The following is a 56120-nucleotide window of genomic DNA, read 5'->3' as shown; positions in this document are numbered from 1 at the left end:
GACGCCGTGTGCCGCGGCGCGCCGCGAGCGCCGGACTGTGCCGCACGGCGTGTGCCGCAGGCCTGCCGGTCCTCCGTTCACCGAGTATCAGCACCACCCGGCCGTTCGGCGCGTCGAGCGCCGCCGGGCTGGCCCGCGCGTTCGCCGGCCCGCCGGGCTCGGGGCGGGCAGCAAGTATTGAACGTTTCAATTCCTCCCGGGCCGCTGAGCCGACGCCCGTGCCGTCGGCCGCCGACGCGCCCCGTGCTCGGGCGGTCGGCGCGGCAGCGCCCCACGTCAACCGGGTCGCTGTCCGTCAACTCGCCGTTCCCGCAAGCGGAGTCCGCGACAGGCGATCCTGTGAGAGGTCTTGACGCCCCCTGAAGCCGCACCTACCGTCTCCGCCGGACGATATAAAACGATTCAATCGACCGCGGCACCGCAGCCCTGCCGCCGGTCGGTCATGCCCCAGCCCGTTCCGGAACCACCCGAGCGGCCGCGCCCCGTTGCGTGACCGGAAGTACTGCCGCACGTCCGAAGGGAGCACGGAGCTTGCCCGTACGAAGCGACTTCCCCCGACCGTCCCGCAGACAGACCGCCTCCGCCGCCTCCGCCGCCACGGCCGCCGCCGTGGTCCCCGCGGGCCCCGCGAGCGCCGCGCGCGGGCGGCGACGGAACCCCGAGTCGCCACCGCTCCGGCCGCCGCGCTCGCCCCCTTCCCGCTGTCCCCCGTGCGGCTGCCGCAGAGCCCGTTCCTCGCCGACAAGGACACGTGCCTCTTCCTCGCCACCACCGGCGCCGGACGCGCCCGCGCCGCCCTGAAGATCGCGGGGACGCAGACCGAGGACGTCGTCGACGCCGGCGGTCCGCTGACCGTCGGCCGGTGGACGCATGCCGCGCTCACCCTCGGCGGCGGCGCCGACGTGCTGTACGCCGACGGCCAGGAGGCCGGCCGCGCCCCCGCCACGGTGGCCTCGCCGCCGCTGCTCGGCGCCGGTACCCGCAATCACCTGGGCCGTTCCCAGAATCCGACGCATCCCTGCCCGCGCGGCGCGGTGCGGGACTTCCGGCTGCGCAACCCGGCGCTGTCGGCCGCCGGCCTGGCACGCCCGGCCATCGACTGACTTCTTTCCCCCGTCCTCCCTCCACCGCTTTCCGCAGGAGTTCCGCCATGCCCGAAAACCCTCGCACGTCCGCCGACGACGGCCTGTCCAGACGCCGGTTCGTGGCCGCCGCCGGCGCCACCGGCACCGTGCTCGCCCTCGGCGTGCCCGCCACCGCGGCGGCCGGCACGGCCGGCGCCGACGATCTCCCCGAGACCGAACACGCCTTCCTCCGCCAGGACTTCGCCGACCCCCGCAAGGACAGCCGTCCCACCGTCTACTGGTACTGGAACGGCCCGGTCACCCCCGACCTCGTCGACCGGCAGCTCGCCGAACTGCGGTCCAAGGGCATGTTCGAGGTCGTCCTGTTCTCCTTCGACAACGCCCAGATGCAGCCGGTGTTCTTCACCGAGGAGTGGTTCGACATCGTCGGCCACACCCTCGCCGTCGCCGAACGCACCGGAATGCGGGTGTGGTTGTTCAACGACGACCACTTCCCCAGCGGCCGGGCGGGCGAGTACATCGTCAAGGGCGGCACGGTCGGCTCCCGCACCTACGCGCCGCGCCCCGACCTGCGCCTGAAGGCGCTGTGGCGGTCCACCACCGTCGTGGACGGCCCCGCACGGGTCGACCTGCGCCGCAGCACCGGCGTCGGCGTGGAGGCGGGACACCTGGTCGCCGACGCCGCGGTCCTGGCGGGGGCGGCCGTGCTGCGCGGCGGCGCGCGGTGGACCGACTGCACCGTCACCGGCAGCGCCAAGGCCGAGTACGTGGGCGCCGGGCTCGTCGTACGGGCCTCTGCCGACGGGCAGGACGGCTACGCGGTGACCTTCGACCAGACCGGCGTGGTCGTCGTGCAGCGCCTCGCCGGCGGCGCGGAACCCGTCGAGCTGCTGCGCAGCAGCCGTACCGACGGGTTCAACAAGACCAAGTACCACACCGTCGCCGTCACCGTGCAAGGCGACAGCCTGTCCGTAACCCTCGACGGCCGCGCCAAGGGCACGGTCACCGACTCCGCGTACCCCTCCGGCGGGGTGGGCGTGCGGGCGGTGGCCGGGCAGCGGGGGCTGTGGGACAGCCTCACCGTGACCGCCGCCGACGGCAGCACGCTGTACGCCTCGGCCTTCGACGATCCCGCCGCCGCGGGCGACTTCCCCGACCGCGCCCCCGCGGACGGCGCCGTCGCTCCGGCCGCCGCGGCGGCCCGCCCGGCCGGGTCCGCCGACGCGTCGGACGTCGTCGACCTCACCGGCGCGCTCGCCGACGGCCACATCTGGCAGGCGCCGGAGGGCCGTTGGCAGATCGACCTGTTCGGCGGCGTGCCGCTCGTCGACGACTCCCAGGGCTACAGCCGCAGTTACGTCGACCTGCTCGACGACGAGCCGGTCGAGCTGTTCCTCGACATCGTGCCGGGGGAGTACCACCGGCGCTTCGGCCGGTACTTCGGCACCGTCGTGCCCGGCTTCTGGGACGACGAGCCGTTCTTCGCCTCCGCCCAGGCGCACTTCAACCGGCTGCCCTGGTCGCCCACCCTCGACCGGGCGCTGCGCGCCACCGGCACCACGCCCGGACTGGCGTACGCGGGCGCCTTCGACGACCTCGGCCGCACCGGCCGCATCGCCCGCGGCCGTTACTGGCAGGCGGTCTCCGACCGCTTCGCCGAGTACTTCCGCAAGCAGGCCGGCTGGTGCGAGCGGCGCGGCGTCGCCCTGATCACCAACCCGCTCTACGACGAGACCGCCCCGGCCAAGCGCATCCCCTCCACCGGCGACCTGCACAAGGTCAACCAGTGGGCGCAGGTGCCCGGCGGTGACATCATCACCGCCGAGTACGTGGCCGGCCGGCAGACGATGATCCCCCGCAATCCGGTGTCCGTCGCCCACCAGCAGGGCCGTCCGCGGGCCCTGCTGGAGATGTTCGGCAACATGGGCTGGCAGGTCACGCCCTCGTTCGTGTACGCGACCGTCGGGGCGCAGGCCGCGCGGGGCGTCAACCTGACCGTGCTGCACGCGCTGTGGACCGACGAGACGCTCGTCTACTTCCCGCCGCCGTTCGGTCCGCGCGCCCCCTGGTGGTGGGCGATGCGGCCGCTCGCCGAGTGGATCGGCCGGGTCATGGAGGCCGCCCGGGGCGCCTCCGCCGCCCGCACCGCCCTGCTGCAGCCGCAGCGCGCCGCCGAGCAGTGGGCCGGCACCGCCGCCCAGGGCGGCGTCGACTCCGCGATCACCGACGCGGCGTTCGCGCTGGAGCGCGCCCAGGTCGACTTCGACCTGCTGCACGAGGGCGCCCTCACCGGCGATCCCGCGCTGCTGTGCCACGCGGAGGTGCGCGGCGGCCGCCTCGCGGTGGGCGCCGCCCGCTACGACCTGGTGGTGCTGCCGGACACGCCCGTCCTGGACGTCGCCGGGGTGGGGGTGCTGCGCGACTTCGTGCGGGCCGGGGGCACCGTCGTCGCGGTCGGCTCCCTCGACGACGAGGACGCCTACGGCCGGGACCGCTCCCTCGCCCACGCGCTGGCCGACCTGTTCGGCGACGCCCTGCCCGGCAGCCGGCCCCTGGGCCGGGGGCACGCGGTGCGCGTCGCCGACACCGGCGCGCTGGGCGCCGCCGCGCGGGATGCCGGAGCCGCGGCCGCCGTCCTCGACCCCGCGCGGGACGCGGTCCGGGTCCTGCGCGTGACGCGCGGCGCGGACACCGCCTTCGTCCTCAACAACGAAAGCGGCGAGCAGGTCGACACCGTCGCCACGCTGCCCGTCACCGGGGTGCCGGAGCTGTGGGACCCGGCCGGCGGCGACACCCGGCCCGCGCCCGTGTACCGGGAGAGCCGGGCCGGCGTACGGCTGCCGCTGACGCTGCGGCCGTACGAGACGGCCGTGATCGTGGTGCGCGGCGACGACGATGCCGGGGCCCATCTGACCGACTGCCCGCTGCCGGTGCTCGCCGTCGCCCGCCACGGCGCCTCGCTGCGGGCGACGGTCGAGGCGTCGGCGCCCGGCGAGCACCGGCTCACCGGCGCCGACGGCCGGCACACCTACCGGGGTACGGTCCGCGTCGACGACCCCCTCGAACCGGTACCGGTGGACGGCGACTGGACCCTCGTCCTGGAACGCGACGGGGCCGCCCCGGTCACCGGGCCGCTGGGCAGTTGGACCGACCACGACCGGCTGTTCTCCGGCAGCGGCGTCTACACCAAGGACGTCGACGTCCCGGCGTCGCTGCTCGACGGACGCCGGATCCTGCTCGACCTCGGCGACGTGCGCGCCGTCGCGGCGGTCACCGTCAACGGCACCGCGCTGCCGCCGCTGCTGTGGGCGCCGTACGCCGTCGATGTCACCGACCAGGTGACCCCCGGCCGCAACACGGTGGCCGTACGCGTCGCCAACACCCTGTCCAACGAGCGCAACAAGCCGATCCCGTCCGGTCTGCTCGGCCCCGTCACCCTCCGCTTCACCCGCCGGGTCACCGTCGAACTGGCCCGTGACTGAGGCGAGTCGTCCCTCGCCGGCCGGCGCACGGCGTCGGCGACTCGTCCCCGCCGTGCGCGCACGGCGGGGACGGGAGGGTTCAGGCGGCGGCGGTGACGGGCGGCGCGTCCGCCTCCTCCGGGTCGCGCAGCGGCGGGATGAACAGGGACAGGGCCAGCGCGACCAGGGTGACCAGGGCGCCGAGCCAGAAGATCCAGGAGTAGCCGGTGTCGAGGTAGAAGGCGGTGCCGTGGACGACGGTGCTGTCCGCGGAGAGGACGGCGTAGGCGCCGGCGGTGACGATGGCGCCGAAGAGGCTCATCAGCATGTTGAGCATGCCGCTGCCCAGGCCCTGCTCGTCGCGGGTGACGACGCCGACCACGAGGGCGGGCGCACCGGCGACGACGATGCCGGAACCGACGTTGGCGACGCAGGAGGTCAGGATGAGCTGGAGTTCGTTGCCGTGGCGGAAGCCGACGAGGGTGTAACCCACGGCCATCACCACGAGCCCGGCGCACCAGATCCGGCGCGCGTCGAAGCGGCGCAGCAGGCGGCTGGCCAGCAGGCCGGTGCCGAACATCACCAGGTTCCAGCTCACGCTGACGACGGCGTTGTGGTGCGCGCTCCACCCCAGGCCGGCCGAGACTCCGGGGATGTGGGGGTAGAGGGCGAGCAGGATGGCCAGGCCGGGCATGGTGAAGGCGACCGTCTGGGCGAGCCCGCCCGCGGTGAGCGCCAGCGCGACCGGGCGGCGGCGCAGCACCTTCAGGTCCAGGATGGGGTGGGCGCTGGAGCGCTCCACGAACAGGAAGGCGACCAGCGCGATCGCGCCGCCGGCCAGCCAGCCGAGGGTGCGCGGGTCCGCCCAGCCCCAGCTCTGCCCCTGGCCGACGGCGTAGACCACGGCGGTCAGACCGCCGCCGAGGACGAGTCCGCCGAGCCAGTCGAAGCCGGAGTCGGAGGCGTGCCGCGGTGTCTCCGGGACCAGCAGCGCGACCAGCGCGAAGGCGACGGCGGTGGCGGCGGCCAGGAACCACAGGGCGCCGCGGTAGCCCCAGCCGTCGACCAGCCAGCCCGCCAGGAACGGGGAGACCAGGGCGACCAGGCCGACGCTGCTGCCCATGATGCCGCTGGCCGGCTTGACCAGACGGGACGGGAAGACGTCGCGCACCGCGGCGAACGACAGCGCGCCGAACGGCCCGTAGAAACCGGCGATCGCGCGGCCCGCGAGGACGAGCCAGAAGCTCCCGGCCATGGCTGCCAGGGCCTCGCCGAGAGCGCCCAGGGCGGTCATGGCGAGCATCACCCGCTTCTTGCCGTACAGGTCCCCCAGCTTGATCACGAACGGCGTGAGCAGGGTGGACGTCAGGGTGAGCGTCAGCCCGAACCACACCACCTGGGTGGTGTGGAAGGTCTGCGCGACGCCCGCCGTGGCGTTGGCGCCGAGGATGCCGCCCGCGGCCAGCAACTGGGTCGGCCAGGAGAGCGCGATCAGCAGCAGGACGAGGCGGGGAGTCCACCCCGCGTCTGCGTCGGAGCGTGCTGCGGAGTCGACTGAGGGGCTTGATGACGTCGGCGTCATGCCAGCCCTCCTTTCACGGAGGTGCCGAGGGGAGAGTAAGCGCGGGGGTGTGGGGAGCGCGGCGGAGGGGGCGACGTGACATGTCGCTCACGGGGACGTGACAGCGCGGCAACCCGTCGTCGCGTGACGTCGATGATGAAGCCGAACACCTAGTGACTGCTAGGTTTCGGAGATGTGACCCACGTCACGCCATATGTTCGGGGCGGTCGACAGGCCCGCTGTCGCGGCGGTCGCCACCGGTAGGGTTCTGGCATGGCGACACCCAGGGGGCCGCGCGGCCAGTACACGGCGGGCCGAGCGCGGCGCACGCAGATCCTCGAGGCCGCGCTGCTGCGGTTCGGCCGGGACGGCTACCGCAAGACCTCCCTCGCGCGCATCGCCCGCGACGCCGAGATCACCGACGCCGGGCTGCTGCACCATTTCCGGGACAAGCAGCAGCTGCTCCTCGCGGTCGTCGAGTACTGGCACGAGCGCATGGACGTGCGCTGGCAGCGGGTCTCGGACTCGGTGCGGGACGCCTTCCGCTGTCACCTGGAGGACACGGCCGAGACGCTGGCCATGCCCGGCATGGTCGAGCTGGCCGTCGTCCTGACCGCCGAGGCCACCGCGCCCGACCATCCGGCGCACGACCACTTCACCACCTGGCAGGAGAAGGGCGTCGGGGAACTCGCCGACCGGCTCCGGGTCGGCAGCGCCACCGGTGAGCTGCGGCCGGACCTGGACCATGAGGGCATCGCCCGCGAGTGCGCGGCCCTGGACGTGGGGCTGTTCCAGCAGTGGCTGGCCGGCGGACGGTCCTTCGACCTCATCGCCGTCATGCGCGGCCATCTCGACCGCCTCCTGCGGGTCATCTCCGCCGACGGGCAGGGGTTGTAGGGCGGAAGGGGTCGGGGAGGGTGCCGGTGTGCTTCGGGTTCACATGATTGTCATGCGCATGGCTACCAGCTCCGCCTGCAGCGGTGTGACGCAGGACACGCCCATGAATACCTAGTTTTCACTAGGTATTGGTCGCATGATCGGACCTGCTCACCTCCCGGTGCTGAGAAAGGCCGCCATGCACCACCACTGGACCGCACGAGTCGTCAGTCCCCACCCGTCCGCCTCCGAGCCCGCCGAAGGGCCCCGCCCGGGCGCGCTGCTGCGGGCGGAGTTCAGCGTGCGGGCGGCCGCGCGCTCGGCCCGGCTGCTGGTCACGGCGCTCGGCGTCTACGAACTGGAGATCAACGGCAGCGTGGTGGGCGACCACGTCCTGGCCCCCGGCTGGACGAGCTACCGCCGCCGCCACCGCTACCAGTCCTTCGACGTCACCGCTCTGGTCCGGGAGGGACGCAACGCCTGGGGCGCCCACCTGGCCGACGGCTGGTACCGGGGCCTGCTCGGCTTCAACGGCGGCACCCGGGACATCTACGGCCCGCACACCGGGCTGCTCGCCGAACTGCGCATCGAGTACGCCGACGGCTCCACCGACACCGTCGCCACCGGGGACGGCTGGCGCTGGAGCCCCGGTCCGGTGCTGGCGGCGGGCCTGTACGAGGGCGAGGATTACGACGCCCGGCGCGAGCAGGCCGGCTTCAGCGAGGCGGGCTTCGACGACTCGGCGTGGCGGCCCGCCGCGATCCTGGACTTCGACACCGGCGTGCTCTTTCCGGCCGACAGCCCGCCGGTGCGCCGTATCGAGCACCTCACGCCCGTCGCGGTGACCACCTCGCCCACCGGCCGTACGATCCTGGACTTCGGCCAGAACCTCGTCGGGCGGCTGCGCATCCGGGTGCGCGGCGAGGCCGGCGGCACCGTCACCCTCCGCCACGCCGAGGTGCTGCAGGACGGCGACCTGTGCGTACGGCCGCTGCGGCACGCCGCCGCCACCGACCGCTACGTCCTGCGCGGCGACCCGGCGGGGGAGGAGTGGGAGCCCCGGTTCACCTTCCACGGCTTCCGCTACGCCGACGTCGAGGGCTGGCCCGGCCCGCTCGACCCCGCCGACGTCACCGCCGTGGTCGTCCACAGCGACCTGCGCCGCACGGGCTGGTTCTCCTGCTCCGACGCCTCCCTCGACCGCCTGCACGAGAACGTGGTGTGGGGCATGCGCGGCAACTTCGTCGACGTGCCCACCGACTGTCCCCAGCGCGACGAACGGCTCGGCTGGACCGGCGACGTCCAGGTCTTCGCCCCCACCGCCGCCTTCCTCTACGACGTCCGCGACTTCCTGCGCTCCTGGCTGCGCGACCTCGCCGCCGACCAGGAGGCCGACGAGCAGCGCGTCCCGCCGGTCTTCAGCCCCGACATCCCGGTGATCACCCCGGTCCCCCTGCCGCCCGGCAACCCGCCGATGGCCGGCTGGTGCGACGCGGCCGTCATCGTCCCCTGGGTGCTGTACGAGCGCTACGGTGACACCGACGTGCTGCGCGCCCAGTACCCGTCGATGCGCGCCTGGGTCGACGCCGTCGACCGCATCGCCGGGCCCGGCCGGCTCTGGGGCGAGGGGTTCCAGTTCGGCGACTGGCTGGACCCGTCCGCCCCGGCCGACGACCCCGGCCGCGCGATGACCTCGTCCGTCCTCGTCGCCACCGCCTGCTTCGCCCACTCCGCGCGGCTGCTGGCCCGCACCGCGGAAGTCCTGGGCGAGACGGACGCCGCCGCGCGCCACGACTCCGTACGCTACGACGCCCTGGCCGACGCGGTCCGCGACGCCTTCCGCGCCCGCTTCCACGCGGGCGGCGGCCGCCTGACGGAAGAGACCCAGACCGCCTACGCCCTCGCCCTGTCGTTGCGCCTGCTGGACGGCGACGCCGAGCGCGCCGAGGCGGGACGCAGGCTGGCCGAACTGGTGGCCGAGGGAGGCCACCGCATCGGCACCGGCTTCCTCGGCACCCCCCTGGTCTGCGACGCGCTGACCGGGACCGGGCACGTCGACACCGCGTACCGGCTGCTGACCCAGCGGTCCTGCCCCTCCTGGCTCTACCAGGTCGACATGGGCGCCACCACCGTGTGGGAGCGCTGGGACAGCTTGCTCCCCGACGGCAGCGTCAACCCCGGCGAGATGACCTCCTTCAACCACTACGCGCTCGGGGCGGTCGCCGACTGGATGCACCGCACCGTCGCCGGACTGGCCCCCGCCGAGCCCGGCTACCGGCGGCTGTCGGTCCGCCCCCGGCCCGGAGCCGGTCTGACCTGGGCACGGGCCGAGCACGACACGCCGTACGGCCGGGCCGGGACCGCCTGGCGCGTCGAAGACGGCGAACTGCTCGTCGACGTCGTCGTGCCGCCCGGCGTCACCGCGACGGTCGACCTGCCCGGCGCGGAGCCGAGGGAGGCCGGCCCCGGCCGGCACTCCTTCCGCGCCCCACTGACCGCGACCACCTGCTGACCGCGAACGCCTGCTGACCGCGAACGCCCGCTGGCATCCGCTGAGCGCGCCCCTCCGCCGAGCGGAGCCGACCGCAACCACCGCCGGCCACTGACCGGCCTCCCCACCACCGCTCACCGGTCCCCCGACCGGTGCAAGGAGCACCCATGACATCGATCACCCTGCCCGACACCTTCCTGTGGGGCGTCGCCACCGCGGGGCACCAGAACGAGGGCGACAACAGCGCCAGTGACACCTGGTTCCTGGAGCACACCACGCCCTCGCTGTTCCGTGAGCCCAGCGGACCGGCGTGCCAGGGGTACCGGCAGTGGGAGACGGACCTGGACCTGGTCGCCGGACTCGGGCTGAGCGCCTACCGGTTCTCCGTCGAGTGGGCCCGCGTCGAACCGGAGCGCGGCGTCGTCTCCGCCGAGGCACTGGACCACTACGAGCGCATGGTCGACGGCTGCCTCGAGCGGGGACTCGCACCGCTCGTCACCTTCAGCCACTTCACCGCCCCGCACTGGTTCGCGGCCGCCGGTTCGTGGACCGCCCCCGACGCTCCGGCACGCTTCGCCGAACAGTGCGACCGGGTCATGGCCCGCTTCGGCGACCGCATCGCCTACGGCGTCACCCTCAACGAACCCAACCTCGAACAGCTGCTGCAGGCAGGCGCGAAACTGCCGCCCGAGGCGGAGGCGCTCAAGACGCGGATGCTCGAAGCGGCCGCACGCGCCGCCGGCAGCGACACCTACGCCGGCGCCAACGTCATCCCCGCCCACCGGCAGGCGGAGTTCCAGGAGGCGTTCACCCGCGCCCACCGCGCCGCCCGCGAGGCGATCAAGGCCCGCCGCGGCGACCTGCCGGTCGGGGTGTCCATCGCCATCGCCGACGAGGTGGCGATCCCCGGCGGTGAGGCACGCCGCGACGCCAAGCGCGCCGCCGTCTACGACCACTGGCTGCGCGAGGCACGCCAGGACGACTTCATCGGCGTGCAGAACTACGAGCGCATCGTGCACGGACCCGACGGCGAGGTCCAGCCCGAGGGGGAGCTCAACGGCATGGGCACGGTCATCGCGCCCGGCTCCCTCGCCGGCGCCGTGCGCTACGCCCACGAGGTGTCCGGCGTGCCGGTCCTGGTCACCGAGCACGGCATCCAGACCCCCGACGACACGCAGCGGGCCGCCTTCATCCCCGCCGCCGTCGAAGCGCTCGCGGCCGAGGCCGGCGCCGGCACGCCCGTGATCGGCTACTGCCACTGGACGCTCATGGACAACTTCGAGTGGATCTTCGGCTACGGCGCCCAGTTGGGCCTGCACGAGGTCGACCGCACGACGTTCCGCCGCCGCCCGAAGCCGAGCGCGAAGGTGTACGCCGACCTGGTGCGCGGCCACCGGGGCGGGCTCACCGGCAGCGGCGGCTGAGCGGCACGGCGAGGGGCACGGCGAGGGGCACGAGGAGCGGGCCGGCCGCCGGGCAGGAGTGACCGGCCGGCGCGATGGAACCCGGCCGGCATGAGCAAGACCGCGCTGATCGTCATCGACATGATCAACACGTACGACCACAAGGACGCCGGGCTGCTGCTGCCCTCCGCCGAGACGGTCGTCCCGGTCGTGGCGGACCTGCTCCAGCGGGCCCGCGACAAGGGCGTACCGGTGATCTACGTGAACGACAACTTCGGCGAGTGGCGTTCGCACCACGGCGAACTCCTCGACAAGGCCCTGGCGGGTCCGCACGCCCGCCTGGTGGACCCGCTGCGGCCGGACGACGCCTCGCTGTTCGTGGTCAAGGCTCGTCACTCCGCCTTCTTCGAGACCCCGCTGTCGTACCTGCTGCGGCAGCAGGGGACCGACCGGCTGGTGCTGTCCGGCCAGGTGACGGAGCAGTGCATCCTCTACTCCTGCCTCGACGCCCACATCCGGCACTTCGACGTCACCGTCCCGCGCGACGCCGTCGCCTGCATCCATCCCGACCTCGCGGACGCCGCCCTGCGGATGATGGAGCGCAACATGGGCGCGCGGGTGTGCGACAGTGCCGAGCTGTGGCGGTGAGCCGAGCCCCGGCCCCGGCTCTGTCCTGGCCCGGCCCCGGCTCTGTCCTGGCCCGGCCCCGGCTCCGAACCCGGCCCCGGTCACGCGGCTCGGCGTGAACGGGGCCGTCGGCTCTCGTCAGGAGGGCTCGCAGACGGCGAGGTGGTCGGCGTGGCCGTGCGGGCCCAGGTATCCCTCGCCGACCGTGCTGAACGCGCCCGGCGCGAGGGTGCGGCACAGGCCGGTGGCGCCGTCCTGGTAGACGACCGTCACGCTCTGCGGGTTGGCGCAGTCGTTGGCGGCGTCGGTGTACCGCCAGCTCTCGTACATCGCCACGCAGGACGGGGCCGGCGCCAGGACCGCCGCCGCGGCGGCGGGGGCCCGGAGAGCGGCGGGGAGGATCAAAGCCGTGGCCAGACCCGCGGTCGCGATGGACCGGTTCATCCATCTCTGCATGAGGAGACTCCCTGGTTCTCTTGAACGAGTGAGATAAGAGAAATCCGAACAATCGCGGCGAACGAGCCCGGCGATGCGTTCAAGAGCCGAAGGTTTCAGCGGGGCGGGACCATGTGCAACACGCCGAGCCCGCTTTCGGACACACGGGTCCTTGCAGGGGCGGGGCACCGCTGTGTGCGGGAACGCGGCGCCGGCCGCGCCCGCTGTCGCGGTGACGGCTTCAACCATTTCAGGCCGCCCCGGCCGGGCCCGTTCCGTCGGAGCAGGCAGCCGGGCTACGAGCGCCCGCCCGGCACCGGGAAGCTGCAAGCGACGTCACGCCCGGGCCGGCCCACTCTCGTCCGGAAGAGGCTGGAGTGGCGGTCACCGGGTAACCGGAAGGTCGTGGGACCTGACACAGAGCAGGGCACCCCCGAGCGAAAGGAGTGCCATGTCCACAGTGATGGAACGGATCAAGCAGTTCGCGCGGAGTCCGCAGGGGCGACGCACAAGGGAACAGGCCCGCCGCTCCGCGGCCGACCCGCGCCGCCGCGCCCAGGCGCAGCGGTTCTTCGGGAAGCTGCGCGGCCGTCGGTGACGAGGTCCGCCCCTCCTCGCGGCGGATCACCCGCGGCGAGGAGGGAGACCGGCTGCGCGGTGCGGTCGAAGGGGGTGTGACGGCCGTCGGCCGTGCTCGTCGGCGGGCATCCGGCGACGAGCACGGCCCGGCGGCCGGCTGACGCCGTCCTCACCGGCGGATCGGGCGCCCCGCGGACCCGGTCACTGGCCGACGCGTCCGTCGACACTCTCGCGCAGCAGGTCGGCGTGGCCGCAGTGCCGGGCGTACTCCTCGATCCGGTGCACCAGCAGCTCTCGGACGGCGATGCCTTCCTTCCCCACGCGCTCCCCGAGATCCGGATGCGCGGCCAGGGCGGCGTCGGTCGCGGCCTGCTCGCGTGCCAGATCCACGTACGCGGCGTCGACCACGGCCTGCTCCGCGACCGCCCCGTCGAAGTCCGCGTCCCGCGCGCCGTACAGCTTCGGCAGCGGGTCGGCGTCGCCGATCCAGTTGCGCCAGTCCCGTTCGACCTCGGCGAGGTGCCGCACCAGGCCGAGCAGCGACATCGTCGACGGCGGGATGGGACGGCGGGCCATCTGCTCCGCGTCCAGGCCCTCGCACTTCATGCGCAGGGTCAACCGATAGTTCGTCAAGTAGTGCTGCAGCGTGGCGAGTTCGCCGTCCGGACTGTTGCCTTCGCTGTCGCGGGGGTCGTCGTCCGGGTCGGTCCACATGTCGGGGTAGACGGTGGCCCGGGTCCATCGTGCGGGTCGGTCGCTCATGCGGCCCATGGTCGTGTGCGGGCGCCGCGGCGCGCGAGCCGTTTTTCGAAGGAACGCCCTCGGGTCCCTCCGGCCGACCGCTCTTGCCACCCGCCCGCGGTGCCCGCCGTGCCCTGCGGGCGCCCCGCGCTCCGCGCTCGCCGCACCGGAGAACCCGGCTACCACGGACGCCGTGCGACGAAGACGAACTCCCGGCCCGGCCGGTCGGGAGCGTCACGGACGTCGTCGAGTAGGTACCCCTGCGCGTCCAGGTCCGCCTCGACCTCCCGCCGGCTGCGGAAACGCACCGTGGAATCGGAGGTCAGAACCTGCCCGTCCGTGGCGAAGACGTAGGTCCACCGATACGTCACCAGCGGCCCGTCCACATCCGTGACCCGTACCCAGCTCTCGACGGCGCCGACCCCCGGAACGTCCGTGACCTGGTACGACGCGTCCCTGTTCCACTCCTCCCAGGCGCGCCGGGCCGGGTCCCGGGTCTCGAACACCAGGCGCCCGTCCGGCCGCAGGGACATCCGCGCCCTCCGCAGCGTCTCCCGCCACATGCCCGGGTCCACGACGGCCTGGGCGACGTTCGCCGTCATGGTCGCCAGATCGACCCGCAGCGGCGGCAGCGCCGTCACGTCCCCGCGGATCCAGCGCACCCGTTCCCCGCCCGGCTTGCCCACCGCCACGTCGATGGACGCCTCGGCGGGGTCGAGCCCGACGACCTCGGTGCCGCGGCTCGCCAGCAGGAGGGCGAAGGTCCCCGTGCCGCAGCCGATGTCCAGCACCCGGCGTGCGGCGAACTCCTCCGCCATGCGGACGTAAGCGTCCAGATCACCGCGGTCGGCGTCCAGCACGTCGTAGATCGCGGCGAGCCGCGGATGCCCGTAGCACTCGTCAGCCATGCGGCCGACGGTAGGCGCCCCCGCTCGGCGCCCTCCACCGGGTTTCGCCCACCGGACGCCACCGGCTCCTGGATGCGATCCGCCACCGCGTGTTCCCGAGAGAGGAACGCCAGGGCGTGGCGGGGGGCAGGACGATCTCGGGGACCGCGGGCAAGCGCGGAGACTGGAGGGCAGTGCGTATGAGCGGGCAGCAGCGGCCGGAGATCGGCGCGGGGTGACCGCGGGCGGGATCCCCCAGGTCGTCGTCATCAGCGCACCCCCTGGGCGGCGAGGTCCCGGCGCCTGGGAGTGGCCAAGAGCACCGCGCACCGGCTGCTGAGCGCGCTGTGCGCGCGGGGACTGACCGAGAGCACCGGCGGGTCCCGGCCGATGGCCCCGCACAGCGACAGGCGCGAGCCGGGGCGCCCCGCCCCGGCGCCGCCCCGGCCGGCCCCGTCGGCCGGGTTGCCCGGGCGGGCAGCGGTGGCAGAGTGGCCGCATGTGCGGTCGTTACGTGTCCACTCGCAGCCCGCAGGAACTCGCCCCGCTGTTCGGGGTGACCGACTGGCGCGCCGACGAGACGCTCGAGCCCAGCTGGAACGTCGCCCCGACCGACGACGTGTGGGCCGTCCTGGAACGCACGCCGAGGGACACGGACGGGACGGCGGCCGCGGCGCAGCGGGAACTGCGGCCGCTGCGCTGGGGCCTGGTGCCGTCCTGGGCCGAGGACGTGAAGATCGGCGCCCGTCTGATCAACGCGCGGATGGAGACCGTGCACCAGAAGCCCGCCTTCCGCCGCGCGTTCGCCCGCCGCCGCTGCCTGCTGCCCGCCGACGGCTTCTACGAGTGGCAGCAGGCCGAGGACCCCCGCACCGGCAAGAGCCGCAAGCAGCCGTACTTCATCCACCCGGAGGACGGGCAGGTGATGGCGCTCGGCGGCCTGTACGAGTACTGGCGCGACCCGGCTGTGGGGCACGACGACCCCGCCGCCTGGCTGATGACCTGCACGATCATCACCACCGAGGCCACCGACGAGGCCGGCCGCGTCCACCCCCGCATGCCGCTCGCCCTCACCCCCGGCAACTACGACGCCTGGCTCGACCCCGCCCACCAGGACCCCGACGAGCTGCGGGCCCTGCTTGACCGTCCGGCAGGCGGCCACCTGAACGCCCGCCCGGTCTCCACCGCCGTCAACAACGTCCACAACAACGACCCCCACCTCCTCGACGAACTCGCGGCCTGACCCCCGCCCGGCGGCGAAATCGGGAGCTCGCGGACCCACGAGGATGCGTGGGTATGGGGGTCCGTCCGTGTCCGCTCGCCGAGGGAAGCGAACCGCCCGCATGGCCGTCATCCATCACACCGTCCTCAAGCCGACCAAGCTGGAACTGCTCACCTCCTGGCTGCCCTCCCGCCCGTGGTACCGCGGTGGCGCGGGCGGACCGCAGCTGGCGAAGGCCGGCGGTTTCCGGCTGGACGACCCGGAGGGCGAGGTCGGCATCGAGTTCCTGGTGGCCGCCGACACCTCCGGCCCCGACCCGGTCTCCTATCTGGTGCCGCTCACCTACCGGGGCGCCCCGCTCGACGGGGCGGAGCACGCCCTCGTCGGCACCATGGAGCACGGCGTGCTGGGGCCGCGCTGGGCCTACGACGGCTGCCACGACCCCGTGGCGGTCGGCCGGTTGGCGGCCCTGATCGAGGGGCGGACGCAGGCCCAGGACCAGAACGTCAGCGACACCGTCGACCGGGACGTCGTCGCCTTCCGCACCGGTGCGGGCGTCGCCTCCGCATCCACCGACCTGGCCGGCTTCACCGCCGCCGACGGTGCGGAATCCACCGGTCTGACCACCCCGCACGGCACGACCCTCCATCTGCACCGGGTCCTCCGGCCCGCCCCGGACGGCCCGTTGCCCGCTCCGCACGGAGCGATCGGCCACGTCACCGGCACCTGGCGGACGCCGGACGGCCCCCGCGTCCGGGGCGTTTTCGCGGCGCTGTACCCGGCCTGACGGCAAGTCACCTGACGGGCCAGGGACCGGCACCGGCGGCTGAGACCGGTGCCGGGACCGGGACCGGCCGGACCCGCGATGTCAGTGGCCGGTCGTAAGGTGGCGCCCGACGTCATGAAGGGGGTGGTCCCGTGGGCTTCTCGGGACATGGGAGGACGGCCACCTGCCCGCCCTGGTCGCCTGGACCGGTGCGCCGGCCTGCGTCGCCGAGGTCTCCGACAGCGACATCACCCTCGTCACCGGCTTGTCCGCCGGCAGGCGTGGATCAACCTGGACAACGCGGCCGCGCTGCGGAAGCCACCCCGCCGTCTCCCCGGGGGCCCCGGGGGTAGGAGAACGCGTGGTCATCCGGAACGCGTGACGGCGGGCTCGGCGGCCTCCGCCCGCACCGCCGCCGCCCGTCCCGGCAGCGTCAGCACCGCCAGACAGGCCAGCACGGCGACCGCGGCGAAGAAGTAGAAGCCCCACGGATGGCCGATCCCCGCCGCGACCAGCGCTCCGGTGACCGACGGGCCGACGATGGAGCCGATGCGGCCGATGCCGGAGGCGGAGCCGAGGGCGGTGCCGCGGACGGCGGCCGGGTAGAAGTTCGTCACGTACGCGTAGACGAGCACCTGCGCGGAGAAGACGAACACGCCGGTCAGGAAGACGACGGTGTCGAGCAGCAGGTCGCTGTGCATCCGGATGCTGAGGCAGGCCAGCATGACGACCGAGACCGCGAACCAGCCGCAGGTGGTCGGCTTGATGCCGCGCCGGTCGGCGACGAAGCCGCCCAGCACCAGCCCGGCCACACCGCCGGCGTTGAGCACGAGCAGTTGGGTGACGGCCGTGGGGACGGGGTATCCGGCGTCGTTCATCAGCTTGGGCAGCCAGGTGTTGAGGCCGTAGACCAGCAGCAGTCCCATGAAGGAGGCGACCCAGATCCCGATGCCCGCCCGGAGGTAGGCCGGCTCGAACAGTCGGGTGAGCGGAACCCGCCGGGACGCGGGCTGCTCCGTGGCGCGGACGAACGCCTTCGACTCCGGCAGTCGGAACCACTGGACGCCCGCGACGAGGAGCCCGGCGGCACCGAGGACGTAGAACAGGACCTGCCAGTTCCCGGTCACCTGGAGCGCCAGGAGGGAGGTGATCACGGCACCGGTGTGGTAGCCGGTCATGGTCAGCGTGCTGGCGCGGGCCCGCCGGGCGGCGGGCATGTGCTCGGCCATCGTCGTCAGCGACACCGGCATGCAGGCGCCGAGACCCACGCCGGCGACGAGCCGCAGCGCGGCGAACATCCCGACGGACGTGGCCAGCGGCACCAGGAGGGTGAAGACCGAGAACTCCACCACCGACGCGATGAGCAGCAGCCGCCGTCCGAACCGGTCGGCCAGCGGACCCACGAGGACGGCGCCGACGGCGACGCCGACGAGCGACATGGTGGCGACGGTGGTCGCGTCCCCGGCCGTCATGCCGAGGTGACGGGTCTTCAGGAGCGTGGGGATGATGGCGCCGAGGACGACGAGGTCGTAGCCCTCGAGCAGGACGGTGATCCAGCACAGGACCACCGTCCATAAGCTGCGTCCGGCGGTGCCGCTCCCGGCGGTGGTGCCGGACGCGTCGGACGAGACGGCGGATGTCATGGTGACGCACCCCCTTGAGGACGGGCTCAGAACGGGTAGTCGGCGATGTCCGGCCGGACGGTGACCCACTGCGTCTCGGTGAAGGCGTCGACGTTGGCGGTGGCGCCGCCGAACCGGGATCCGGTGCCGGACGCCTTGACGCCGCCGAAGGGCGCGTGCGGCTCGTCGCCGACGGTCTGTTCGTTGATGTGGACCTTGCCGGAGTCGATCCGGTCGGCGAGCTTCATCGCCGAGCCGACGTCGCCGAGGATGCCGACGGACAGCCCGTACTCGCAGTCGTTGACGATCCGCGCGGCCTCCTCGATCGTGGAGAAGCCGATCACGGGCGCGACCGGCCCGAAGATCTCCTCGCGCCAGGCCGGCATGCCGGTGGTGAGGCCGGTGAGCACGGTGGCCCGGTACCCGGCGCCCACGATCTCCCCGCCGGCGGCCAGGGTCGCGCCCGCCGCGACGCTGTCGGTGACGATGCCGTGCACCCGCTCCAGTTGCCGCCGGTCGATGATCGGGCCGAGCGCCACGTCCTCGCGGGCGGGATCGCCGACCGGCAGCGCCCGGGCCTTCGCGGCGAGCGCGGCGGTGTACTCCTCCAGCAGCGACTCGTGCACGATGTGGCGTCCGGTCGTCATGCAGATCTGCCCCTGGTGCAGATACGAGCCGAACGCGCCGGCGGAGGCCGCCTTCGGCACGTCCGCCCCCGGCAGCACCACCAGGGCGTTGTTCCCGCCGAGTTCGAGGTGGGCCCGCTTCAGCAGCCGGCCGGCCTGCTCGCCGATCGCCCGCCCCACCGGTGTGGACCCGGTGAAGGAGATCACCCGCACCTCGTCCGCCGCGACGACCGCCCTGCCGACCGCGCCGCCGCCCGGGAGCAGGTGCAGCACGCCCGCGGGCAGCCCGGCCTCCTCGAAGACCCGGGCGATCGCGACCCCGCCGCTCACCGCGGTGCGCGGATCGGGCTTGAGCAGCACGGCGTTGCCCAGCGCCAGCGCCGGCGCCACCGAGCGCAGAGCGAGGACGAGCGGGAAGTTGAACGGCGCGATCACGCTGACGACGCCGACGGGGCGGCGCCGGGCGAACGACCAGCGTGCCTCCTCCGACGCCAGCACCTCGCCCTGCGGATGCGTCGGCAGCGCCGCGCACTCGAAGCACTCCTCCAGCGCGAGCCGCACCTCGAACGCCGCCTTGGCCCGCACGGAACCGGCCTCGCGCACCAGCCAGTCCTCGATCTCGGCGGCGTGCTCGGTGATCGACTCGCCCGCGCGCCGCAGCACGGCCGCGCGCTCCTGCGCGGAAGTGGCCGCCCACGCCCGCTGCGCGTCGGCGGCCCGGGCCGCGGCGCGGTTCACATCCTCCGCCGTGGCCAGGCCCACGGTGCCGAGCCGGGACCCGGTCGCCGGCTCGGTCACCGTGTACTCGCCGGTGGCGTCCCGCCAGCCGTCGCTGAAGAGCTTCTTGCTCCAGACGGCGCTGTCCAGAAGTGTCATCGGCCGGTTCTTCCTTCCGTCAGGTGAGGCGTCGTCAGGTGGGACCTCGTGCGGGACCCCGCGCATGGGACCTCGTCAGGTGGGGCGTCGTCAGGACGGCGCGGTCGGCGCCGTGTCGACCTGGATCAGCCGGGGCCCGTCCGGGCGCCCCGCCAGCACGGCCCGCAGCTCGTCCACGTCGCCGACGTGCCGGGCGGGCACCCCGTAGCCCTCGGCGATCCGGGTGAAGTCCAGGCCCGGGAGGTCCAGGCCCGGCACGTCCGGCACGCCGAGCAGGTCACCGAACCAGCGCAGCGCCCCGTACGTGCCGTTGCGCAGCAGCACCACGGTGAGGGGGACCTGGTGCCGGGCGGCCGTCCACAGGGCGGTGATGCCGTAGTTCGCCGAGCCGTCCCCGATCACGCCGACGACCGGCCGGTCCGGCTGGGCCATGGCGACCCCGACCGCGCCGGGCAGCCCGAAGCCGAGGCCGCCGGCCGCCGGAAAGTAGTAGGAGCCGGGCCGGCGCAGGTCCATCTGGCGCCACCACGAGGCGTTCGTCGAGGTCGACTCCACCACGTAGGCCGTGTCGCCGGGCAGTTCGTCGCGCAGCGCCGCGAAGACCTCCTCGGGGTGCAGGCGCCCGCCCTGCGCGGTGAGCGGCGGGGGCACCGGCCGGTAGCCGGCGGCGGGCGCCCCGGGCGCGTCGAGCGCCTTCACCAGCAGGCCGATCACCGCGCCGGGATCGGCGACCAGCGCCTCGCCCACCGGCGCACGCGCAGCGGCGGCGGCGTCCTCGGTCACCTGGATCAGCCGGGCGCCCGGCGGCAGATACCGTCCGGGAAGGTGTTCGTGGTAGCGGAACACCGGAGCCCCGAGCACCAGCACGAGATCGTGCCCCTCGAACGCCTCGCGGACGGGCGCGATGCCGGCCGGCAGCACGCCCCGGAACTGCGGATGGCGGTTGGGGAAGGGCAGCCGGAACTGCGACGGCGCCGCCCACACCGGTCCGCCCAGCCGCTCGGCCAGCCGCACCGCGTCCTCGAACAGCCCGGCCGAGTCGATGTCACCGCCCAGCACGAGCGCGGGCCGCTCGGCGGCGGCGACCGCCTCGGCCAGCCGGCGCCCCTGCTCCCCGCCCGGCACGCCGGCCCGTCCCACCTGGCGGTCCAGTACCGCCGGCGCGTTCTCGCCGGCGTCGGCGGCCCAGTCGTCGTAGGGCACCGACAGATAGGCCGGGCGGCGCTGCAACCGGGCCTCGAAGACGGCCTGCGCGAGCGCGCGGGGCACGTCCTGCGCGCACGCCGGCTCGGCGGCCCAGCCGACGAGCGGCCGCATCAGCGTCGGGGCGTCGACGTTGGCGAGGTTGGCCTCCGGCCCGATCGCCGATCGCACCTGCTGGCCGGCCAGGATCACCAGGGGCGTGCGCGCGGCCACCGCGTTGGTCAGCGCGCCCATCGCGTTGCCGGAGCCGGCCGCGGCGTGCAGGCTGACCAGGACGGGACGGCCGGTGGCCTGCGCGTAGCCGTCGGCCATCCCCACCACGGCGCCCTCGTGCAGCCCCAGGACGTACCGGAACCCGTCCGGCAGGCCGGCCAGGAAGGGCAGTTCGTTGGAGCCGGGATTGCCGAAGACGGTGGTGAGCCCCTGGCGTTGCAGGAACTCGTGGGCGATGCGGCGCACGGACGACACGTGGCGCTCCTTCCGGAGTGACGCAGACCACGCTAGGGACCGCGCGACATGGTCGCCAATAGATGTTCAGGCGCCGCGATATCGATGGCCTCGATAGAGTCGCCGGTCATGGCCGACTTCGATCTCAATCTGGCCCGGGTCTTCGTCCTGCTGTACGAGACCGGCAGCGTCACGGCGACCGCCGAGACCCTGCACGTCACCCAGCCCACCGTGAGCTACAGCCTGGCCAAGCTGCGCCGCCACTTCGACGACGACCTGTTCCGCCGCACCGGCCGCGGCCTGACCCCGACCGCGGGCGCCCGGCGCCTGTACGAGCCGCTGCAGCGGGCGCTGGCCGAGATCGACGGAGCCGTCCGCCAGGGCGACGACTTCGACCCGGCGACCATGGCGGGCCGCTTCACCGTCGCCCTGTCCGACCTGGGCGAGACGACGCTGCTGCCGCGTCTCGCGGCGGCGGCCCGCGAGCGGGCGCCCCGTGTCTCCTTCGCGGTGCGCCCGCTGGACGTGGACCAGGCCGAGAGCCAGCTGCGCCGCGGCGAACTCGACGCCTTCGTCGCCACCCCGGTGCTGACCTCCCACCGCACGGTGCGCATCCCGCTCTTCCAGGAGCGCTACGTCGGCATGGTCGCCGCCGGCCACCCCCGGATCCGCGGCGCGTCGGTGACCCTGTCCGAACTCGCGGCCGAACAGCACGCCACCGTGTACGGCCCCAGCGGCCACACCCTGCCCAGATCCGTGCTCGCCACCCACGGACTGCTGGACCGGGTGGCGGTGGACGCCACCCGCTTCTCCATGCTGCCCTATCTGCTGGAGCGGACCGACCTGGTGGCGATCGTCCCCGAGTACGTCGGCGAGGTCTTCACCGCCTCCCACCGTCTCCGCCTGGTCCGTCTGCCGTTCGAGACCGAGCCGATCGAGGTCGCCCTCTACGCCCGCCACGAAGCGTCCCGCGACCCCGCCCAGCGCTGGCTGGTCCAGTTCATGGCCGAGGTCCTCGGCGAACTGGTCAGCCCGGCGCAACTGCCGCCGAGCGCCGGCTGAGCGGGGGGAGGGGGCCGGGCTACCGCTTGACGTACACCGTCGCCGACGCCGTCGACGCCTCGTGCAGGTCGTCGCCCGGCCAGCTGACCGTGTAGGCCGCGTCGCCCCGGGTGCGCGGCAGGTCGTCGATGGTGAACGTGCCGTCGGTCGCGACGGTCACCGAGGACAGCGCACCGGTGCCGAGCCGGTCCGTCCGCGTGACCTTGAGCACCGCCCGGTCGGGCAGCGCCTTGCCCTGCGCGGTGAACGTGCCGGTGATCTCGACGCCGGTGCTCAGCGAACCCTCCGCGGGCGCCGTCAACGCGATCGAGGTGGGCGCCTTGCCGACGGACACCGTGGTGGTGATGTCCTCGGCGGGGCGGTGGGTCAGATCGCCGAGGAAGGAGACGGTGTACGTGGCGTCGCCGACCAGGCCGGGCTCGTCGAGGACGGTGAAGGTGCCGTCGCCTGGTCACGGCGAGCAGCCGGGAGCCGTCGGCAGACCACTCCAGGCCGCGCGGAGCGACCCGGTCCCCGTCGAGGCTGCCCTCGAAGGCGAACTCCAGCGGGGCCGTGGAGCCGTCGTCGCTCAGCGCCAGTCCGGAGACGTGGTACTGCGTGCTGATCGTGGCGATCCGCTCGCCCTGGAAGGTGTAGACGGCGTGACGCCGTAGTTGTAGTAGCTGCCCATGTTGCTGTCGGCGACGTACGCGCGCTGGTGCGCGGAGTCGACCGCGAGCGCCGAGTACGAGGCGATGGGCAGCTTGGCCACGACGTCGGAGGCCGCCGCCGCGTGCGCCGCGGGAGCGGCGGCGAGGGTCAGTCCGGCCCCGGCGAGCTGGGCGGCGAGCAGGACGGCCGCAAGACGTCCGGGACGGTGTGCGCTCTTCAATTGCGCCCCCCACAGGCTGAGTTGGGTGCTCACGGGGTCCGTGATGCACCTGTATCGACCATCAAACAGCCGTGCCGAACCGCCATCAAGCGGGCGCACGGCGCCACCGGGACTCCGCCCGGCCGGGCGCCGGGGCATCGACGCCGGACCTTCGGGTACTGGGCATCCGCCACCGATCACCCCGTTCGGTGAAGCGATGACGGAGAAGCGATGACGGAGAAGAGCGAGGACACGAGGGCCGGCCGCTTCTGCAAGGCGTGCGGCACGCCGGCCGGCACTGGGGAGCTGTGCGAGCACTGCGGCGCCGTCCTGGACCTCCCCGACGACGCCGGGCTGGTCGAGGACCGGGGCGCGGCCGTGCGGCGGGACTTCGAAGGGCGCGGCGGGCCCCGGGCGTGAACGGGACCGGAGCCGGCCGCCGGGGGCCGGACGCCGGTCCTCGATGGACGCACGCCCGTCCGCCGCGGACGCCGGTCAACTGCGGAGCCGTGCGTTGAGCCGCGCTGCCTGCCGGGTGAGATGGTCCCGCTCGGGCAGGTTGGACGCCGCCCGGGCGGCCGCCACGTAGAGCCGCGCCGCGGTCGCCAGGTCACCGTCACGCTCGTGCAGGTACGCCGCGACGGCGGTGTGCCGGGGCAGGGCGGGGTCGAGCTCCGCCAGGGCGGCCAGACCTGCCCGCGGACCGTCGGCCTCGCCGACCGCGACGGCCCGGTTGAGGCGGGCCACCGGGTTGCCGGTGAGCCGCACCAGTTCGTCGTACCACTCGACGATCTGTACCCAGTCGGTCTCCTCGGCCGTCCGGGCGTCGGCGTGCAGGGCGGCGACGGCGGCCTGGGCCTGGAACTCGCCCAGCCGGTCGCGGGCGAGGGCGGCCTGGAGCACGTCGACGCCCTCGGCGATCAGCCGGGTGTCCCACAGACCGCGGTCCTGCTCGGCGAGCGGGACCAGCCTGCCGTCGGGGCCGGTCCGCGCCCGGCGCCGCGCGTGGTGCAGCAGCATGAGCGCGAGCAGGCCCGCCGCCTCCTCGTGACGGGTCATGGCCGCGAGCCGGCGGGTGAGCCGGATCGCCTCCGCGGCGAGGTCGACGTCGCCGGAGTAGCCCTCGTTGAAGACCAGGTAGAGCACCCGCAGCACGGTGGCCACGTCACCGGGCTGGTCGAAGCGGACGCCTGCGACGGTCCGCTTGGCCCTGCTGATGCGCTGGGCCATGGTCGCTTCCGGCACGAGGTAGGCCTGGGCGATCTGCCGCGTGGTCAGACCGCCCACCGCGCGCAGCGTCAGCGCGACCGCCGAGGCCGGCGTCAGGGAAGGGTGCGCGCACAGGAAGTACAGCTGGAGCGTGTCGTCCCGCGCCGTGCCCGGTCCGGGCGCGGGCTCCCCCTCGACGAGCTCCTCGCGCCGCCGCCGGGAGGTGTCGGCGCGGACGGCGTCCAGGAACTTCCGCCAGGCCACGGCGACCAGCCAGCCCTTGTGGTCCCGGGGCGGATCGTCCGGCCACACGCGCACCGCTTCGATCAGCGCCTCCTGCACGGCGTCCTCGGCCGCCGCGAAGTCGGCTCCGCGACGGACGAGGACGCCGATCACGGCGGGGGTGAGGGTCCGCAGCAGGGCCTCGTCCACCGAGGTCACTCCGTGATGGTCTCGGGCGCCGTCAGGAACGGGCGCAGTTCGAGCCATTCGTGGATCGGCTTCCCGCCCGCGCCGGGAGCCGCGGACAGCTCGCCGGCCAGTTCCAGCGCCCGCTCGTAGCTGTCGACGTCGATCACCATCCAGCCGGCGATCAGGTCCTTGGTCTCCGCGAACGGGCCGTCGGTGACCGGCGGCCGACCCTCGCCGTCGTAGCGGACGAACGTGCCCTCGGGGGAGAGCGCCTGCCCGTCGACGAACTCGCCGGTGCCTTCCAGGCGGGCCGCGAAGTCCTGCATGTACTGGATGTGCGCCGAGACCTCCTCCGGCGTCCACCGGTCCATCGGCACGTCGTTGACCGCCGCCGGCGCGCCCCGGTAGTGCTTGAGCAACAGGTACTTGGCCATGGTGTTCTCCTGAGTGCGCTACGGCCCATTGTGGCCGTGTTCACCCAGGAGACGCAGCCGCTCCCGCGATCTCGACATCCCGCCGCGATTTTTTCCCGCGGATTTCCGGCGCACCGGTCCGCTCCCGGACTTCCGGCGCGCCGGCGCCCCGCGAGCAGGCCCTCAGGAGAGCCGGGCGGTGATCTCCCGCTTGAGGATCTTGCCGCTCGGGCCCATCGGCAGCGCGTCCATCAGCCACACCTGGCGCGGGTACTTGTACGCGGCCACCCGCTCGCGCACGAACTCCTGCAGCCCCGCCGCCGTCTCCTCGGCGCCCGCGCGCAGGACCACCGCCGCCGCCACCTCCTCGCCGAGCCTGTCGTCGGGGACGCCCACGACGGCGGCGAGGGCGACCGCCGGGTGCTCGTGCAGCACCTCCTCGATCTCACGCGGGTAGACGTTGTAGCCGCCGCGGATGATGAGGTCCTTCTTCCGGTCGACGATGTAGAGGTAGCCGTCCTCGTCCTGGCGCGCCAGATCGCCGGTGCGCAGCCAGCCGTCGGGCACCGCGGCCGCGGTCTCCTCCGGACGGTTCCAGTACTCCTTCATCACGTTCGGCCCGCGGACGGCCAGTTCGCCGACCGTGCCGGGGTCGACGTCCCGGCCTTCGTCGTCGACCAGCCGGACCTCGACGTCGCGGATGGGGGTGCCGATGGAGCCCGGCTTGCGCGGGCGGCCGAGATGGTTGAAGGAGACGACCGGGCTGGTCTCGGACATGCCGAAGCCCTCGAGGATGGCGCAGCCGAAGCGGCGCTCGAACGCGTGCAGCAGCTCCACCGGCAGGGAGGCGCCGCCCGAGACGCACATCCGCAGGGTGGAGACGTCGGCCTCGGCGCCGCCCGGGTGCTGGAGCAGGGCCGCGTACATCGTGGGCACGCCCTCGAACACGGTCGCCCCGTCGCGGACGATGGCCTCCAGCACGGTCGCCGGGTCGAAACGCGGGATGAGCGTGAGCGAGGCGCCGCCGAAGACGGCGGTGTTCATCGTGCAGGTCTGGCCGAAGATGTGGAACAGCGGCAGACAGCCCACGATGACGTCCTCGGGCGTGAGGTGCTGCACGTCGGTGACGTTGACCTCCGTGTTGTGGCGCAGCCCTCCGTGGGTGAGCGCGGCGCCCTTGGGGCGGCCGGTGGTGCCGGAGGTGTACAGCAGGACCGCGATGTCGTCGCCGGCCACCGCGGCGACCTCGTACAGCGGCTCCAGCGGCGCCAGCTCCGCGGCGAAGGCGGCGGGCTCCACGGCGATGTGCCGCACCCCGGCGGCGGCCGCGCCCTGCGCCCCCTCGCCCGGGGCCGCGTGCCACTCGAACAGCAGCACCGCGCCCGAGTCCCGCAGGTGGTACTCGGTCTCCCGGGCCTTGAGCAGCGGGTTCATCGGCACCACGATGCCCCCGGCGCGCAGGATGCCGTAGTACAGCACCACGAACTCCGGCACGTTCGGCAGCATGAGGGCGACCCGGTCTCCCACCCGCAGGCCCTCGGTGCGCAGCAGCGCCGCGGCCTGCGCGCTCAGCCGGTCCAGTTCGGCGTAGTCGGTGGTCGCCGTCCCCAGGCGCAGCGCCGGCCGCTCGGGCTGCCGACGTGCCGTCTCCACCAGGAATTCCGCCAGATTGGCCATGATGCCTCCTTGCATCCCGCTCGCGGCTGACGGGTCCCGCCGTCACCGCTGCCGGAATGTTCACGCCCGGGACCGGACGGGTCCATGGCGGCGCGGACAGCTCCCGCACCGCCTGATTGTTCCGGGGGACAATCAGGAGGCCGTACGCTGCGGGTATGGGACTCTCGGAGGTGGCCGCGGCGCTGCGTGACCGGCTGCCGGAAATGGGCGGGAACATGGCGCGGCGCATCCGTGCCGAGGTCGAGTCGTACACCGACGAGACCCTGATCCCGTTTGCTTCGCTGCACGAGTCCTGCACGGCCAACGCCGACATGGTGCTCGGCCATCTCGCCTGCCGCACGGAGCCCGACGTGCGCTCCGCGTGGGAGACCGGCCGCCTGCGCGCCGAGCAGGGCGTCCCCCTCGCGGACACCCTGCACGCCTTCCGGGTCGGCTTCGAGTACCTCTGGTCGCGGATGATCGACGAGGCCAAGCGGCACCCCGAGGTGACGGACGCGCAGCTGGTCGCGGGCTCGTCGGACATCTGGGCGCTGTCCGGACGCTACGCCGAGGCGGTGGCCGCCTCCTACCGGGAGACCAGCGCGGAACTGGCGCTGCGCCGCGAGGCGCGCCGCTCGGCACTGGTCGAGGCACTGTTCACCGGGGCCCTGGCGGAGCGCACCACGCTGTGGGAAGCCGCCGGGCAGCTCGGCCTCAGCGAGCGCGGACCGTACGCGGTGGTGGCCGCGGCCGTTCCGGATCCCGGACAGGAACCGCTGCCCGGGATCGAGGGCGCGCTGCGTGAGGCCCGGGTGCACTCCGCCTGGCGCCTGCTGCCCGACGCCCAGATCGGCGTGGTCTCCCTGACGCACCCCGGCGCGGAGACCGTGGGCCTGCGCCTGCTGCGCCGGCACCGCGCCCGGGTGGGGGTCAGCCCCCTCTTCGACTCGCTGCGCGACACACCGCAGGCGCTGCGCTTCGCCCGGCTCGCCCTGAACCGTCTGCCGGGCGACGGCCCGGGCGTGGCCCGCTTCGACGACCGTCCCCTCGCGATGCTGGTCACCGCGGCCCCGGCGGAGGCGAAACGTCTGGTGGAGGTCGTCCTGGGCCCGGTGCTGGCCCTGCCCGCCGCGGAGCGCGCGCGGCTGCTGGAGACCCTGGGGCAGTGGTTCGCCGCGGGCGGCGCCGCGGCCGAGGCGGCGAAGGGGCTCTACGTCCACCCCAACACGGTGCGCTACCGGCTCCGCCGCATCGAGGAGCTGACCGGACGCTCGCTGTCCGACCCGGCCGCCCTCGCCGACCTGGGCACCGCCCTGCACGCCCTGCGTCTGCTGCCCGAGTGACCGGCCCGCCGCCGGTCCCGCTCCCTACGACGGCGCGCCGTCACCCTCGCTGTGGTCGCGGACCCAGTTCTTGTGGGCGTTCGAGCCTTCCCGTCCGGGCGAGATCCTGAGCACGGCCCCGCCGTCGATCTGCTCCAGGCCGGTGATCACGTAGGGAGAACCGGTGTGCACCGCGATGCGGATGCTGCCGTTGCCGAACTCCGTCACCCGCAGGGTCCGTCCGCCGGACAGCGGGATGTCCCGCTTGTCGACCTCCGCCGGCCGTTCGTCTGCCGCAGCCATGCCCAACTCCTCACCCACCACGCCGGATCGCTGCCCACACAGTACTGAGCACGCGGCGGGAAATGCGTCGTACGAGCCGATTCCCGGACCGTTCTGTGACCGCGTCGGCGCGGCACGACCCTTCTATCTCCAACCTGGGTTGTTCCTAGAATGGCCGGGTGGAGGACATCGAAGCGATCGCGGCGTTGCAGGATCCGGTCCGGCGCCGTCTGTACGAGTACGTGGTGGCGCAGGGGCGTGAGGTCGGCCGCAACGAGGCCGCGGAGGCGGTCGGGGTGGCGCGCACGCTGGCCGCGCACCATCTGGACCGGCTGACGGAGGCGGGGCTGCTGGAGAGCGGCAGCCGTCGCCTCACGGGCCGTTCGGGGCCCGGGGCGGGGCGTCCCGCGAAGGTGTACACGCGGGCGCGGGCCGAACGGGCGGTGTCGCTGCCCGCCCGCGACTACCGCACCGCCGCGGAACTCCTCGCCGAGGCCGCCGAGGAGGCCGGGCTGGACGCCGGACTGTACGCGGCCGCGCGCCGCCGGGGCGAGACCCTGCGCGGCGCGACTGCGCCCTGCGGCGGGCTCGACGAAGCCGCGGACATGCTGGCCGCCCGGGGCTACGAACCGTACCTGGCGGGCGGCGAGGAGGCGGACGGGGCGGCCGGGTGTGCCGTCCGGATGCGCAACTGCCCCTTCCACTCCGTCGCCGAACGCTTCCCGCCGCTGGTGTGCGGCATGAATCTCGCGCTGCTGGAGGGGCTGTTCGGCACGGACGGTCCGGTGCGCGCCCGGATGGACGCCCGGCCGGGGGAGTGCTGCGTGGTGGTCGAGGCGGCCGAGGCGGTCGAAGGTTCTGAGAACAATGCTGAAGGTTCTAAAAACAATGCTGATTGACATAGAAAGAGGTGCCGTGCTGGGATGAGGCCATGACCGCATCCGTGCCCGCCGCCCACCTCGCCCAGCTCAACCTCGCCACGCTCCGCCACCCCCTCGACGACCCGCGCACAGCGCCGTTCGTCGAGCTGCTGGACCCGGTCAACGCCGCCGCCGAGGGCGCGCCCGGCTTCGTCTGGCGGCTCGTCGAGGAAGGGGCGGCCGACGCCACCGGCCTGCGTCCGGCGGGGGAGAACGTCATCGTCAACCTGACGGTGTGGGAGTCCCCGGAGGCCCTGTGGGACTTCGCCTACCGCAGCGGGCACCTGGAGGTGATGCGGCGGCGCCGCGAGTGGTTCGAGCGGCACGCCGAGGCGCACCTGGTGCTGTGGTGGGTCCCCGCCGGTCACCTCCCGACCGTCGCAGAGGCCCTGGAACGGCTGGCCCGCCTGCGGGCGGACGGCCCGTCCCCGCGCGCGTTCACCTTCGCCTCCTCGTACACCGCCGAGGAGGCCGCCCAGCACCTCGAACCCCTGCCGCCGGCGCGGCCCGGACGGGCGGCCGACAGCGCACCGCCGGCGCGGACCGCGCGGGCCGGGGGCGCGGCGGCCGTATAGGGGGCGCCCGACAGGGGAGGGGCGGGTCCGATGCCCCGGCGTCCGCCGGCGGCCCGGCCCACGCCACGACGGGGCCGGACCGCCGGCGGACGGTTCGCGGTGGTCAGCCCTCCGCGGGCACCACCCGCCGCACCTTGCCGTCGGTGTCGGCCTCCAGGTAACCGGAGTCGTAGGTGCCCGACAGGTAGACGGCCATGCCGGCCGGCTCGTCGAACGTGGTATTGGGCTGCCGCACGAGCAGGTAACGGGACTGCGGATCCTTGACGTTCAGCTTCTTCTCCGCCTGCGCCAGCAGAGCCGGGACCTTGTCCCACTTGAAGTCGTCGAGACTGACGGGCTGGTCTCCGCCCATCAGCGTGCCGGAGATGATGCCCTTCGACACGCCCTGGCCGGGACGGTAGGTGTAGGAGTCGTAGGCGGTCTTGCTGCCCTTGACCATCATCTCGGCGCTGGCGTACTCGGGGTAGACGGTGAAGTCGCCGAACATGTCCCGGCCGGTCGCCTTCTTGAACGCCTTGATGGCGCTCCGGATGCCGTCGGGGGTGAGCAGGTCGCCGTTCTGCTTGTCCTGCGACCCGTCGCCGGCGGGGGCGGCGGTGGCGGTGGGCGAGGCGGTCGTGTCCAAGGCGGTCCCGCCCGGCGCCGACGCCGTGGCGGACGAGCCCGGCGAGGCGCCGGCCTTCGCGTCGCCGGAGCCGCCGGACTCGCCACCGAGCGGAACCAGCCACCAGGCCAGTGCCACGGTGCCCGCGAGCGATGCGCCCAGCGCGCTCAGCAGGACGGCCCGGCCGGGACCGCGCCGGCCGTCCGTGCGCATGAGTGCGGTGACCTTCTGGGGCGGTGCCGTGCCCGCGGGCCCGAAGGGGGCGGGCGGCGGACCGAAGCCCGCGGAGGCCGGCATGTGCGCGGGCGCGGTGGGGTGCCCGGCGCCGAGCGGGCCGGACGGCGGGTGCAGGGCGTACGAGGTGGGCTGGTCCACCGGCGGTGTTCCCGCGGCGGCAGCCGGCCGGGGGGCCGCCGTCTCCGCCGCGGCCAGCATCCGGTCCAGTGCGGCGGCGTCCGGCCGTGCCGCCGGGTCCCGCACGAGCACGCTCGTGAGGACGTCCCGCAGGGAGCCCGCCCGCACCGGCGGTGGCACGTCCTCGTGCAGCACCGCGGCGAGCGTGGCGATGGTGGTGCCGCGGCGCAACGGGTGGTGCCCCTCCACCGCCGTGTACAGCATCATCGCCAGCGACCACAGGTCGGACGCGGCCCCGCCCTCCTGCCCGGTGATGCGTTCCGGCGCCATGAAGTCCGGTGTTCCGATGATGGACCCGGTGGCGGTGAGGGAGGTGTTCTCACGGATCGCCGCGATGCCGAAGTCGGTGAGCACGGGACGGCCGTCGGGACGCAGCAGCACGTTGGCGGGCTTGACGTCCCGGTGCTGGATGCCGGCCTGGTGCGCGGCGGTCAGCGCGGCCAGCACGCCCCGGCCGATCCGGGCCGCCTCCTCGGGCGCCATCGGCCCCTGGGCCAGCCGGTCGGCCAGCGAGCCGCCGCTGACGAGCTCCATCACGATCCACGGATAGGTGCCTTCGCCGCCGTCGACGATGTGGTGGATCGTCACCACGTTCGGATGGTCGATCCTGGCCAGCGCCCGCGCCTCGCGCAGGACCCGCTCGCGCAGCATCCGCGCGGACTCGGGATCGTACTCGGCGAGGTCCTGGTCGGGCGGGCGGACCTCCTTGATCGCCACCTGCCGGTGCAGCACCAGGTCCCTGGCCCGCCAGACCATCCCCATCCCGCCGCCACCGAGGCGGGCCTCCAGCTCGAAGCGCCCGTCGACGACCCGCCGTTCGGTGCCTCTGTCTGCCTCACTCATGCGCGGGAGCTTAGTTGTCCTGACCGACACCGTTCGCAGCGGCTCGGCCGTCGGGCTCCGGGTGTCCGCGGGTGCGTTCGCCGGAAAATAGTAGCCATGGCTATAGTAGCCATGTACTTTAATCCACATGAGCAAGGGTTCGCCGGGTCCCACACCCGGATTTCTCGTGTGGCGGCTCGCCAACAAGTGGCGCGTCGCGGTCGATCGCGCGGTGGCTCCGCTGGGCCTCACCCACGCGCAGTACTCGGTGGTCGCCTCGCTGTACGGCATGCAGCGCACGGGCGAGCGGCCCAGTCAGCGCCGGCTCGCCGACCACACCGGCCTGGAGGCCCTGTACGTCTCCAAGCTGGCGCGTGCCCTGGAGGCGGCGGGTCTGATCGAGCGCACCCGCGACCCCCGCGACCCGCGTGCCGTGCAGCTCGCGCTCACCGAGCGGGGCAGGGTCGTCACAAGGCAGGCCATCGAGGCGGTCCAGGAACTGCTCCAGCGGTTGCTGGAGCCGCTCGGCGGCCTCGACGCCCCGCGCACCCGCGCATTCACCGACGAACTGACGACCCTGCTCGACGTACCTCTCGCACCACCCGCACAACCGGCACCACACGCACCATCCGCACCGAACGACAAGAGAACCCAGGGGACGACACCATGACCACCGACGCACCCGTCGCCGACGCCCGCGCCCTCGGCCTGGCCCACTACGCCGCCCGCGGCGTCCTGGAGCACGTCCTGGCCCGGCACGGCACCACCTTCCAGCAACAGGTCACCCTGCGCGCCGCCGCCCCGCAGACGACGGACGACCTGGTCTCCCAGGTCCGGGCCTCCCTCAAGACCGACCCGGCCGATGTCCGCGCCACCGTCGACGAACTGCTGGCCCGGCAGTTGCTCGTCGAGGACGGCGCGCACCTGCGCCCCACGGACGCGGGACGCGAACTGCTCGCCGCGATCGGCGCGGAGACCGCACCCGTCACCGCCCGCATCTGGGGCGGGATACCCGCCGACGACCTGGCCGCCGCCGGCCGCGTCCTCGCCCTGGTCACCGAGCGCGCCGACGCCGAATTCGCGGCGCTGACCGCCTGACCGCCTGACCGCCTGACCGCCTGTCGCGGTGTTCCGTACCCTGACGGCATGCGCATGCGCCCCACTCTGAGCTGGACCCCTACCGAGGACCTGCCGCCGGGCACCACGGACCTGGGGCCGGTCGCCGACGCGCTCGGCGCCGGCGGTGTTCTGGTGCTCAGCGGGGCGGGCATCTCCACGGAGTCCGGCATCCCCGACTACCGGGGCGAGGGCGGGAGCCTGAGCCGGCACACCCCGATGACCTACCAGGACTTCACCGGCAGTGCCCGCGCCCGACGCCGCTACTGGGCGCGCAGCCATCTCGGCTGGCGCACCTTCGGCCGTGCCCGCCCCAACGCGGGGCACCGGGCGACGGCCGCGTTCGGCCGGCACGGGCTGCTCTCGGGCGTGATCACCCAGAACGTCGACGGGCTCCACCAGGCCGCGGGCAGCGAGGGCGTCGTGGAGCTGCACGGAAGCCTGGACCGTGTCGTCTGCCTCTCCTGCGGCAACCCAAGCCCGCGCGCCGAACTCGCCCGGCGGCTGGAGGAGGCCAATCCGGGGTTCGAGCCGGTGGCGGCCGGGATCAATCCCGACGGCGACGCCGACCTCACCGACGACCAGGTCGGGGACTTCCGGGTGGTGCCCTGCGCGGTCTGCGGCGGCATCCTCAAGCCGGACGTGGTGTTCTTCGGCGAGGCCGTTCCACCGGGGCGGGTCGAGCTCTGCCGCGCGCTGGTCCGTGAGGCGGCCTCCCTGCTGGTGCTGGGCTCCTCGCTGACGGTGATGTCGGGGCTGCGGTTCGTGCGTCAGGCGGCCGAGGCGGGCAAACCGGTGCTGATCGTCAACTGGGACGTGACCCGGGGCGACCGGCACGCCGTCACCCGCGTCGCACTCCCCCTGGGGGCCGCCCTCACTGCCGTGGCCGGCCGGCTGGGCATCCCCGTCGACGGCGAGACGGCGCCACGTCGAGGGTGGTGACCGGAGTCAGGTACGGAGGCCGGGCGTGGACCAGGGCCTGACCCCGCCCAGGTGTCGTCAGGAGCCGGCGGCGGACGCGTGGTGGGCCAACTCCTCGGCCAGCCGCCGCATGACCGTGCGGTTGGCGCGCCGCATCGCGGCCCGGACGGCAGGTGCCAGCAGGCGGTCGCCGAGCGGGGCGAGAACCCAGGCGTATGTGAACGAGACGCGGCTTCCGCCGGTCCCGAGCGGCTCGATGGTGTAGGTGCCGTGGGCCAGCCGCCGGCCGGCCGCGCTGACGTTCCGTTCGATGATGCGCCGTGGTGCGTCGACCTCGACGACCTCGATGGCGATGTCGGTCTTCACGGCTCCCAGGGCGGCGGTCACCGTGGCGCACGATCCGATGCCGCGCTCGGGCCCGCTGTAGCGCCAGTCGGACAGGTAGTGGTCGGTGAACCGCTCGTGGTGGGCCATGACGTCGAGGAAGTCGTAGACCTGCTCGGGCGTCTGCGGAACGTCTGTCGACACGGTGACAGGCTTCATGTACCACACGGTACACATGCCATGTACCACTTGGTACGCTCGCGACGTGGTGAACATGGACGGCCCGCGCCCCGAGGACGGAACCCCCGACACCGACCCTGATGGCGACGCCCGCAGTGACACCGCGACGGACGGCGACCGGCGGGCTCGGATCGTCGACGCGGCCGTCGCCCACGTCGCGGCACACGGCATGGCCGACCTGAGCCTGCGTCGTCTCGGCGCCGCGATCGGCGTCAGCCATCGCATGCTGATCCACTACTTCGGCACCAAGGAGCGGCTTCTCGTCGAGATCGTCCGGACGTCGGAGCGGCGCCAGCGCGAACTGCTGTCCCGGCTCCGCGCAGAGCCCGGCCTCCCGCCCGCCGACGCCGCGCGACTGCTCTGGCGGCAGCTGACGGAACCTCGACTGGCCAATCAGGAGCGGCTCTTCTTCGAGATCTTCGGGCGTGCGCTGCGGGGCCGCCCCGAAGCCGCCCCGATCCTGGACGGGCTTGTGGCGGACTGGCTGGAACCGCTCGTCGCCGCCGAGGTCGCCGCCGGCGCGGACCCTCTCACCGCCCGGAACCGCGCGAGGCTGGGACTCGCCACCGTCCGCGGACTGCTGCTCGATCTGCTCGCCACCGGTGACCACGCCAGCGTCGACGCGGCGATGGAGGAGTTCCTCCGGCTGTACTACGGCTCGGAGTGACGGGCCGGCCGCGCAGCGCCGGCCGGGCGCCCACGAGGCTCGACTCGATGACACCAGGGAGGCGTTGCGCCTTGTCGTCACGGGGACGGGTGGATGTCCCCGGCGAAGACGATGATCTGGTCGATGAGGCTCCGTCGCAGGTGCACGACGTCGGTTCCCGCCAGCCGCGGGCCCCCGTCCGGCGTGGTGAATACCCACTGGTACCGAGCCCACTCGTCCGGCATGTCCACTCCGGAGCAGCGGACCATCGTGCCCACCCCGGCCGGGTGGCGTCGGATGTCCAGCACGAACAGCTCGACTGCCTCGATTCCCTCCCTTCGCCCCAGTGGCCCCCAGAAGACCACGTCGGAGGTCAGTGCCTGGGACAGCAGAGACGTGACGTAGGAGTCCTGGGAAGCGTTGAACGCCGAGATGAAGGTGTCGATCGCCGACTGAGCGGTTTCTGCCTGCATGCGCCAGTCATACCAGCCCCACCGCGGAATCAGGTCCTCCGCGGCTCCCGGCGGGGAAGCCCCCGGCCTCCGGGCGCCGCGCGGCGGTCACAGCGCGGTGCCCGTCTCCTCGGCCAGGGTCCGCAGCAGCAGGTCCTGGAACGCCTCGTCGTGGACGGCGCGGTGCGGCTGCTGCCGCTGCTGGTGGTACCAGTACCCGCCGCTGGTCAGGGCGGCGGGGTCGTCGCTCGACACGAGCCACTCCTGCGTCCGGTGGCCCAGCTCGAGATCGTCCGGTGCGCTCGGCCCGCCCATCTTCGTGGGCACCCAGCCGGGATCCACGGCGTTGCTCAGCACCTCGGGACGCAGGCGGGCCACCGCGGCCGCGAGCGTCGTGACGAACAGCTTGCTGTCGGCGTACGAGCCCGCGCTCCGGCCGAGCCAGTCGATGCCGGTGAGCGAGGCGTGCCCGCTGAAATGGGAGCCGCTGCTCAGGTACACCAGCCGGCGCGGCCCGTGCAGCAGCGCCGTGAGCAGGTAGGGCGCGACGATGTTGACCGGCATGACCGCCGGGCCGCTCCACACACCGGCATTGTGGATCACCGCGTCCAGCGGCCCGGCGTCGTTCAGCCCGGCCGCGACGCGCCGTACGGCAGCCCGCTCGGTGAAGTCGCCCACGACGATGCGCGCCCCCCGGCCGACCAGCCCGTCGAGGCTCGCCGCGCGCTCCTGGTTCCGGGCGTGCACCACGACGTCATGACCCGCGGACAACAGCGCGTCCGCCGCGGCACGTCCCAGGCCGTCCGCGGAGCCGGTCACCAGAATCCCGCTCATGGGCGCACCGTATCCCGCACACCCGGGGACGGCACGGCCGGACGGCGCTCGGGCCGCCAGGTGGTCACCAGCGCGGCGGCCAGCAGCAGTTCGGCGATGTCCCCGCCGTAGTACATGATCTCCGCGCCCTGCCGGACCTGGTCGACGGGGGCGTGGACGTCGACGAAGAACCCGCCGTACATGGCCTGGGAGATCAGGGCGTGCGCGGCGATCGCGACGCCCAGGCAGACCAGGCGGGTACGGACGCCGGGCCGGGCGGGCGCGGGATCGGGACCGGCGATGACGTGGGCGAACAGGCAGCCGGAGACGAGGAAGTGGGCGTTCGTCAGCCAATGCCCGGCGGGATGGTCCATGGCGGTGTTGTACAGCGGCGTGAAGTACAGCAGGCCGAGGGTGCCGGTGCTCAGCGCCGGCGCCACCGCCGGGTGGCCCGCCAGCCGTACGGGCCGGCTGTGCAGCACCGCTCGGCGCGCCCGGGACGGCGGCAGCGCGCGCAGCAGGAGGGTGACCGGGGCGGCCGGCACGAGGGCGAGCGGCGCGTACATGCCGATGAGCATGTGCTGGGCCATGTGTCCGCGGAAGTCGGAGTGCGCGGCGGGCCCCAGCGGCGGCAGCAGCGCGACGGCGAGCAGGGCCAGCCCGGTGAGGAAGTATGCCGACCGCCGGGCGCTCCAGCCCAGGGCGGGGTTGCGGCGCCGGGCCCGGCGGACGGCGAGCAGATGGCCGCCGGCCGCGGCGAGCAGGACCAGGGCGGTCAGCGCCGCCCCCGGCAGGCCGGCGCCGCCCGTGCCGTGGTGGTGCATGGCGCCCATCAGGCCCGGCCCCCGGTCCGCCCGGCGCCGGGGGGGCTTCGGGGCCGAAGGGCCGGCCACCTGGTGGATGCCCAGGGCCTGGTGGTCCAGCAGGCCCTCGGCCAGGTTGAACAGGCCCCAGCCGGCCAGGATCCAGCAGGCCGCGCGGCCGTCGCGGCAGGCACGAGAAGCGCGGCACGGTAGCCTGACGATCATGGGGGACTGGGAGCTTCGGCCGGCTTCGGCGGCGGATGTCGAGGCGGTGGCCGAGCTGCGGGCCGTGGTGCTGCGGGCGGATCTGGAGCGGCTCGGACGGTACGACGGGCAGCGGGTGCGGCGACGGCTGCGGGACGGGTTCGCTCCGGCGCACACCTGGGTGATCGAGGTGGACGGCGTGTTCGCCGGGTGCGTGTCGCTGCGGCCGGCCGAGGGCGCCCACTGGCTGGAGCATTTCTACCTGTCCCCGCACCTGCAGGGCGGCGGCATCGGTACGGCTGTGCTGCGCGGGCTGATGGCGCGGTGCGACCGCGAGGGCACGCCGGTCCGGCTGAACGTGCTGCGCGGCAGTCCGGCCCGGCGGCTGTACGAACGGCACGGGTTCACACTCGAGAGCGAGGATCCGGTGGACGTGTTCCTGGTCCGCGAGCCGGCCAGGCGGGAGCTGCCGTACGACCGGTGACCACTGCGGGCCGCCGTGGGGTTTACCGGCCGACGCCGGAGGCACCCCGGGGGCCGCCCTGTTCCACCGTCCGCTCAGGAGAAGTCCATGACCGAAGTGGCCGACTACGTACTGCAACGCCTGACCGAGTGGGGTGTTGAACGCGTGTACGGATATCCGGGCGACGGCATCAACCCACTGCTGGGTGCCTTCGACCGGGCCAAGGGGGAGCCGGAGTTCATCCAGGTCAGGCACGAGGAGATGGCCGCGTTCATGGCGTGCGCGCACGCCAAGTTCACCGGCGAGGTGGGCTGCTGCACCGCCACCTCGGGTCCCGGCGCGATCCACCTGCTCAACGGCCTGTACGACGCCAAGCTCGACCACCAGCCGGTGGTCGCCGTCCTGGGGCAGCAGAAGCGGCTCAGTCTCGGCGCGCACTACCAGCAGGAGGTGGATCTGGAGCGGCTGTTCGCGGACGTGTCCGAGTTCTGCCAGATGATCGTGCACCCGGCGCAGGCGCGGCACGTCATCGACCGGGCGTTCAAGACCGCGCTCACCACCCGCGGCGTCGCGACGATCATCATCCCGGAGGACGTGCAGGAGGAGGACGCCCAGCCCTCGCCGCCGAAGAAGCACGGCTCGGTGTTCTCCAGCGTGGGCTGGAGCCGCCCGCGGGTGCTGCCGGACCCCGCAGAAGTGCGCAGGGCCGCCGACATCCTCAACGAGGGCGACAAGGTGGCCATGCTCGTCGGGCAGGGCGCCGCGGGCGCCGCGGCCGAGGTCCTCGAGGTGGCCGAACTGCTCGGCGCCGGCGTCGCCAAGGCCCTGCTCGGCCGCGAGGTGCTGCCCGACGACCTGCCGTTCGTCACCGGTCCCATCGGTCTGCTCGGCAGCAAGCCGAGCGACGACATGATGCGGGGCTGCGACACCCTGCTGATGATCGGCAGCAGCTTCCCGTACTCGGAGTGGCTGCCCGACGAAGGCCAGGCGCGCGGCGTCGAGATCGACATCGACGGGCGCATGATCGGCATCCGCTACCCGATGGAGGCGCACCTCGTCGCGGACGCCAGGGAGGCCCTGAAGGCCCTCATCCCCCTGCTGCGGCGCAAGGAGGACCGCTCCTGGCGGGAAAAGATCGAAAAGGGCGTCAGCGAGTGGAACGACCTGTGCGAGCGGTGGGCCGCCCAGCACTTCGGCGACACCATCAACCCCCAGGCCGTCGCCTCCGAACTGTCGGCCAGGCTGCCCGACGGCGCGATCCTCACCGCGGACTCGGGCTCGGGCACCAACTGGTGGGCCCGCAACGTCAAGATGCGCCAGGGCATGCGCGCCTCGCTGTCCGGCACCCTGGCCACCATGGGCCCGGGCACGCCGTACGCCATCGCCGCGCGGTTCGCCTATCCGGACCGCCCCGTCATCGCGTTCGTGGGCGACGGCGCGTTCCAGATGAACGGCATGAACGAGATGATCACCGTCAAGCGGTACCTCGACCGTCTCTCCGGGCCCCAGCCGCTGGTCTTCTGCGTGTTCAACAACCATGACCTCAACCAGGTGACCTGGGAGCAGCGGGCCATGTCCGGGGACCCGAAGTACCCCGGATCGCAGACCATCCCCGACATCCCGTACGCGGCCTACGCCCAGCTGATCGGGCTCAAGGGCATCCTGTGCGACGACCCCAAGAAGGTCGGCGCCGCCTGGGACGAGGCCCTGGCCTCCGAGGTGCCGGTCGTGCTCGAGTTCAAGGTCGACCCGGAGATCGCGCCGATCCCGCCGCACATCATGACCGAGCAGGGCAAGAAGACCGCCAAGGCGGTGCTGCACGACCCGGAGAAGGCCGGGATCACCGCCAGGGGAGTACGGCAGAAGATCACCCAGTACGCCGAGCACCTGCCGGGCCGGGGACGCTCATGAGCGGCAGACCCGGCCGGCGCGCTCGCTACGGCTCGGTCGACGCCCCGGCGAGGCGGACCGCGCACTCCAGCAGCAGGGCGTGGACGAACGCCTGGGGCAGGTTGCCCCGCATCTGGCGCTGACGCACGTCGTACTCCTCCGCGAACAGCCCGGGCGGTCCGCAGGCCGCCCGGGTGCGTTCGAACCAGCGGAAGGCGCCGATCGGGTCGCCCAGGCGGTGGGCGGCCAGCGCCATGTGGAACCCGCACAGCAGGAAGGCGCCCTCGGCCTCGCCGAGCGGTTCCCCGGCATGACCGAAGCGGTACAGGTATCCGTCCTCGGCCAGCCGGCCCTCGACGCGCTCGAGGGTGCGCGCGGCGCTGGGGTCGCCGGCGTCCGCGCATCCCCGCGCCAGCGGCACGAGCAGCGCCGCCTCGGGCCCGTCGTCGTCCGCGGCCCGTCGCCAGTACCCGTCCGGGTGCAGGCAGCGTCGGCGGGTCTCCGCCAGGACGGTGTCGGCGATCCCGGCGCAGCGCCGGCCCGTTCCGGCGGGCAGCACGTCGGCGATCCGGCGCAGCCCGCACACCACGCTGAGCCGCGAATGCGTCCAGAACCGGTTCTCCAGCTCCCACAGCCCGGCATCGGGCTCCCGCCAGCGGCGTTCCACGGCGTCGACGGCGATCCGCGCCGCGGCCTCCGCGTCCGCGGTGAGCCGGTCGTGCCGCGCGGCGGCCGCGAACAGCTGCAACGCCTCACCGAAGGTGTCGAGCTGGAACTGCGCGGCCGCGTGGTTGCCGATCCGGTCGCTGCCGCCCGGGTAGCCGGGCAGCGACAGCGCGCGCTCCCCGGGCATCGGCTCCCCGGACACCGTGTAGGCGGGCCGTACCCGGTCGCCGTCGGCGAGGATGCGGTCGGCGGTGAACCGTACGGCGCGGTCGAGGAGTTCGTGCGGCCCGTGCGCGGCGACCGCGAGGCCCGCGTAGCACTGGTCCCGCAGCCAGGCGTAGCGGTAGTCGTAGTTGCGCCCGGTGTTGGCCCGCTCCGGCAGGGAGGTGGTGGCGGCCGCGACCATGCCGCCCGCGGAGCTGGTCAGCCCGTACAGGACGGCGTACGCGTGCGCCGCGTCGCGAGGGGCGGCGAAGGCGGAGCAGTCCGGTACGGCGCGCCGCCACTCCCGCTCGGTGGTCCGCCACAGTTCCGCCGGGTCGAGGCGAGGCCGGCCGGGGCCGGTGGACAGTTCCAGCACCAGGTCGTGCTGCTGCCCCCGGCGCAGCCGGAACTCGCCGCGCAGGCCGGTGTCCGGATGCCACGACGCGCCAGGGGCGCCGAGGAGCCGCAGCCGCAGCCCCTCGCCCGAGGCGGTCCACGCATCGCCCTCCAGGCGGGGATCCCGCATGCGGTGCGCGCCGAAGCCCGGACGCGGGTCCAGTTCCAGCCGCAGCAACGCCTCGCCCCGTACGACCCGCATCCGGCGCAGCAGGACGAGACGGCCGGCGGAGGCCGGCATCGCCAGGGCGTCGCGGCACTCGATCACGGAGTCGCCGCTCACCCACCGGCTCACGTGGATGAGGGTGCCCTCCTCGTAGGCGCCACCCCACACGTGCCAACGATCCGCGGGCTCCACCGCGAAGTGCCCGGCGCCCCCGATCAGTGCCGAGAACACCGCGTCACTGTGCCAGAGCGGCGCGCACAGCCACACGATCCTGCCGTCCGGATCCACCACCGCCCCGCGCTCGCCGTCGGCGATGAAGGCGTACTCCCGCAGGACATGCGGCAGGCAGGCCCGGTCGGGCGCGGCCCGCGTGCGCGATCTGTCGTTCATGACACCTCACCCGGAGGGCTCTGCGGCGGACAGTGCGATGACGGCGGGCAGTGCGACGACGGCCTGCGGGTCGACGACGGCCTGCGGGTCGACGACGGCGTGCAACGCGATGACGCGGGGCAGTGCGACGACAGCGTGCAACGCGATAACGGCATGCAGGCCGACGACGGTGTGTCAGTCGTCCGGCCGCCGGCCGCCCCGGCGTCTTCGACGGTCGGGCGACCGGTCGTCTTCTGCGGCCCGAAGCTGTCTGCGCGGGCACCCGGCGGCAGGAGGCGGCCGCGCGGTCTCGCCGGGGTGTGCTGCCTCGCCGGAGTCTGCGGTCTTGCCGGGGCGGGCGGTCGCGCCGGGGCGTGCGGCGTGCGCGGTCGCGGCGGCCCGCCGCGCCGCCGCCGTTCGCCGCACGGTCCCGACACGCGTCCGGCGGCCGCCGCCGCCCACCGCGTCCCCGCCCCTTCCCGCCCTTCCCGGGCCGATGCGCAGCGACAGCGTGCGGACGGACCGTCGTACCGCGCGGTACCGGGGGCCGTGCGCGAAACACGGCCGACGGACCGCGAGCCTGCTCGCGGCGGCGTCCCGTCCGCTGTCCGGACGGCCCGGTCCCGGCTCCGTGCCGGCCGTGGGGCCGGCCATCGCGTCTGCCGGACCGCCCGGCCCCACGGGACGCGCCGGCTCCGCCCGGCGGCGGGAACGGCGGGGAGGGGGCGCCTGCCGGGCGGCCCCGTCGGCGGCCGGCCGCCGCGCCCGCTCGCCGTCCGCGGTCAGCGGCTCGGTCGCCAGAAGGGCCTCCCGGAGCCGTTCGAGGCAGCGCCGCAGGATGCGCGAGACCTGCATCTGCGAGACACCGATGGCGTCCGCGATCTGCTGCTGGGTCTGTTCCCGGTAGAAACGCAGGTAGAGCACCCGGCGGTCGCGCTCCGGCAACCGCTTCACCAGGGACGTCACCGTCAGGGTGTCGAGGACCCGGCCGAGCGCCGCGTCCTCGGCGCCGATCAGACAGGCGAGCGGGGAGTCCTGGTCGAGCGCGGCCGGTTCGTCCAGGGAACGCGGACGGCACTCGTGCACCGCGCGCAGCGCGGACCGCACGCGGTGGGGTTCGAGCCCGGTGTGCTCCGCCACCTGCTCAGTGGTGGGCGGGCAGCCGCCGAGGCGCTGCTCGAGCTCCTCGACGGCCTGGAAGACCTGGCGGCTCGCCTCGTGCAGCGGGCGGGGAAGCCGTACCGTCGCGGTGCGGTCGCGCAGGTGCCGCCGCAGCTCACCGATCACCTTCGGGAGCGCGTACGACAGGAAGGCGTGCCCGAGCGCCGGGTCGTACCCGTCGACGGCCTTGACCAGCCCGAGTGAGGCGACCTGGACCAGATCGTCGAGGTCCTCCCCGCGGTGCCGGTAGCGGCGCGCCACCCGGCGGGCCAGCGGCAGCATCAGAAGCAGGACCTCGTCCCGCAGGGCGGCGCGCCGGGGTCCCGGGGGCTGCTCCGCCATCTCGCGCATCAGCTCGTCGAACCGCCCGGAAGACGGTTCCGCCGCAGCGGTGGCGTCGCGGGGCCGGAGCGGGCCGGCGGCTGAGGAAGACATGGGACTCCGGAGAGGTCGGGCCGGCTGTGGGATGACGGCGGATGCCGTCGCGCACCGCCGCCCGGCAAGCGGCGGGCGGCGACCGGCGGTCTCGGGTGACGGGACGTGGCAGGCCAGGTCCCGCGGGGAGCCGGGCTGTTCACTCGATCCCTCGAAGTCACCCGTTACGGGTGCCATGAAAACCCGCCGTGAACCGGGGCCGCGAGAAGTCGGCCGCCAAGGGGGTGACGCGCGCCGCCGGCCCCGGGCGGGGCCCGCTGATCCGCGCGCCGGCCCGGCGGGCCACCGCCCCCGCTCCGGGAGAGTGGCGGACCGCGCTTCACCGTTTACGCGTCCCGGCCGCGGGTCACCCACTGGGCACATACAGCTGCGTCCGAGGGAGTTACGTCATGACGCTGGTCGCCGACTTCGTGCTGCAGCGCCTGCGGGAATGGGGCGTGCACAGGGTGTACGGCTATCCCGGCGACGGGATCAACGCGCTGCTCGGCGCCTTCGACCGGGCGCAGGGGGAGCCCGAGTTCATCCAGGCCCGGCACGAGGAGATGGCGGCCTTCATGGCGTGCGCCCACGCCAAGTTCACCGGCGAAGTCGGCTGCTGCACCGCCACGTCGGGCCCCGGCGCGGTGCATCTGCTCAACGGCCTGTACGACGCCAAGCTGGACCACCAGCCCGTCGTCGCCGTGGTCGGCCAGCAGAAGCGGCTGTCACTCGGCGCCCACTACCAGCAGGAGATCGCCCTTCAGCAGCTGTTCGCGGACGTGTCCGAGTACTGCCAGACGGTGTCGCACCCGGCGCAGGCGCGGCACGTCGTCGACCGGGCGTTCAAGACCGCGCTCACCATGCGCGGCGTAGCCACGGTCATCATCCCCAGCGATGTCCAGGAGGAGGAGGCCCAGCCCTCGCCGCCGAAGAAGCACGGGTCGGTGTTCTCCAGCGTCGGCTGGAGCCGCCCGCTCCTGCTGCCCGACGAGGAGGAGCTGCGCAGGGCGGCCGGCGTCCTGAATGCCGGCCGCAAGGTCGCCATGATCATCGGCCAGGGAGCCGCCCACGCGGAGGACGAGGTCGCCGAGGCGGCCGAGCTGCTGGGGGCGGGGGTGGCGAAGGCGTTGCTGGGCCGGGAGGTGCTGCCCGACGACCTCCCGTTCGTCACCGGGCCCATCGGCCTGCTCGGCAGCAAGGCCAGCGACGACATGATCCGCGGCTGCGACACCCTCTTCATGATCGGCAGCAGTTTCCCGTACTCGGAGTGGCTGCCCGACGAGGGCCAGGCCCACGGCGTGGAGATCGACATCGACGGGCGGATGATCGGTATCCGCTACCCCATGGACGCCCACCTCGTCGGGGACGCCAAGGAGACCCTCAGGGCCCTGCTGCCGCTGCTGCGCCGCAAGGAGGACCGCGGCTGGCGGAAGAAGATCGAGAAGGACGTCGCCGAGTGGAACACGGTCTGCCGCAAGCGCGCGGACCAGCACTTCGGAAAGACCATCAACCCTCAGGCGGTGGCCGCGGAACTCTCGCCCCGGCTGCCGGACGACGTCATCCTGACCGCCGACTCCGGCTCCGGCACGAACTGGTGGGCGCGCCACCTGAAACTGCGCCAGGGGATGCAGGCATCGCTGTCGGGCACGCTGGCCACCATGGGGCCGGGCACCCCGTACGCCATCGCCGCGCGGTTCGCCTACCCCGACCGGCCGGTCATCGCCTTCATCGGGGACGGCGCGTTCCAGATGAACGGCATGAACGAGATGATCACCGTCAAGCGGTACCTGGACCGGCTGTCCGGCCCGGCACCGCTGATCTTCTGCGTCTTCAACAACCAGGACCTGAACCAGGTCACCTGGGAACAGCGCGCCATGGCCGGTGACCCCAAGTTCCCCGGCTCCCAGACCATTCCGGACGTCCCGTACGCCCGGTACGCCGAACTCATCGGCCTCAAGGGCCTGTACTGCGACAAGCCGAGGAAGATCGGCAAGGCGTGGGACGAGGCGCTGGCCTCCGACCGGCCGGTGGTGCTGGAGTTCAAGGTCGACCCGGAGATCGCGCCGATCCCGCCGCACATCATGAAGACGCAGGCCAAGAAGGCCGCCAAGGCGGCCGTGCGGGACCCGGAAGGGCTGGGCATCGCGGCGAAGGGCATGCGCCAGAAGCTCACCGAGGCGGTGGCGCACGTGCCGGGGCGGTCTTCGTGACCGGTGCCGCGGGCACGGCAGGAGCGGCACTGGAGGAGTGCCGGGTCGACGCGGTCGACGTGCACGCCTTCGAGGTGCCCACCGACGGCCCCGACGGCAGGGAACAGGACGGGACGCTGGAGTGGGACGCCACCACCATGGTTCTGGTCCGGGTGCACGCCGGAGGCGCCACCGGCCTCGGCTACACCTACGGGGACGCGTCCGTCGCCTCCTTCGTGGCCTCCCAGCTCGCCCCGCTGCTGAAGGGCCAGCCCGTCACCGCGGTGCCGCTGCTGTGGCACCGCATGGGGACGCAGATCCGCAACGCGGGCCGGCCCGGTGTCGGAGCCATGGCCCGCTCCGCGGCCGACGTGGCGCTGTGGGACCTCAAGGCGAAACTGCTGGGCCTGCCGCTGATCCGTCTCCTGCCCGCCTACCACGACCGGGTGCCGGTCTACGGCAGCGGCGGCTTCACGAACTACCCGCTCGACCGGCTCGCCGAGCAGCTCGCCGGATGGGTCGGCCAGGGCATTCCCCGGGTGAAGCTCAAGACCTCGCGCGATCCCGGGCGCGACCCGCGGCGGCTGACCGCCGTCCGCAGGGCGGTCGGCGACGAGCCGGAGATCTTCACGGACGCCAACGGCGCGCTCGAGCGCAAGGAGGCGCTGTACTGGGCGCGCAGGTTCCACGACGAGTGGGACGTGCGATGGCTGGAGGAACCCGTCAGCTCGGCCGACCTGGAAGGGCTGCGCATGCTGCGCGACCGGGGCCCGGAGCGCCTGGAGATCGCGGCCGGCGAGTACGCCTTCACGACGCGGGACTTCGTCAACCTCCTGGAGCCCCCCGCGGTGGACTGCCTGCAGGCCGACGTGACCCGCTGCGGAGGCATCACGGCGGTGCTGGAGGCGGGCGGCCTGTCGGCGGCCCGCCACCTCGACCTGTCCGCCCACTGCGCCCCGGCGCTCTCCGCCCACGCCTTCTGCGCGGTACGCCGACTGCGGCACCTGGAGTACTTCCACGACCACGTCCGCGTCGAGCGGCTGCTGTTCGACGGCACCCTCGAGCCCGAGGACGGCGCCCTGCGGCCCGACCCCGGACGGCCCGGCCTCGGCCTGGAGGTCAAGTGGGCCGACGCCGAGCCCTACCGCGTCTACGGAGCCCGACCCGCCTGACCTGACCGGGCCGCGGCCGAGGCGGTGACCGGGCTCAGGGCTCCGTGCCGGTGTGCTCGTCGATGCCCGCCCGTACCCGGTAGCCCGCCACCAGCTCCACCGCGGCCGGGCCCCTGGGCCGGCGTCCCGGCCGAATGTCGACGGCGAACGCCTTGCTCTCCTGGATGTGGGTGTTCGGGTCGAGGGAGATGTGCATCAGCTCGTTTGCCGCGTCCCCGGTGCTGTAGCCGTTCGGCCCCCAGTGGTAGGGCAGTCCCACCTGGTGCAGCGTGCGCCCGTGCACGGCCAGGGGCGGCACCCGGTCGGTGACCAGCACCCGTGCCTCGATCACCCCGCGCGCGCTGACGATCGTCGCCCAGCCGGTGTGCTCCAGACCGCGCTCGGCGGCGAGTTGGGGGGAGACCTCGCAGAAGAACTCCGGCTGCAGCTCCGCCAGGTAGGGCTGCCAGCGCGACATGCCGCCCGCGGTGTGGTGCTCGGTCAGCCGGTAGGTGGTGGCCACGAACGGGAACACCTCCGAGCCGGGCGCGTCGCCGCTGGGCTGGTAGCGGTTGTCCGGGTGGGGCGGCAGCAACTGCCGCACCGGGTTGCGCTGCCGGCCGTACAGCAGGTTGGGGAAGGGCGAGTCCTGCGGCTCGTAGTGGGTGGGCAGCGGGCCGTCGGTGAGGCCGGACGGCACGTACAGCCACGCCTTGCCGTCGGCCTGCATGATGAACGCGTCGGTGCCCGACAGGGCCTCGGGCCCGCGGGCGTCGGCCGGCGGCCGGTGGTCGGGGGACTTGTCCTTCTTGAAGTCGGGGATGTCGTGGCCGGCCCACTCGCCCCGCTCCGCGTCCCACCACACCAGCGCCTTGCGCTCGCTCCACGGTTTGCCGTCCGGGTCGGCGGAGGCGCGGTTGTAGAGGATGCGGCGGTTGGCGGGCCAGGCCCAGCCCCACTCGGCCGCGACCCAGTTCTGCTCCCCGCCGGGCTTGCGGCGCGCGGCCTGGTTGACGCCGTCGGCCTGGACGCCGCAGTAGATCCAGCAGCCGCAGGCCGTGGAGCCGTCGTCGCGCAACTGCTCGTACGAGGCCAGGGGGTTGCCCTCGGCGTCGTGGCCGTTGATCTCCGCGAGGACGGCCACGGCGTTCGGCTCGGCGTGCTCGCCCTTCGTCGGGTAGTCCCAGGTGAGGTCCAGCACGGGCCGGTCCATGGGATCGGTGGAGGCGGCGAGCCGCTGCCGGACGAGCCGTCCGAGGTGGTAGGTGAACCACAGGTCGCTGCGCGCCTCGCCGGGCGGTTCGACGGCCTGGTGGTGCCACTGCAGCAGCCGCTGGGTGTTGGTGAAGCTGCCGTCCTTCTCGGTGTGCGCGGCGGCCGGCAGGAAGAACACCTCGGTGCCGATGTCCTCGGTGCGCAGCTCACCCGTCTCGATCTCGGGGCCGTCCTGCCACCAGGTGGCCGACTCGATGAGGGAGAAGTCCCGTACGACGAGCCAGTCCAGGTTCGCCATGCCCAGGCGCTGCAGCTTGGCGTTGGCCGAGCCGACCGCGGGGTTCTCGCCCATCAGGAAGTAGCCCTTGCAGGTACCGTCCAGCTGGGCCATCACCGTCTCGTAGGTGGAGTGGGAGCCGGTCAGCCGCGGCAGGTAGTCGAAGCAGAAGTCGTTCTCCTCGGTCGCGGCCTCTCCCCAGTAGGCCTTGAGCAGACTGACGAGGTACGACCGCATGTTGCCCCAGTAGCCCTTGCGGGCCGCCTCGGCCCGCACGAACGTGTCCAGGTCCTGCTGCTGGTGGGCGTGCGGCATCGGGATGTAGCCGGGCAGCAGGTTGAACAGGGTGGGGATGTCCGTCGAGCCCTGGATGGAGGCGTGCCCCCGCAGGGCGAGGATGCCGCCGCCAGGCCGGCCGATGTTGCCGAGCAGGCTCTGCAGGACGGACGCCGCGCGGATGTACTGGACGCCCACGGTGTGCTGCGTCCATCCGACCGCGTAGGCGAAGGCGGTGGTGCGGTCCCGGCCGGAGTTCTCCGTGACCAGCTCGCACACCTGCCGGAACAGGTCCTGCGGCACACCGCAGACCTGCTCGACCGCCTCGGGTGTGTAGCGGGCGTAGTGCCGTTTGAGGACCTGGAAGACACAGCGCGGATGGGTGAGCGTGTCGTCCCGTTCGGGTTCGCCCTCGCCGATGTCCGCGCCGCCCGACCCGTGGGCCTCGCCGCGCGCCGCCTCCGCCACCGAACTGCCGCCGCGGGTGCGCTCGTCGTACTGCTGGTCCCGTGCGCCGGAGGCCGCCTGGACCTCCGTGCCCGCGTACTGCCAGCTGCCGTTGTCGTAGCTGCGGGTGTCGGGGTCGAGGCCGGAGAAGACGCCGTCGAGGTCCTCGGGGTCGCGGAAGTCCTCCCGCAGGACGACGGGCCCGTTGGTGTACGCGACCACGTAGTCGCGGAAGTACTTGTCGTTACGCAGGACGTGGTTGATGATCCCGCCGAGGAAAGCGATGTCGCTGCCCGCCCGCAGCGGCACGTGCACGTCGGCCAGCGCGCTGGTGCGGGTGAAGCGCGGGTCGACGTGGATCACCTTCGCTCCGCGGGCCTTGGCCTCCATCACCCACTGGAACCCGACCGGATGGCACTCGGCCATGTTCGAGCCCTGGATGACGATGCAGTCGGAGTGCTGCAGGTCCTGCTGGAAGGTGGTCGCGCCGCCGCGTCCGAACGAGGTTCCCAGACCGGGAACCGTGGAGGAGTGTCAAACCCGCGCCTGGTTCTCGATCTGCACTGCTCCCAGGGCGGTGAACAGCTTCTTGATCAGGTAGTTCTCCTCGTTGTCGAGCGTGGCCCCGCCCAGGCTCGCGATGCCGAGCGTGCGCCGGGTGCGGGCCGCGTCGACCTCCCACTGCCAGCCGGCGCGGCGCGTCCTGACGACCCGGTCGGCGATCATCTCCATCGCCGTGTCCAGGTCCAGGCGCTCCCAGCGGGTGCCGTGCGGGCGCCGGTACAGGACGTGCTGCTCGCGTGCGCTTCCGGTGGTCAGCTGGAGGCTGGCCGAGCCCTTGGGGCACAGCCGGCCGCGGGAGATGGGGGAGTCCGGGTCGCCCTCGATCTGCGTGACGCGGTCGCCCTCGACGTAGACGTTCTGGCCGCAGCCCACGGCGCAGTAGGGGCAGACCAACTTCACCACCCGGTCGGCGGTGGCTACCCGAGGGGTGAGGCGCGCGCTGGCACCGCTCTTGGCGGCGGCCCCGCGGCCCAGCGGGTCGGTGCCCTTGAGCTGGCGGTAGACCGGCCAGGAGTCGATCCATGTGCGGACGCCCATGACAGCTGCCCCTTCGGTGGTGCCCTTCGGCGAGGAACGCTGGAGTACCCGGGCGGCCGGACCCGAAACCGGGGCTTCGCGCGAGACAGGTGTCAGCCCCGGATGTCCGGGCACTCCCGGCAGCGGTGTGTCTGCTCGCGTACCTTCCGGCCTGCCCGTAATGTCCGCATGGCCCCGGTTTCGAACCCATGACGGGAGCGATCAGGGGGAGCGCATGCCAGTGGCTGGTTCTCCTACCCGCCGCTGGCCGACAGCGACCACTCGCCCGGCGTCGGGTCCGACCTGTGGATCGTCGGCGTCTTCGCGGCGATCACCGGGACGATCATCATGGGCTGGGCCGTGCTGTGGACGGTGCTGCGCAGACGCACCCACGGCATGACGATGCTGCGGCTGCCGACTTCACCACCCGGTCGGCGGTGGCTACCCGAGGGGTGAGGCGCGCGCTGGCACCGCTCTTGGCGGCGGCCCCGCGGCCCAGCGGGTCGGTGCCCTTGAGCTGGCGGTAGACCGGCCAGGAGTCGATCCATGTGCGGACGCCCATGACAGCTGCCCCTTCGGTGGTGCCCTTCGGCGAGGAACGCTGGAGTACCCGGGCGGCCGGACCCGAAACCGGGGCTTCGCGCGCGACAGGTGTCAGCCCTGGACGTCCGGGCACTCCCGGCAGCGGTGTGTCTGCTCGCGGACCTTCCGGCCTGCCCGTAATGTCCGCATGGCCCCGGTTTCGAACCCATGACGGGAGCGATCAGGGGGAGCGCATGCCAGTGGCTGGTTCTCCTACCCGCCGCTGGCCGACAGCGACCACTCGCCCGGCGTCGGGTCCGACCTGTGGATCGTCGGCGTCTTCGCGGCGATCACCGGGACGATCATCATGGGCTGGGCCGTGCTGTGGACGGTGCTGCGCAGACGCACCCACGGCATGACGATGCTGCGGCTGCCCGTCTTCTCCTGGTCGATGATCGTCAGCTGCCTGATGGTGATCGGCGCCTTCCCCGCCCTGCTGGCCGCCCTCGTGCTGCTGGCCGTCGGGCGCGCCGACCCGTCGGTCTTCGACTCCAACGTGTGGAACATCGGCTACCAGCACCTGTTCTGGTTCTACGGCCACACCGTCACCAGTTTCGCCCCGCTGCTGGATCTCCGGCAGCGGCAGCGGCAGCGGGAGCAGGCCGCGGCCGACCGGAGCCGGTCGTGAAACGGCACCTGTCCTACCTCGTGGTGGTGGCCGGCTGGGGAGCGCTCAACGGCCTGCTCCTCGTGGTCCTCGCGGTGTACGGCGAGGACTCGCTGACCTACTGGCTGTGGGGCTCCGTCGTGATGCTGGTGGAGCTGGCCGCCGTGCTGGTCCTGCTCTCCTCCCGCTCCGGGCCCGACCAGCACGTCCGCTACCGGGTGCCGGACCGGTCGGCCGGCGCGGTGGCGCCGGCCGCGTTCGGGCTGCTCCTTGTCGGGCTGGCGTTCGTCTACGGGTGGTGGCTGCTGTCCCTGGCCGTCCCGCTGCTGCTGGTGGCCGCGGCGCTCGCCGTGCACGGCACGTCCACCCGGGAGGACTGAGCCGGTGACGGACCATTCGACGCACGGCGGCGGGCTCATGCCCGTGGCCGCCATGGCGCTGTCGGGCCTGATGCTCGCCGTGGTGGCGCCGGCCCTGGTCCGGCTCACCCGCCGGGCGCGGCTGTGGCAGTGGTCGAGCCTGCCGGCCGGCGCCGCCCTGCCGCTGCTGGTCCTGCTGCACGCCTGGGTGGTGCTCGCCGGCCTGGTGCGTCCGATGCCCGCCGGTGTCACGCTCGCGTCCGAACTCGTCCTGTTCGCGGCCGCGGCGGTGTTCTGGTTGCCCGTCGTCGCGCACACCCGGCACCGCCTCAGCGACCCCGGCCGCTGCCTCTACCTGTTCCTGGCCGCCCCGCTGCTCGACCTGCCCGCGGTGGGGGTGATCGCGGCGGGACGCTCGGCGGAGGGGATCGCCATGATCGTGGGGATGCTGCCGCTGGGTGTCGCCGCGGCCGCCGTGACCTGGTCGTGGATCAGCCGGGAGGAGCGGCAGGCGGCCGAGGCGCTCGCGCTCACCGCGCCGGCCGTCGAACCGCCGGCCCGCTGAGCCCCGGCCACCACGCTGGGCCCCGGCCACCACGCTGGGCCCCGGTCCCACGAAAGGCTCAGCCGTCGCCGCCGGACCGTGCCCGCGCCTCCAGCCGCTCCCGCTGCGGTACGACGGTGTACCTGGGGTCCTCGGCGGAGGCCACGCCGGCGTGGAACACGCCGAACCGCAGGAGCGCCGAACCGGTCAGCAGGGCCGCACCCGCGCCTGCCGCGAGCACCCGCGCACGGCCGCCGGAACAGTCACGGCGGCCCGCGTACGACGCCAGCACGGCGCCACCCGTCGTCAGCGCCTCCGCACACCGCAGCAACCGGTGCGGCGTGCCCTGCCCGAAGGGCTCGGCCGCCAGCCCCATGCGCCGCTTCATCAACCGGAACGAGCCCAGCTCCAGCGCGGCGCCCAGGACGGCCAGACGGCGCGCCGGCCCGGTCTCCCGCACCGGCGCGCAGGCCAGGGCCAGCCCGGCCCCCGCGGTGGCGGCCGAGCCGGCGAAGACGAACGGCATCTCGCGGTGACCCTCGTGCCAGGACGGCACCGCCGTGTCGGAGATCAGCACGGCGGTGTAGGTGGCGACCGCCGGGCCGAGCAGGGCGGCGCCCGCGGTGGCGGCGGCGCCCGCGGCCTTGACGAGCCGGTGCCGGCCCGCGACGTCGGCGGCGGCCGCGGCCATCGTCAGCGGCGCGTAGCCCGCCAGCAGCCAGGACCCCAGGTTCATGGGCGAGGTGGGCTTGAAGATCCGGAGCATGTTGACGAATCGGGCCGGGCGGCCGAGGTCGTGCACCAGCGCCGCCAGCGACAGCGACATGGCGCCCGCCGCTCCGAGCTTCGCCACCCGGGCCGTCCGGGGGCGGTGTGTGAGCTGCCCCCCGGCGGCCAGCAGCGACGACGCCCCGGCGAGTCCGCCGAGACAGAGGTAGCCCGCGATGTCGAGGGCCTTCCACGTCGGCTTGTTCAGGATCGGCTTGCCGTAGTACGAGGAGAACTCGGCGTCCGGCACCATGGCCCGCTCGCCGCGCCCACGCCTCCGCCGACGGCGCCCGGCCTGCTGGCCCGTGACGGCGTCGCGTCCCGGAGCAGCGTCCTGGACCCCCTCGCGGGTGACGTGCGATCCGGTCATCGCGGCCTCCTGACGAAGCTGACGGCGGCCAGAGCGGCCAGCGACGCGGCGGCGGCCGCCGCGTGCCGCCACATGGCGGGCAGGGAACGGGTGGTGACGACCGGGTCGGGCGGCAGGCCGTAGACCTCCGGCTCGTCGAGGAGCAGGAAGAACGCGCCGTCGCCGCCGACGCCGTCCGCCGGGTCCTCGCCGTACAGACGCGCGTCCGCCACCCCGGCCGCGTGCAACTGCGCGACCCGGGCCGCCGCCCGCTCCCGCAGTTCGTCCAGCGGGCCGAACTGGATGGAGTCGGTGGGGCAGGCCTTCGCGCAGGCCGGTTCCATGCCGACGCCGAGGCGGTCGTAGCACAGGGTGCACTTCCAGACGCGTCCGTCGTCGGGGCGCTGGTCGATGACGCCGTACGGGCAGGCGGGCACGCAGTAGCCGCAGCCGTTGCACACGTCCTCCTGCACGACGACCGTGCCGAACTCGGTGCGGAACAGCGAACCGGTCGGGCACACGTCGAGGCAGGCCGCGTGCGTGCAGTGCTTGCACACGTCGGAGGACATCAGCCAGCGAAGCTCGGTGCGACCGTCCGGGGCCACCGGAGAGATGCCCCCGGCCGGCGCGCCGGCCGGGGCCGAGCCGGGGGCGGGGACGGTGGCGCCGGGTCCGGGGGAGGAGGCGGAGGCGCCCAGCTCCCCGGCGGCCGCGAAGACGTCGACGGCCTCGTGGCCGGCGCCGGGTTCCTGCCCGCCCAGCGGTTTGCGCTGCTCGATGAAGGCCACGTGCCGCCAGGTGTCGGCGCCGAGGCCCTGGGTGTTGTCGTAGGACATGCCGGTCAGTTCCAGGCCGTCCTCGGGGATCGCGTTCCACTCCTTGCACGCCACCTCGCACGCCTTGCAGCCGATGCACACGGAGGTGTCGGTGAAGAAGCCCATGCGGGGCGGAGGGGCGGCGTACCCGGCCGCGCGTGCCACCGCGGGCTGCGGGCCGGAGAGCAGGTTGTCGCCGCGGGCCGGGCCCGCGGCGGTCCCGTCCGCCGGTGCGGCCGTGTCGTCCGTCATGCCCGGACCTCCTCGCTCACGACTGGTCGGCCTCCTCCGCCCGGCCGGGGCCGGCCCGGACGACCTCGATGCGGTGCCGCTGCTCGTCGGAGGCGGGCAGCTCCACCCGCTTCGCGAAATACCACCGGCTGAGCGCGTTGCGGACACGGTGCCGGTGGAACCAGCGCCATGCCTCCGTGCCGTGTGCCCGGGGTCGCGGCGCATCACGCACGAGAATCCGGTAGACCTCGGTCTGCGGCAGCAGGGTGCGCGCCTGCTGGTACCCGCCGTCGGCGTTCTGCCGTGCCTCCGCCGTCGTCCGGCCTTCCAGCAGGCGCCGGCGGTCGGCCGCCTGCAGTCCCAGGCAGGCGCGCTTGGTGGCGTGGTAGGCGAGGAAGGGCACCACGAACAGGGCGGCGCGCAGCACGTACGTCACCAGTTCCAGCGGGATCCTGAAGACGAGCGCGATGACGTCCTGCCCGCCGGCCGTCAGCAGCACGGCGTAGGCGGAGACGGCGGCGACGCCCAGGGCGGTGCGGGTGGGCTGGTCGCGCGGGCGGTCGCACAGGTGCTGTTCGGGCGCGGGACCGGTGATCCACCGTTCGAACCAGGGGTAGCCGTACAGGACGACGAACAGGGTGACGGGCAGCACCACGCCCGGCAGCAGGACGTCCCACACGACGGTGTGCCCGGCGAAGCGGGTCTCCGCGCCGGGCATCAGGCGCAGGGCGCCCTCCAGGAAGCCCACGTACCAGTCCGGCTGGGCGTCGATCGAGACCTGGCCGGCGCGGTAGGGGCCGAACGCCCAGATCGGGTTGATCTGCATCAGGGCCGAGAGGGCGGCCAGCAGGCCCCCAGGACGAAGAACAGGCCGACGGACTTGGCGGTGTACTGCGGGTAGAGCGGCTTGCCGACCACGTTCTGGTTCGTCCGGCCCTTCCGGGCCCACTGGGTGTGCTTGTGGTGGACGACGAAGGACAGGTGGACGACGACCAGAGCCAGCAGCAGCCCCGGCAGCAGCAGGATGTGGGCCACGTACAGACGCGGGATGATCTCCTGCCCGGGGAACTGGCCGCCGAAGACGAAGAACTGCAGATACGTGCCGACGACCGGGATCGACAGCATGATGCCCTCGGCCGTGCGCAGCCCCGTCCCGGAGAGCAGGTCGTCGGGCAGCGAGTAACCGCAGAACCCCTCCAGCAGGGCCAGCATGAACAGCGTCACGCCGATCGTCCGGTTCACTTCCCGGGGCCGCCGGAACGCGCCCGTGAAGAAGATCCGCAGCAGGTGCACGCCGATCGCGGCGACGAACACCAGGGCGGCCCAGTGGTGGATCTGCCGCATCAGCAGCCCGCCGCGCACGTCGAAGCTGATGTGCAGGACCGAGGAGTAGGCCTCCGACGTCATCACGCCCAGCAGGGGCTCGTAGGAGCCGGTGTAGGGCTGCTCGGTCATGTCCGGATGGAAGAAGAAGGTCAGGAAACGGGTCTTCGGCCTGCCCGGCCGCGAACTGGACCCGCTGGTGGCCGCTCTGCGCGGAGGGCGGGAAACGCCGGAGTTCGTGCAGGCGCGGCACGAGGAGTCGGCCGCCCTGATGGCCTGCGCCCACGCCAAGCTCACCGGCCGCGCCGGCTGCTGCCTGGCCTCGACGGGCTCGGGCGCGCTGCGTCTCCTCGGCGGCCTGTACGACGCGGCACTGGACCGCCGGCCGGTGGTCGCCGTGGTCGCCCGGGAACCGTCGCCGCCGGGCGGCGCCCGGCGGCCGGCCATCGGCCTGGCCCAGCACTTCGCCGAGGTGTCCGCCTCCTGCGAGCCGGTCTCCGACCCCGCCCTGGCGGGAGACGCGCTGGAGCGTGTCCTGGGAGCGGCGCCGGCCGGGCGCGCCGTCGCCACGCTGATCGTTCCGCGCCGGGTCCTGGAGGCGCCGGCGCCGCGAGCACCGCGTGACGCCGCCCCCGTGCCCCGCGGCCCGGCGGCCCGGCCGCCCGGGAAACCGGAGGTCCGGCGCGCGGCCGACGTCCTGAACGCGGGCCGGAGGGTCGCGATCGTCGCCGGGCCGGGCGCCGCGGAGGCGTCCGGCCAGGTCACCGGCGTGGCGGAACTGCTGTGCGCCGGCGTCGCCAAGACGAACCTCGCCCGGGACGTGCTGCCCGACGACCTGCCGTACATCACCGGGATCGCCGGTCCGTTCGGCAGCCCGGTGGCGGCCGCCCTGATCCGCGACTGCGACACCCTGCTGCTGGCCGGGGCGGAGGACTTCGATTCGGGGCTGGTGCCGGAGTCCGCCGGCCGCCGGATCGTCACCGTGGACGCGGACGACCAGGCGTCTCCCGTCGGGCCGGACGGACCCCCTGCCGTCCGGGTGACGGGCGACGTGCCCACCGCACTGCGCACGCTCATTCCCCTGCTCGACCGCAAGTCCGGCCGCGGATGGCGCTCGGACGTGGAGCGCGCGGTCCGGCGGTGGCGTGCGGAAGGCCACGCGAAGGCCCACCGGTTCTTCGGCACGGCGGTCAACCCCCGCTCCGTGGTCG

51 protein-coding genes and 3 pseudogenes (1 of these 54 only partly in view) are annotated in these 56120 nt (G+C 73.6%); 28 read left to right on the top strand and 26 right to left on the bottom strand.

Annotated features, from left to right (window positions below; genetic code table 11):
• Positions 1-710 precede the first annotated feature (710 nt).
• Together ACZ5GT_RS19820 and ACZ5GT_RS19815 are read left to right on the top strand one after the other, a co-directional pair.
• A complete protein-coding gene (locus ACZ5GT_RS19820) occupies positions 711-1103 on the top strand; it encodes a LamG-like jellyroll fold domain-containing protein (RefSeq protein WP_469025686.1) in 393 nt (130 codons plus the stop codon).
• 47 nt (positions 1104-1150) lie between these two features.
• Positions 1151-4567: a glycosylhydrolase-like jelly roll fold domain-containing protein gene (locus tag ACZ5GT_RS19815; protein ID WP_469025683.1), complete on the top strand. Its 3417-nt coding sequence runs from the start codon at positions 1151-1153 to the stop codon at positions 4565-4567.
• A gap of 79 nt (positions 4568-4646) precedes the next feature.
• On the opposite strand, the gene ACZ5GT_RS19810 is transcribed toward ACZ5GT_RS19815, so the two are convergent.
• A complete protein-coding gene (locus tag ACZ5GT_RS19810; protein WP_469025678.1) occupies positions 4647-6128 on the bottom strand; it encodes an MFS transporter in 1482 nt (493 codons plus the stop codon).
• Positions 6129-6380: 252 nt separating this feature from the next.
• Here ACZ5GT_RS19810 and ACZ5GT_RS19805 point away from each other — a divergent pair, with 252 nt between their 5' ends.
• The 4 genes from ACZ5GT_RS19805 (at position 6381) to ACZ5GT_RS19790 (ending at position 11525) form a co-directional block, all read left to right on the top strand.
• Complete coding sequence (locus tag ACZ5GT_RS19805; RefSeq protein WP_469025675.1) at positions 6381-7004, top strand: TetR/AcrR family transcriptional regulator; 624 nt, start codon at positions 6381-6383, stop codon at positions 7002-7004.
• 136 nt (positions 7005-7140) lie between these two features.
• Positions 7141-9495: a family 78 glycoside hydrolase catalytic domain gene (locus tag ACZ5GT_RS19800; RefSeq protein ID WP_469025672.1), complete on the top strand. Its 2355-nt coding sequence runs from the start codon at positions 7141-7143 to the stop codon at positions 9493-9495.
• Between the two features lie 146 nt (positions 9496-9641).
• Positions 9642-10898, top strand: a complete 1257-nt coding sequence (locus ACZ5GT_RS19795; protein WP_469025668.1) for a family 1 glycosylhydrolase — start codon at positions 9642-9644, stop codon at positions 10896-10898.
• A 90-nt stretch (positions 10899-10988) separates the two neighbouring features.
• The gene (locus ACZ5GT_RS19790) at positions 10989-11525 is read left to right on the top strand and encodes a cysteine hydrolase family protein (protein WP_469025665.1); all 537 of its coding nucleotides are present in this window, start codon (positions 10989-10991) and stop codon (positions 11523-11525) included.
• 117 nt (positions 11526-11642) lie between these two features.
• Here the strand turns inward: ACZ5GT_RS19790 and ACZ5GT_RS19785 are convergent, their stop codons facing one another.
• Positions 11643-11960: an alpha-amylase gene (locus tag ACZ5GT_RS19785; RefSeq protein ID WP_469025662.1), complete on the bottom strand. Its 318-nt coding sequence runs from the start codon at positions 11958-11960 to the stop codon at positions 11643-11645.
• 430 nt (positions 11961-12390) lie between these two features.
• Here ACZ5GT_RS19785 and ACZ5GT_RS19780 point away from each other — a divergent pair, with 430 nt between their 5' ends.
• Positions 12391-12537: a hypothetical protein gene (locus ACZ5GT_RS19780; RefSeq protein WP_469025659.1), complete on the top strand. Its 147-nt coding sequence runs from the start codon at positions 12391-12393 to the stop codon at positions 12535-12537.
• Positions 12538-12719: 182 nt separating this feature from the next.
• Here the strand turns inward: ACZ5GT_RS19780 and ACZ5GT_RS19775 are convergent, their stop codons facing one another.
• Entirely contained in the window at positions 12720-13289 is a 570-nt protein-coding gene (locus tag ACZ5GT_RS19775) for a mycothiol transferase (protein ID WP_469025656.1), read from the bottom strand.
• A 149-nt stretch (positions 13290-13438) separates the two neighbouring features.
• Positions 13439-14167: a class I SAM-dependent methyltransferase gene (locus ACZ5GT_RS19770; protein ID WP_469025650.1), complete on the bottom strand. Its 729-nt coding sequence runs from the start codon at positions 14165-14167 to the stop codon at positions 13439-13441.
• Positions 14168-14449: 282 nt separating this feature from the next.
• Between ACZ5GT_RS19770 and ACZ5GT_RS19765 the strand changes: the two are divergent.
• From ACZ5GT_RS19765 to ACZ5GT_RS19755, 3 genes and pseudogenes are all read left to right on the top strand, one after another.
• Positions 14450-14506: pseudogene (locus ACZ5GT_RS19765) on the top strand (helix-turn-helix domain-containing protein); the annotation flags it as partial.
• 139 nt (positions 14507-14645) lie between these two features.
• The gene (locus tag ACZ5GT_RS19760) at positions 14646-15389 is read left to right on the top strand and encodes an SOS response-associated peptidase (RefSeq protein WP_469025645.1); all 744 of its coding nucleotides are present in this window, start codon (positions 14646-14648) and stop codon (positions 15387-15389) included.
• 100 nt (positions 15390-15489) lie between these two features.
• Positions 15490-16155: a maltokinase N-terminal cap-like domain-containing protein gene (locus tag ACZ5GT_RS19755; protein WP_469025640.1), complete on the top strand. Its 666-nt coding sequence runs from the start codon at positions 15490-15492 to the stop codon at positions 16153-16155.
• 344 nt (positions 16156-16499) lie between these two features.
• On the opposite strand, the gene ACZ5GT_RS19750 is transcribed toward ACZ5GT_RS19755, so the two are convergent.
• From ACZ5GT_RS19750 to mdlC, 3 genes are all read right to left on the bottom strand, one after another.
• Positions 16500-17777, bottom strand: coding sequence for an MFS transporter (locus ACZ5GT_RS19750; protein WP_469025635.1), 1278 nt, complete (start codon positions 17775-17777; stop codon positions 16500-16502).
• A 26-nt stretch (positions 17778-17803) separates the two neighbouring features.
• The gene (locus ACZ5GT_RS19745; protein WP_469025632.1) at positions 17804-19258 is read right to left on the bottom strand and encodes a benzaldehyde dehydrogenase; all 1455 of its coding nucleotides are present in this window, start codon (positions 19256-19258) and stop codon (positions 17804-17806) included.
• 90 nt (positions 19259-19348) lie between these two features.
• The gene (mdlC, locus tag ACZ5GT_RS19740; RefSeq protein ID WP_469025629.1) at positions 19349-20929 is read right to left on the bottom strand and encodes a benzoylformate decarboxylase; all 1581 of its coding nucleotides are present in this window, start codon (positions 20927-20929) and stop codon (positions 19349-19351) included.
• A 108-nt stretch (positions 20930-21037) separates the two neighbouring features.
• Between mdlC and ACZ5GT_RS19735 the strand changes: the two genes are divergently transcribed.
• On the top strand, positions 21038-21970 hold the full coding sequence (locus tag ACZ5GT_RS19735) for a LysR family transcriptional regulator (protein WP_469025626.1): 933 nt from the start codon (positions 21038-21040) through the stop codon (positions 21968-21970).
• A 19-nt stretch (positions 21971-21989) separates the two neighbouring features.
• Here ACZ5GT_RS19735 and ACZ5GT_RS19730 read toward each other — a convergent pair whose 3' ends face one another.
• Positions 21990-22304, bottom strand: coding sequence for a hypothetical protein (locus ACZ5GT_RS19730; RefSeq protein ID WP_469025621.1), 315 nt, complete (start codon positions 22302-22304; stop codon positions 21990-21992).
• 234 nt (positions 22305-22538) lie between these two features.
• Positions 22539-22874, bottom strand: a complete 336-nt coding sequence (locus ACZ5GT_RS19725) for a hypothetical protein (protein WP_469025617.1) — start codon at positions 22872-22874, stop codon at positions 22539-22541.
• A 177-nt stretch (positions 22875-23051) separates the two neighbouring features.
• Here ACZ5GT_RS19725 and ACZ5GT_RS19720 point away from each other — a divergent pair, with 177 nt between their 5' ends.
• Positions 23052-23240 (top strand): hypothetical protein, encoded by a 189-nt coding sequence (locus ACZ5GT_RS19720; protein WP_469025610.1) that lies wholly within the window; start codon positions 23052-23054, stop codon positions 23238-23240.
• Positions 23241-23315: 75 nt separating this feature from the next.
• Here ACZ5GT_RS19720 and ACZ5GT_RS19715 read toward each other — a convergent pair whose 3' ends face one another.
• The 3 genes from ACZ5GT_RS19715 to ACZ5GT_RS19705 all read right to left on the bottom strand — a co-directional run bounded on the left by ACZ5GT_RS19715 (position 23316) and on the right by ACZ5GT_RS19705 (position 26530).
• A complete protein-coding gene (locus tag ACZ5GT_RS19715; protein ID WP_469025776.1) occupies positions 23316-24461 on the bottom strand; it encodes an RNA polymerase sigma factor in 1146 nt (381 codons plus the stop codon).
• A gap of 5 nt (positions 24462-24466) precedes the next feature.
• A complete protein-coding gene (locus ACZ5GT_RS19710; RefSeq protein ID WP_351893401.1) occupies positions 24467-24874 on the bottom strand; it encodes a YciI family protein in 408 nt (135 codons plus the stop codon).
• Positions 24875-25036: 162 nt separating this feature from the next.
• The gene (locus tag ACZ5GT_RS19705) at positions 25037-26530 is read right to left on the bottom strand and encodes a long-chain-fatty-acid--CoA ligase (protein ID WP_469025601.1); all 1494 of its coding nucleotides are present in this window, start codon (positions 26528-26530) and stop codon (positions 25037-25039) included.
• Between the two features lie 155 nt (positions 26531-26685).
• Here ACZ5GT_RS19705 and ACZ5GT_RS19700 point away from each other — a divergent pair, with 155 nt between their 5' ends.
• The gene (locus ACZ5GT_RS19700; protein ID WP_469025596.1) at positions 26686-27852 is read left to right on the top strand and encodes a PucR family transcriptional regulator; all 1167 of its coding nucleotides are present in this window, start codon (positions 26686-26688) and stop codon (positions 27850-27852) included.
• Positions 27853-27876: 24 nt separating this feature from the next.
• On the opposite strand, the gene ACZ5GT_RS19695 is transcribed toward ACZ5GT_RS19700, so the two are convergent.
• Entirely contained in the window at positions 27877-28134 is a 258-nt protein-coding gene (locus ACZ5GT_RS19695; RefSeq protein WP_469025591.1) for a hypothetical protein, read from the bottom strand.
• Positions 28135-28292: 158 nt separating this feature from the next.
• On the opposite strand from ACZ5GT_RS19695, the gene ACZ5GT_RS19690 reads away from it, so the two are divergent.
• Positions 28293-29012, top strand: a complete 720-nt coding sequence (locus ACZ5GT_RS19690; RefSeq protein ID WP_469025588.1) for a helix-turn-helix transcriptional regulator — start codon at positions 28293-28295, stop codon at positions 29010-29012.
• Between the two features lie 32 nt (positions 29013-29044).
• Positions 29045-29608, top strand: coding sequence for a DUF3291 domain-containing protein (locus tag ACZ5GT_RS19685; protein ID WP_469025583.1), 564 nt, complete (start codon positions 29045-29047; stop codon positions 29606-29608).
• Positions 29609-29711: 103 nt separating this feature from the next.
• Here ACZ5GT_RS19685 and ACZ5GT_RS19680 read toward each other — a convergent pair whose 3' ends face one another.
• Positions 29712-31469 carry a serine/threonine-protein kinase gene (locus ACZ5GT_RS19680; RefSeq protein ID WP_469025580.1) on the bottom strand — a complete coding sequence of 586 codons (1758 nt, stop codon included), beginning with the start codon at positions 31467-31469 and terminating at the stop codon, positions 29712-29714.
• A 127-nt stretch (positions 31470-31596) separates the two neighbouring features.
• On the opposite strand from ACZ5GT_RS19680, the gene ACZ5GT_RS19675 reads away from it, so the two are divergent.
• The 3 genes from ACZ5GT_RS19675 to ACZ5GT_RS19665 are packed head-to-tail and all read left to right on the top strand — an operon-like array spanning position 31597 to position 33506.
• Positions 31597-32118: a MarR family winged helix-turn-helix transcriptional regulator gene (locus ACZ5GT_RS19675; protein WP_469025577.1), complete on the top strand. Its 522-nt coding sequence runs from the start codon at positions 31597-31599 to the stop codon at positions 32116-32118.
• The gene (locus tag ACZ5GT_RS19670) at positions 32115-32546 is read left to right on the top strand and encodes a MarR family transcriptional regulator (RefSeq protein ID WP_469025572.1); all 432 of its coding nucleotides are present in this window, start codon (positions 32115-32117) and stop codon (positions 32544-32546) included. Before ACZ5GT_RS19675 ends, ACZ5GT_RS19670 begins: the two co-directional genes overlap by 4 nt.
• A gap of 48 nt (positions 32547-32594) precedes the next feature.
• Positions 32595-33506 (top strand): NAD-dependent protein deacetylase, encoded by a 912-nt coding sequence (locus tag ACZ5GT_RS19665; RefSeq protein ID WP_469025568.1) that lies wholly within the window; start codon positions 32595-32597, stop codon positions 33504-33506.
• A gap of 57 nt (positions 33507-33563) precedes the next feature.
• Here the strand turns inward: ACZ5GT_RS19665 and ACZ5GT_RS19660 are convergent, their stop codons facing one another.
• Positions 33564-34028, bottom strand: coding sequence for an SRPBCC family protein (locus ACZ5GT_RS19660; protein ID WP_469025563.1), 465 nt, complete (start codon positions 34026-34028; stop codon positions 33564-33566).
• 55 nt (positions 34029-34083) lie between these two features.
• Between ACZ5GT_RS19660 and ACZ5GT_RS19655 the strand changes: the two genes are divergently transcribed.
• A complete protein-coding gene (locus ACZ5GT_RS19655; RefSeq protein WP_469025771.1) occupies positions 34084-34716 on the top strand; it encodes a TetR family transcriptional regulator in 633 nt (210 codons plus the stop codon).
• 77 nt (positions 34717-34793) lie between these two features.
• On the opposite strand, the gene ACZ5GT_RS19650 is transcribed toward ACZ5GT_RS19655, so the two are convergent.
• The 4 genes and pseudogenes from ACZ5GT_RS19650 to ACZ5GT_RS19635 all read right to left on the bottom strand — a co-directional run.
• Positions 34794-35168 carry a nuclear transport factor 2 family protein gene (locus ACZ5GT_RS19650; RefSeq protein WP_469025560.1) on the bottom strand — a complete coding sequence of 125 codons (375 nt, stop codon included), beginning with the start codon at positions 35166-35168 and terminating at the stop codon, positions 34794-34796.
• An 87-nt stretch (positions 35169-35255) separates the two neighbouring features.
• Positions 35256-35981 carry an SDR family NAD(P)-dependent oxidoreductase gene (locus ACZ5GT_RS19645; RefSeq protein WP_469025557.1) on the bottom strand — a complete coding sequence of 242 codons (726 nt, stop codon included), beginning with the start codon at positions 35979-35981 and terminating at the stop codon, positions 35256-35258.
• A complete protein-coding gene (locus ACZ5GT_RS19640; RefSeq protein WP_469025768.1) occupies positions 35978-36793 on the bottom strand; it encodes a cytochrome c oxidase assembly protein in 816 nt (271 codons plus the stop codon). Before ACZ5GT_RS19640 ends, ACZ5GT_RS19645 begins: the two co-directional genes overlap by 4 nt.
• 66 nt (positions 36794-36859) lie before the next feature.
• A pseudogene (locus ACZ5GT_RS19635) lies at positions 36860-36988 on the bottom strand (DUF2243 domain-containing protein); the annotation flags it as partial.
• Here ACZ5GT_RS19635 and ACZ5GT_RS19630 point away from each other — a divergent pair.
• A complete protein-coding gene (locus tag ACZ5GT_RS19630) occupies positions 36987-37451 on the top strand; it encodes a GNAT family N-acetyltransferase (protein ID WP_469025554.1) in 465 nt (154 codons plus the stop codon). The pseudogene ACZ5GT_RS19635 and the gene ACZ5GT_RS19630 overlap by 2 nt on opposite strands.
• Positions 37452-37538: 87 nt before the next feature.
• The gene (locus tag ACZ5GT_RS19625) at positions 37539-39341 is read left to right on the top strand and encodes a thiamine pyrophosphate-requiring protein (protein ID WP_469025549.1); all 1803 of its coding nucleotides are present in this window, start codon (positions 37539-37541) and stop codon (positions 39339-39341) included.
• 25 nt (positions 39342-39366) lie between these two features.
• On the opposite strand, the gene ACZ5GT_RS19620 is transcribed toward ACZ5GT_RS19625, so the two are convergent.
• The 3 genes from ACZ5GT_RS19620 to ACZ5GT_RS19610 are packed head-to-tail and all read right to left on the bottom strand — an operon-like array spanning position 39367 to position 42717.
• Positions 39367-41142 (bottom strand): glycoside hydrolase family 15 protein, encoded by a 1776-nt coding sequence (locus ACZ5GT_RS19620; protein ID WP_469025545.1) that lies wholly within the window; start codon positions 41140-41142, stop codon positions 39367-39369.
• Positions 41143-41148: 6 nt separating this feature from the next.
• A complete protein-coding gene (locus ACZ5GT_RS19615; RefSeq protein WP_469025541.1) occupies positions 41149-41283 on the bottom strand; it encodes a hypothetical protein in 135 nt (44 codons plus the stop codon).
• Positions 41284-41316: 33 nt separating this feature from the next.
• Positions 41317-42717 (bottom strand): sigma-70 family RNA polymerase sigma factor, encoded by a 1401-nt coding sequence (locus ACZ5GT_RS19610; RefSeq protein WP_469025538.1) that lies wholly within the window; start codon positions 42715-42717, stop codon positions 41317-41319.
• A gap of 389 nt (positions 42718-43106) precedes the next feature.
• Here ACZ5GT_RS19610 and ACZ5GT_RS19605 point away from each other — a divergent pair, with 389 nt between their 5' ends.
• Entirely contained in the window at positions 43107-44906 is a 1800-nt protein-coding gene (locus tag ACZ5GT_RS19605; protein ID WP_469025533.1) for a thiamine pyrophosphate-requiring protein, read from the top strand.
• Positions 44903-46057, top strand: coding sequence for an enolase C-terminal domain-like protein (locus ACZ5GT_RS19600; protein ID WP_469025528.1), 1155 nt, complete (start codon positions 44903-44905; stop codon positions 46055-46057). Before ACZ5GT_RS19605 ends, ACZ5GT_RS19600 begins: the two co-directional genes overlap by 4 nt.
• A gap of 34 nt (positions 46058-46091) precedes the next feature.
• Here ACZ5GT_RS19600 and fdh read toward each other — a convergent pair whose 3' ends face one another.
• Positions 46092-49352 carry a formate dehydrogenase gene (fdh, locus tag ACZ5GT_RS19595; protein ID WP_469025522.1) on the bottom strand — a complete coding sequence of 1087 codons (3261 nt, stop codon included), beginning with the start codon at positions 49350-49352 and terminating at the stop codon, positions 46092-46094.
• Between the two features lie 243 nt (positions 49353-49595).
• On the opposite strand from fdh, the gene ACZ5GT_RS19590 reads away from it, so the two are divergent.
• From ACZ5GT_RS19590 to ACZ5GT_RS19575, 4 genes are all read left to right on the top strand, one after another.
• Positions 49596-49787: a hypothetical protein gene (locus ACZ5GT_RS19590; RefSeq protein WP_469025765.1), complete on the top strand. Its 192-nt coding sequence runs from the start codon at positions 49596-49598 to the stop codon at positions 49785-49787.
• A gap of 349 nt (positions 49788-50136) precedes the next feature.
• Positions 50137-50541, top strand: a complete 405-nt coding sequence (locus ACZ5GT_RS19585) for a cbb3-type cytochrome c oxidase subunit I (protein ID WP_469025762.1) — start codon at positions 50137-50139, stop codon at positions 50539-50541.
• The gene (locus tag ACZ5GT_RS19580; RefSeq protein ID WP_469025519.1) at positions 50538-50900 is read left to right on the top strand and encodes a hypothetical protein; all 363 of its coding nucleotides are present in this window, start codon (positions 50538-50540) and stop codon (positions 50898-50900) included. Before ACZ5GT_RS19585 ends, ACZ5GT_RS19580 begins: the two co-directional genes overlap by 4 nt.
• 4 nt (positions 50901-50904) lie before the next feature.
• Entirely contained in the window at positions 50905-51444 is a 540-nt protein-coding gene (locus ACZ5GT_RS19575; protein ID WP_469025516.1) for a hypothetical protein, read from the top strand.
• A gap of 58 nt (positions 51445-51502) precedes the next feature.
• Here ACZ5GT_RS19575 and nrfD read toward each other — a convergent pair whose 3' ends face one another.
• The 3 genes and pseudogenes from nrfD to qcrB form a co-directional block, all read right to left on the bottom strand.
• A complete protein-coding gene (gene nrfD, locus ACZ5GT_RS19570) occupies positions 51503-52561 on the bottom strand; it encodes an NrfD/PsrC family molybdoenzyme membrane anchor subunit (RefSeq protein WP_469025513.1) in 1059 nt (352 codons plus the stop codon).
• Positions 52558-53607 (bottom strand): 4Fe-4S dicluster domain-containing protein, encoded by a 1050-nt coding sequence (locus tag ACZ5GT_RS19565; protein ID WP_469025506.1) that lies wholly within the window; start codon positions 53605-53607, stop codon positions 52558-52560. The genes nrfD and ACZ5GT_RS19565 overlap by 4 nt, the downstream gene beginning before the upstream one ends.
• A 16-nt stretch (positions 53608-53623) precedes the next feature.
• Positions 53624-55068, bottom strand: a pseudogene (gene qcrB, locus ACZ5GT_RS19560) (cytochrome bc1 complex cytochrome b subunit); the annotation flags it as partial.
• Between qcrB and ACZ5GT_RS19555 the strand changes: the two are divergent.
• Positions 55040-56120, top strand: partial view of a thiamine pyrophosphate-binding protein gene (locus ACZ5GT_RS19555; protein WP_469025499.1) — the 5' portion only. The gene runs 656 nt beyond the window's last position; only the first 1081 of its 1737 coding nucleotides appear in the window; it begins with the start codon at positions 55040-55042; the stop codon falls past the right edge of the window. The pseudogene qcrB and the gene ACZ5GT_RS19555 sit on opposite strands and share 29 nt — an antisense overlap.

The sequence above is a fragment of the Streptomyces sp. NPDC031340 genome (assembly GCF_055569945.1).
Note: the sequence above shows the minus strand (reverse complement) of the source record. Positions and strands in the feature narration are given on the sequence as shown.

Coding starts and splice junctions, on each gene's coding strand:
- ACZ5GT_RS19750 (WP_469025635.1), bottom strand. CDS start 17,777: ATGACATCCGCCGTCTCGTCCGACGCGTCCGGCACCACCGCCGGGAGC.
- ACZ5GT_RS19780 (WP_469025659.1), top strand. CDS start 12,391: ATGTCCACAGTGATGGAACGGATCAAGCAGTTCGCGCGGAGTCCGCAG.
- ACZ5GT_RS19785 (WP_469025662.1), bottom strand. CDS start 11,960: ATGCAGAGATGGATGAACCGGTCCATCGCGACCGCGGGTCTGGCCACG.
- ACZ5GT_RS19775 (WP_469025656.1), bottom strand. CDS start 13,289: ATGGGCCGCATGAGCGACCGACCCGCACGATGGACCCGGGCCACCGTC.
- ACZ5GT_RS19760 (WP_469025645.1), top strand. CDS start 14,646: ATGTGCGGTCGTTACGTGTCCACTCGCAGCCCGCAGGAACTCGCCCCG.
- ACZ5GT_RS19660 (WP_469025563.1), bottom strand. CDS start 34,028: ATGAAGCCTGTCACCGTGTCGACAGACGTTCCGCAGACGCCCGAGCAG.
- ACZ5GT_RS19790 (WP_469025665.1), top strand. CDS start 10,989: ATGAGCAAGACCGCGCTGATCGTCATCGACATGATCAACACGTACGAC.
- ACZ5GT_RS19710 (WP_351893401.1), bottom strand. CDS start 24,874: ATGGCCAAGTACCTGTTGCTCAAGCACTACCGGGGCGCGCCGGCGGCG.
- ACZ5GT_RS19755 (WP_469025640.1), top strand. CDS start 15,490: ATGGCCGTCATCCATCACACCGTCCTCAAGCCGACCAAGCTGGAACTG.
- ACZ5GT_RS19805 (WP_469025675.1), top strand. CDS start 6,381: ATGGCGACACCCAGGGGGCCGCGCGGCCAGTACACGGCGGGCCGAGCG.
- ACZ5GT_RS19795 (WP_469025668.1), top strand. CDS start 9,642: ATGACATCGATCACCCTGCCCGACACCTTCCTGTGGGGCGTCGCCACC.
- ACZ5GT_RS19810 (WP_469025678.1), bottom strand. CDS start 6,128: ATGACGCCGACGTCATCAAGCCCCTCAGTCGACTCCGCAGCACGCTCC.
- ACZ5GT_RS19680 (WP_469025580.1), bottom strand. CDS start 31,469: ATGAGTGAGGCAGACAGAGGCACCGAACGGCGGGTCGTCGACGGGCGC.
- ACZ5GT_RS19800 (WP_469025672.1), top strand. CDS start 7,141: ATGATCGGACCTGCTCACCTCCCGGTGCTGAGAAAGGCCGCCATGCAC.
- nrfD (WP_469025513.1), bottom strand. CDS start 52,561: ATGACCGGATCGCACGTCACCCGCGAGGGGGTCCAGGACGCTGCTCCG.
- ACZ5GT_RS19815 (WP_469025683.1), top strand. CDS start 1,151: ATGCCCGAAAACCCTCGCACGTCCGCCGACGACGGCCTGTCCAGACGC.
- ACZ5GT_RS19640 (WP_469025768.1), bottom strand. CDS start 36,793: ATGGGCGCCATGCACCACCACGGCACGGGCGGCGCCGGCCTGCCGGGG.
- ACZ5GT_RS19685 (WP_469025583.1), top strand. CDS start 29,045: ATGACCGCATCCGTGCCCGCCGCCCACCTCGCCCAGCTCAACCTCGCC.
- ACZ5GT_RS19650 (WP_469025560.1), bottom strand. CDS start 35,168: ATGCAGGCAGAAACCGCTCAGTCGGCGATCGACACCTTCATCTCGGCG.
- ACZ5GT_RS19745 (WP_469025632.1), bottom strand. CDS start 19,258: ATGACACTTCTGGACAGCGCCGTCTGGAGCAAGAAGCTCTTCAGCGAC.
- ACZ5GT_RS19565 (WP_469025506.1), bottom strand. CDS start 53,607: ATGACGGACGACACGGCCGCACCGGCGGACGGGACCGCCGCGGGCCCG.
- ACZ5GT_RS19630 (WP_469025554.1), top strand. CDS start 36,987: ATGGGGGACTGGGAGCTTCGGCCGGCTTCGGCGGCGGATGTCGAGGCG.
- ACZ5GT_RS19655 (WP_469025771.1), top strand. CDS start 34,084: ATGGACGGCCCGCGCCCCGAGGACGGAACCCCCGACACCGACCCTGAT.
- ACZ5GT_RS19705 (WP_469025601.1), bottom strand. CDS start 26,530: ATGGCCAATCTGGCGGAATTCCTGGTGGAGACGGCACGTCGGCAGCCC.
- ACZ5GT_RS19720 (WP_469025610.1), top strand. CDS start 23,052: ATGACGGAGAAGAGCGAGGACACGAGGGCCGGCCGCTTCTGCAAGGCG.
- ACZ5GT_RS19695 (WP_469025591.1), bottom strand. CDS start 28,134: ATGGCTGCGGCAGACGAACGGCCGGCGGAGGTCGACAAGCGGGACATC.
- ACZ5GT_RS19610 (WP_469025538.1), bottom strand. CDS start 42,717: ATGTCTTCCTCAGCCGCCGGCCCGCTCCGGCCCCGCGACGCCACCGCT.
- ACZ5GT_RS19625 (WP_469025549.1), top strand. CDS start 37,539: ATGACCGAAGTGGCCGACTACGTACTGCAACGCCTGACCGAGTGGGGT.
- ACZ5GT_RS19675 (WP_469025577.1), top strand. CDS start 31,597: ATGAGCAAGGGTTCGCCGGGTCCCACACCCGGATTTCTCGTGTGGCGG.
- ACZ5GT_RS19620 (WP_469025545.1), bottom strand. CDS start 41,142: ATGAACGACAGATCGCGCACGCGGGCCGCGCCCGACCGGGCCTGCCTG.
- ACZ5GT_RS19700 (WP_469025596.1), top strand. CDS start 26,686: ATGGGACTCTCGGAGGTGGCCGCGGCGCTGCGTGACCGGCTGCCGGAA.
- ACZ5GT_RS19645 (WP_469025557.1), bottom strand. CDS start 35,981: ATGAGCGGGATTCTGGTGACCGGCTCCGCGGACGGCCTGGGACGTGCC.
- ACZ5GT_RS19665 (WP_469025568.1), top strand. CDS start 32,595: ATGCGCATGCGCCCCACTCTGAGCTGGACCCCTACCGAGGACCTGCCG.
- ACZ5GT_RS19670 (WP_469025572.1), top strand. CDS start 32,115: ATGACCACCGACGCACCCGTCGCCGACGCCCGCGCCCTCGGCCTGGCC.
- ACZ5GT_RS19605 (WP_469025533.1), top strand. CDS start 43,107: ATGACGCTGGTCGCCGACTTCGTGCTGCAGCGCCTGCGGGAATGGGGC.
- ACZ5GT_RS19770 (WP_469025650.1), bottom strand. CDS start 14,167: ATGGCTGACGAGTGCTACGGGCATCCGCGGCTCGCCGCGATCTACGAC.
- ACZ5GT_RS19735 (WP_469025626.1), top strand. CDS start 21,038: ATGGCCGACTTCGATCTCAATCTGGCCCGGGTCTTCGTCCTGCTGTAC.